41 protein-coding genes (1 of these 41 running past the window's edge) are annotated in these 42,406 nt (G+C 51.8%); 26 read left to right on the forward strand and 15 right to left on the reverse strand.

Annotated elements, in window-relative coordinates:
* From NDI52_RS20060 to NDI52_RS20115, 12 genes are all read left to right on the forward strand, one after another.
* Nucleotides 1-205, forward strand: partial view of an iron uptake porin gene (locus tag NDI52_RS20060; RefSeq protein WP_190789292.1) — the final stretch only. Its footprint begins 1,394 nt before the window's first position; only the last 205 of its 1,599 coding nucleotides appear in the window; the start codon falls outside the window, past its left edge; it ends in the stop codon at nucleotides 203-205.
* Between the two features lie 450 nt (nucleotides 206-655).
* On the forward strand, nucleotides 656-2,251 hold the full coding sequence (locus NDI52_RS20065) for an iron uptake porin (protein WP_190770799.1): 1,596 nt from the start codon (nucleotides 656-658) through the stop codon (nucleotides 2,249-2,251).
* A gap of 145 nt (nucleotides 2,252-2,396) precedes the next feature.
* Complete coding sequence (locus tag NDI52_RS20070) at nucleotides 2,397-2,834, forward strand: Rrf2 family transcriptional regulator (protein ID WP_190770800.1); 438 nt, start codon at nucleotides 2,397-2,399, stop codon at nucleotides 2,832-2,834.
* Nucleotides 2,835-2,858: 24 nt separating this feature from the next.
* Entirely contained in the window at nucleotides 2,859-3,818 is a 960-nt protein-coding gene (cysK, locus tag NDI52_RS20075) for a cysteine synthase A (RefSeq protein ID WP_190770801.1), read from the forward strand.
* A 99-nt stretch (nucleotides 3,819-3,917) separates the two neighbouring features.
* Entirely contained in the window at nucleotides 3,918-4,616 is a 699-nt protein-coding gene (locus NDI52_RS20080; RefSeq protein WP_190770802.1) for a DnaJ domain-containing protein, read from the forward strand.
* Nucleotides 4,617-4,768: 152 nt separating this feature from the next.
* Nucleotides 4,769-6,130: a ribosome biogenesis GTPase Der gene (gene der, locus NDI52_RS20085; RefSeq protein ID WP_190770803.1), complete on the forward strand. Its 1,362-nt coding sequence runs from the start codon at nucleotides 4,769-4,771 to the stop codon at nucleotides 6,128-6,130.
* A gap of 91 nt (nucleotides 6,131-6,221) precedes the next feature.
* The gene (locus NDI52_RS20090; protein ID WP_190770804.1) at nucleotides 6,222-7,136 is read left to right on the forward strand and encodes an energy-coupling factor transporter transmembrane protein EcfT; all 915 of its coding nucleotides are present in this window, start codon (nucleotides 6,222-6,224) and stop codon (nucleotides 7,134-7,136) included.
* A gap of 666 nt (nucleotides 7,137-7,802) precedes the next feature.
* Complete coding sequence (gene pipX, locus NDI52_RS20095) at nucleotides 7,803-8,072, forward strand: transcriptional coactivator PipX (RefSeq protein ID WP_190770826.1); 270 nt, start codon at nucleotides 7,803-7,805, stop codon at nucleotides 8,070-8,072.
* Between the two features lie 97 nt (nucleotides 8,073-8,169).
* Nucleotides 8,170-8,850 (forward strand): YggS family pyridoxal phosphate-dependent enzyme, encoded by a 681-nt coding sequence (locus NDI52_RS20100; protein WP_190770805.1) that lies wholly within the window; start codon nucleotides 8,170-8,172, stop codon nucleotides 8,848-8,850.
* 874 nt (nucleotides 8,851-9,724) lie between these two features.
* Nucleotides 9,725-10,246, forward strand: coding sequence for a cell division protein SepF (locus NDI52_RS20105; protein WP_190770827.1), 522 nt, complete (start codon nucleotides 9,725-9,727; stop codon nucleotides 10,244-10,246).
* A gap of 272 nt (nucleotides 10,247-10,518) precedes the next feature.
* On the forward strand, nucleotides 10,519-11,319 hold the full coding sequence (gene proC, locus NDI52_RS20110) for a pyrroline-5-carboxylate reductase (protein ID WP_190770806.1): 801 nt from the start codon (nucleotides 10,519-10,521) through the stop codon (nucleotides 11,317-11,319).
* 389 nt (nucleotides 11,320-11,708) lie between these two features.
* Nucleotides 11,709-12,002, forward strand: coding sequence for a hypothetical protein (locus NDI52_RS20115; RefSeq protein WP_190770807.1), 294 nt, complete (start codon nucleotides 11,709-11,711; stop codon nucleotides 12,000-12,002).
* 25 nt (nucleotides 12,003-12,027) lie between these two features.
* On the opposite strand, the gene NDI52_RS20120 is transcribed toward NDI52_RS20115, so the two are convergent.
* Nucleotides 12,028-12,939, reverse strand: coding sequence for a M28 family peptidase (locus NDI52_RS20120; protein WP_190770808.1), 912 nt, complete (start codon nucleotides 12,937-12,939; stop codon nucleotides 12,028-12,030).
* On the opposite strand from NDI52_RS20120, the gene NDI52_RS20125 reads away from it, so the two are divergent.
* Entirely contained in the window at nucleotides 12,938-13,501 is a 564-nt protein-coding gene (locus tag NDI52_RS20125) for a chromophore lyase CpcT/CpeT (protein WP_190770809.1), read from the forward strand. The genes NDI52_RS20120 and NDI52_RS20125 overlap by 2 nt on opposite strands.
* Before the next feature lie 30 nt (nucleotides 13,502-13,531).
* Here NDI52_RS20125 and NDI52_RS20130 read toward each other — a convergent pair whose 3' ends face one another.
* Nucleotides 13,532-14,404, reverse strand: coding sequence for a DUF3598 family protein (locus tag NDI52_RS20130; protein WP_190770810.1), 873 nt, complete (start codon nucleotides 14,402-14,404; stop codon nucleotides 13,532-13,534).
* Between the two features lie 240 nt (nucleotides 14,405-14,644).
* Here NDI52_RS20130 and NDI52_RS20135 point away from each other — a divergent pair, with 240 nt between their 5' ends.
* Together NDI52_RS20135 and groL are read left to right on the forward strand one after the other, a co-directional pair.
* Nucleotides 14,645-15,916 (forward strand): septal ring lytic transglycosylase RlpA family protein, encoded by a 1,272-nt coding sequence (locus NDI52_RS20135; RefSeq protein ID WP_190770811.1) that lies wholly within the window; start codon nucleotides 14,645-14,647, stop codon nucleotides 15,914-15,916.
* Nucleotides 15,917-16,131: 215 nt separating this feature from the next.
* The gene (gene groL / locus NDI52_RS20140; protein ID WP_190770812.1) at nucleotides 16,132-17,832 is read left to right on the forward strand and encodes a chaperonin GroEL; all 1,701 of its coding nucleotides are present in this window, start codon (nucleotides 16,132-16,134) and stop codon (nucleotides 17,830-17,832) included.
* A 281-nt stretch (nucleotides 17,833-18,113) separates the two neighbouring features.
* Here the strand turns inward: groL and NDI52_RS20145 are convergent, their stop codons facing one another.
* The 3 genes from NDI52_RS20145 to NDI52_RS20155 form a co-directional block, all read right to left on the reverse strand.
* Nucleotides 18,114-18,854: a SprT family zinc-dependent metalloprotease gene (locus tag NDI52_RS20145; protein ID WP_190770813.1), complete on the reverse strand. Its 741-nt coding sequence runs from the start codon at nucleotides 18,852-18,854 to the stop codon at nucleotides 18,114-18,116.
* A 90-nt stretch (nucleotides 18,855-18,944) separates the two neighbouring features.
* Entirely contained in the window at nucleotides 18,945-19,373 is a 429-nt protein-coding gene (locus NDI52_RS20150; RefSeq protein ID WP_190770828.1) for an NUDIX hydrolase, read from the reverse strand.
* A gap of 94 nt (nucleotides 19,374-19,467) precedes the next feature.
* Nucleotides 19,468-19,881, reverse strand: a complete 414-nt coding sequence (locus NDI52_RS20155; RefSeq protein WP_190770814.1) for a hypothetical protein — start codon at nucleotides 19,879-19,881, stop codon at nucleotides 19,468-19,470.
* Nucleotides 19,882-20,234: 353 nt separating this feature from the next.
* On the opposite strand from NDI52_RS20155, the gene folD reads away from it, so the two are divergent.
* From folD to NDI52_RS20170, 3 genes are all read left to right on the forward strand, one after another.
* Nucleotides 20,235-21,101 (forward strand): bifunctional methylenetetrahydrofolate dehydrogenase/methenyltetrahydrofolate cyclohydrolase FolD, encoded by an 867-nt coding sequence (gene folD / locus NDI52_RS20160; protein WP_190770815.1) that lies wholly within the window; start codon nucleotides 20,235-20,237, stop codon nucleotides 21,099-21,101.
* A 369-nt stretch (nucleotides 21,102-21,470) separates the two neighbouring features.
* Nucleotides 21,471-22,391 carry a geranylgeranyl diphosphate synthase CrtE gene (gene crtE / locus NDI52_RS20165; protein ID WP_190770816.1) on the forward strand — a complete coding sequence of 307 codons (921 nt, stop codon included), beginning with the start codon at nucleotides 21,471-21,473 and terminating at the stop codon, nucleotides 22,389-22,391.
* Between the two features lie 19 nt (nucleotides 22,392-22,410).
* Nucleotides 22,411-22,863 carry a divergent PAP2 family protein gene (locus NDI52_RS20170; protein ID WP_190770817.1) on the forward strand — a complete coding sequence of 151 codons (453 nt, stop codon included), beginning with the start codon at nucleotides 22,411-22,413 and terminating at the stop codon, nucleotides 22,861-22,863.
* Nucleotides 22,864-23,046: 183 nt separating this feature from the next.
* Here NDI52_RS20170 and nadA read toward each other — a convergent pair whose 3' ends face one another.
* Complete coding sequence (gene nadA / locus NDI52_RS20175) at nucleotides 23,047-24,021, reverse strand: quinolinate synthase NadA (RefSeq protein ID WP_190770818.1); 975 nt, start codon at nucleotides 24,019-24,021, stop codon at nucleotides 23,047-23,049.
* Nucleotides 24,022-24,412: 391 nt separating this feature from the next.
* A complete protein-coding gene (locus NDI52_RS20180; protein ID WP_190770819.1) occupies nucleotides 24,413-25,066 on the reverse strand; it encodes a YqiA/YcfP family alpha/beta fold hydrolase in 654 nt (217 codons plus the stop codon).
* A 100-nt stretch (nucleotides 25,067-25,166) separates the two neighbouring features.
* Between NDI52_RS20180 and NDI52_RS20185 the strand changes: the two genes are divergently transcribed.
* The 3 genes from NDI52_RS20185 to NDI52_RS20195 all read left to right on the forward strand — a co-directional run bounded on the left by NDI52_RS20185 (nucleotide 25,167) and on the right by NDI52_RS20195 (nucleotide 28,044).
* Complete coding sequence (locus NDI52_RS20185; RefSeq protein WP_190770820.1) at nucleotides 25,167-26,315, forward strand: ATP-grasp domain-containing protein; 1,149 nt, start codon at nucleotides 25,167-25,169, stop codon at nucleotides 26,313-26,315.
* 18 nt (nucleotides 26,316-26,333) lie between these two features.
* The gene (locus NDI52_RS20190) at nucleotides 26,334-27,221 is read left to right on the forward strand and encodes a CoA-binding protein (RefSeq protein ID WP_190770821.1); all 888 of its coding nucleotides are present in this window, start codon (nucleotides 26,334-26,336) and stop codon (nucleotides 27,219-27,221) included.
* A 337-nt stretch (nucleotides 27,222-27,558) separates the two neighbouring features.
* On the forward strand, nucleotides 27,559-28,044 hold the full coding sequence (locus NDI52_RS20195) for a hypothetical protein (protein ID WP_190775235.1): 486 nt from the start codon (nucleotides 27,559-27,561) through the stop codon (nucleotides 28,042-28,044).
* Nucleotides 28,045-28,260: 216 nt separating this feature from the next.
* Here the strand turns inward: NDI52_RS20195 and NDI52_RS20200 are convergent, their stop codons facing one another.
* The 6 genes from NDI52_RS20200 to NDI52_RS20225 all read right to left on the reverse strand — a co-directional run bounded on the left by NDI52_RS20200 (nucleotide 28,261) and on the right by NDI52_RS20225 (nucleotide 32,280).
* The gene (locus tag NDI52_RS20200) at nucleotides 28,261-28,503 is read right to left on the reverse strand and encodes a KGG domain-containing protein (protein WP_190775234.1); all 243 of its coding nucleotides are present in this window, start codon (nucleotides 28,501-28,503) and stop codon (nucleotides 28,261-28,263) included.
* 523 nt (nucleotides 28,504-29,026) lie between these two features.
* A complete protein-coding gene (locus tag NDI52_RS20205) occupies nucleotides 29,027-29,548 on the reverse strand; it encodes a thylakoid membrane photosystem I accumulation factor (protein WP_199307747.1) in 522 nt (173 codons plus the stop codon).
* A 162-nt stretch (nucleotides 29,549-29,710) separates the two neighbouring features.
* Nucleotides 29,711-30,457 carry an ATP-binding cassette domain-containing protein gene (locus NDI52_RS20210; RefSeq protein ID WP_190775232.1) on the reverse strand — a complete coding sequence of 249 codons (747 nt, stop codon included), beginning with the start codon at nucleotides 30,455-30,457 and terminating at the stop codon, nucleotides 29,711-29,713.
* On the reverse strand, nucleotides 30,454-31,038 hold the full coding sequence (locus tag NDI52_RS20215; RefSeq protein WP_190775231.1) for a hypothetical protein: 585 nt from the start codon (nucleotides 31,036-31,038) through the stop codon (nucleotides 30,454-30,456). Before NDI52_RS20215 ends, NDI52_RS20210 begins: the two co-directional genes overlap by 4 nt.
* 134 nt (nucleotides 31,039-31,172) lie before the next feature.
* Nucleotides 31,173-31,613, reverse strand: coding sequence for a DUF4079 family protein (locus NDI52_RS20220; RefSeq protein ID WP_190775230.1), 441 nt, complete (start codon nucleotides 31,611-31,613; stop codon nucleotides 31,173-31,175).
* 316 nt (nucleotides 31,614-31,929) lie between these two features.
* Nucleotides 31,930-32,280, reverse strand: a complete 351-nt coding sequence (locus NDI52_RS20225; protein WP_190775229.1) for a DUF1830 domain-containing protein — start codon at nucleotides 32,278-32,280, stop codon at nucleotides 31,930-31,932.
* Nucleotides 32,281-32,715: 435 nt separating this feature from the next.
* Between NDI52_RS20225 and NDI52_RS20230 the strand changes: the two genes are divergently transcribed.
* The 3 genes from NDI52_RS20230 (at nucleotide 32,716) to coaBC (ending at nucleotide 36,131) form a co-directional block, all read left to right on the forward strand.
* Nucleotides 32,716-34,290, forward strand: a complete 1,575-nt coding sequence (locus tag NDI52_RS20230) for a photosystem II high light acclimation radical SAM protein (protein WP_190775228.1) — start codon at nucleotides 32,716-32,718, stop codon at nucleotides 34,288-34,290.
* A gap of 117 nt (nucleotides 34,291-34,407) precedes the next feature.
* Complete coding sequence (locus NDI52_RS20235; protein ID WP_190775227.1) at nucleotides 34,408-34,905, forward strand: DUF411 domain-containing protein; 498 nt, start codon at nucleotides 34,408-34,410, stop codon at nucleotides 34,903-34,905.
* A 2-nt stretch (nucleotides 34,906-34,907) separates the two neighbouring features.
* On the forward strand, nucleotides 34,908-36,131 hold the full coding sequence (gene coaBC / locus NDI52_RS20240) for a bifunctional phosphopantothenoylcysteine decarboxylase/phosphopantothenate--cysteine ligase CoaBC (protein ID WP_190775226.1): 1,224 nt from the start codon (nucleotides 34,908-34,910) through the stop codon (nucleotides 36,129-36,131).
* Between the two features lie 205 nt (nucleotides 36,132-36,336).
* Here coaBC and NDI52_RS20245 read toward each other — a convergent pair whose 3' ends face one another.
* Nucleotides 36,337-37,941 (reverse strand): NAD(P)H-quinone oxidoreductase subunit 4, encoded by a 1,605-nt coding sequence (locus tag NDI52_RS20245; protein WP_199307739.1) that lies wholly within the window; start codon nucleotides 37,939-37,941, stop codon nucleotides 36,337-36,339.
* Between the two features lie 144 nt (nucleotides 37,942-38,085).
* Nucleotides 38,086-40,170 carry an NAD(P)H-quinone oxidoreductase subunit 5 gene (locus NDI52_RS20250; RefSeq protein WP_190775225.1) on the reverse strand — a complete coding sequence of 695 codons (2,085 nt, stop codon included), beginning with the start codon at nucleotides 40,168-40,170 and terminating at the stop codon, nucleotides 38,086-38,088.
* A 600-nt stretch (nucleotides 40,171-40,770) separates the two neighbouring features.
* On the opposite strand from NDI52_RS20250, the gene cysE reads away from it, so the two are divergent.
* Both cysE and NDI52_RS20260 read left to right on the forward strand, forming a co-directional pair.
* Complete coding sequence (gene cysE / locus NDI52_RS20255) at nucleotides 40,771-41,547, forward strand: serine O-acetyltransferase (RefSeq protein ID WP_190775224.1); 777 nt, start codon at nucleotides 40,771-40,773, stop codon at nucleotides 41,545-41,547.
* 406 nt (nucleotides 41,548-41,953) lie between these two features.
* Nucleotides 41,954-42,097: a hypothetical protein gene (locus tag NDI52_RS20260; RefSeq protein ID WP_190775223.1), complete on the forward strand. Its 144-nt coding sequence runs from the start codon at nucleotides 41,954-41,956 to the stop codon at nucleotides 42,095-42,097.
* Nucleotides 42,098-42,406: the final 309 nt, after the last annotated feature.

Here is a 42,406-nt window from a genome sequence, read left to right on the forward strand (position 1 = left end):
CGTTCCCACTTACGGTAGCTATGATTTTGCTGCCGGTGGCAACATCCGTCAGGACAACGCCGTCAGCATTGAAGCTCTGTACCGGATTCCTCTATCTGACAACATCTCCATCACTCCTTCCGTTGCCTTTATTGACAACGTAGGAAACGATACCGACAATGATGCCGTTGTAGTGGGTACGGTTCGGACTTCCTTCCGCTTCTAAGCTCCTCAAACGTTCTCTTTCTGCAAACTCCATTTTCAGGATCTACAGATCTACAAGGAACTGTATGAATATTGGAGTTTTTCCTGCCAAGGGTTTGAAGAAGCCTTACTGCTCTGGAGTTTCTCCAATAGATTCTGCTAATGTCCCCAGATAGAGAGCTTGCAAGTTTGCTTTTTGTGGGGTTTCCCACAAAAAGCAAACTATCCTAAATCAACTTCAGCAGTTTCAATAGACCGTAGATTTTTGCTTAAAGTTCCGGAGATAAACCTTTATCAATCAAGTTTTTACCCTGATTATTGGTATTTCAAAACTTTATAAAGGCTGTAAGTAGGGGTTTCGATCCCAGAGAGCTTTCTGCTAATCTGTACACACAGGGACATACCGTCCCGTTAAATGGTGCTATAACCGTTTAGGTTGTGAGTCCTTTTAGCAAGGTGTGAGGATAATTGAATGTCTAAGTTACTGTGGAAGTCTCTGCTGGTAGCCCCAGCAGTTCTGGGTGCCACCCTGGTTTCCTCCGCTGCTCTCGCTCAAACTGCTCCTGCAGCTGGTAGTGCTAACGAAATGGCTACCCTCGATCAGGTAATGCAGTACAGCAACGAAGGTCGTGGAGCGGGTGAACTGGCTCAGGTGACCTCTGTTACGCAATTTTCTGATGTCAGCCCCAGCGACTGGGCCTATGAAGCACTGTCTTTCCTGGCCAACTCCGAAGACCAGGGTGGACTGGACTGTTTGGAAGGTTATCCCGACGGTACCTACCGCGGTAACCGAGCTCTGACCCGTTATGAATTCGCAGCTGGTCTGGCTGCTTGCTTGGATGCGATCGCAGGGGCTCAGCTGGATGCAGAGCAACTGGCTCGGATTGAAGCACTGCAGCGCGAATTTGCGGCAGAACTGGCTGCACTTCGGGGTCGTGTAGACGCTCTGGAAGCAGCAGTTGATGAGTTGGAAGCGAACCAGTTCTCTACCACCACTCGTTTGCGTGGTGAAGCTATTTTCGCTGTTAGTGACATCTTCGGTGGTGAAAACCTCGATATCGGTAGCGAAAACAACGTTGCTCTGGGCGATCGCGTTCGTTTGAACTTTGATACCAGCTTTACAGGCGACGACCTGTTGCGTACTCGTCTTCAGTCTGGTGACTTCAACACCTTCCAAAACGTGCCTGGTACAGAAGATAGCAACTTCATTCCTGAAGGGATTGCTTCTAACCAGACCGCTTTCAGCTTCCAGACCGATACTGATGATGACATCCGTTTGGATGACTTCTACTATCAGTTCCCTCTAGGTGGCGCTGTATTCACGATCGGTCTCAACAGTGTTGGTATCAGCGACATCGTTACCTCGGTTAGCCCCTTTGATAGCAGCACCACGGGTTCTGTCCTGAACTTCGGCTACAACCCCATCTATGACTTGGGTCGTCAGGATGAAGCTCTGGGTGTGACCTATGACTTCGGTGATGCCTTCCAAATCGGTGCAGGTTACCTGACTGATGAAGCCTCTGATCCTAGCCAAGACGACGGCTTGTTCAACGGCGACAGCACCTTCTTCGGTCAGTTGACTTTCGACACCGGAGATCTGACCGTTGCTGCTACCTATGTCAACGCTTATGTCGGTAACAGTGAAATCAGTGGAGCTGTTGGCGACGCCATCTTCAATGGCTATGGTTTGAGCGCTAACTTTGTCCTGGGTGACGTGTTCAACATCGGTGGCTGGATCTCCTACATCGATGGCGACACCTTCAACAACGGCAACGTTGGTCAAGGTGAGTACTGGAGCTATGCAGCTACCCTAGGTGTTGAAGACCTGGGTATCGATGGCAGCTTGCTGGGTCTGATCGTTGGTGTTCCCACCTATGCCAACTATGACTTGGCTGGTGGCGGTGCCATTCGTCAGGACAACGCTGTGAGCATCGAAGCTCTCTACCGGATTCCTCTGTCTGACAACATCTCCATCACTCCTTCCGTTGCCTTCATTGACAACGTAGGAAACGATAGCGATAACGATGCTGTTGTAATCGGTACCGTTCGGACTTCCTTCCGCTTCTAAGCTGATGGGATTCCCAGATTAAGTAAAAAAGCTCCACCCTAGGGTGGAGCTTTTTTTAGGTCTTGGAAAAAACCACAATTCCCACAGGGAAACCGGAGTATACTGAAGGTATAGCTTTTATTCCTTTCGTTGATTGGACTGAACTGTGGAGCTTTCCTGTAAAAGTGAGTATGCATTGCTGGCGTTGTTAGCGTTGGCCGCCAATGCTGCAAGCGGCGAACCCTTACAGATTCGGCAAATTGCTGCAGAACAGCACATTCCAGATCGCTACCTTGAGCAACTGCTAGCGACATTACGACGAGGAGGGTTGGTACGCAGTCAACGAGGTGCTAAGGGTGGTTATGTACTGGCACAGGAGCCCTGGCAGGTTACCCTTTTTGATGTTGTTAGCTGCATAGAAGGGGTTGAGGGGCAGAGTGCGGAGGGAGCCCGCGAAGCCCGCTCTCTTGAAGGTTCAGTCATCCTCGATGTGTGGCAAGAGGCGTGCCAGGCCGCTGATACCGTTCTACAGAAGTACACACTGCAGGACCTTCTGGAAAAACGCGATGCTCGCCGTCAGCTAGACATCATGTATTACATTTAGACCCACAGATAAACTTCTGGCCCTATGCGTATTGCAAATAATATTACCGAGCTGATTGGCCGTACCCCTTTAGTAAAACTAAATCGCATTCCCCAATCAGAAAACTGTCGAGCTGAGATTGTTGTCAAGCTGGAGGGCATGAATCCCTCGGCGTCCGTAAAGGATCGAATTGGCATCAGTATGATTGAAGCGGCAGAGGCGGAAGGGAAAATTGCGCCAGGTCGCTCAGTATTGGTTGAGCCGACGTCTGGAAATACGGGAATTGCTCTGGCAATGGCAGCGGCAGCCAAGGGATATCGGCTGATCCTCACCATGCCAGAAACCATGAGCTCGGAGCGACGAGCTATGCTACGGGCCTATGGAGCCGAGTTGGAACTGACCCCCGGTGTTGAGGGGATGAGTGGTTGCATTCAACGGGCGCAGGAAATCGTTGCCCAGCTACCAGATGCCTATATGCTTCAGCAGTTTCAGAATCCGGCTAATCCCCGCATTCACCGAGAAACGACAGCACTAGAAATTTGGGAAGATACGGATGGTGCCGTTGATTTTCTGGTTGCGGGTGTAGGAACGGGGGGAACCCTGACTGGGGTTGCGGAGGTTTTGAAGCAGAAAAAGCCAGAATTCAAAGCGATCGCCGTTGAGCCCATCAGCAGTCCCATACTCTCTGGAGGGCGTCCTGGTCCTCACAAGATTCAAGGGATTGGTGCCGGGTTTGTTCCTGATGTTTTAAAGCGGGATTTAATTGATGAGGTGGTCAGGGTTTCTGATGACGATGCGATCGCTTTTGGTCGTCGTCTCGCCCGCGAGGAGGGCCTCCTATCGGGTATCTCTAGCGGTGCCGCTCTAGCCGCCGCGCTGGAAATTGGGAGACGGCCTGAGAATGAAGGCAAACTAATTGTCATGGTACAACCCAGTTTCGGCGAGCGTTACCTCAGCACTCCGCTCTTCCAGGATCCAGAGTTGGTTGTAGCGGGTATATCTTAATCTCCTTTTGAATCATCAACCTTTTAGAGCGGGTGGGAGTGATTTCCCCACCCTCTTTTGGTGTCTTAACGCGACGGGCGATCGCTATACAATGAGGACATGAGCCGCATTCCGAATCACTACGAAACCTTAGATGTGACCCCCTCTGCCAGTCAGGCGGAGATCAAGCAAGCGTACCGAAATCTAGTTAAACGCTTTCACCCCGATCGTAATCCCAATAGCAATAATCACGATCGCATTGCTAGTATCAACGTCGCTTATGAAGTGCTCAGCGACCCGCTCCAACGTCGCACCTACGATCGTCAGATTAAAACCCGCTTTAATGGACATGAAGCCCGACAGGAACGAGCGACTAGTGCTCAGAATGAGTACCGTCAAAAGCGACAAGGCTCTACAGATGACGAACAGTTAAAACGGTGGATCCGGCAAACTTATCAACCGGTTAATCGGCTGCTTAATCAGATTCTGAACCCATTGCAAGACCAAATTGACGAACTGTCCGCAGACCCATTTGACGATGATTTGATGGAAGATTTCCAGATTTATCTAGAAGACTGCCGCGCAAATCTAGATAAAGCCCATCAACTGTTTCAGGCAATGCCTAACCCCCCCGTCGTGGCCGGGGTTGCTGCCCATTTGTATTACTGTTTAAACCAGATCGGTGATGGTTTGGATGAGCTAGAAAGATTTACGGCCAGTTACAGCGAGCACTATTTACACACTGGACAAGAATTATTCAGAATTGCTCGAGGTTTGAGGCGAGAGGCACAGGCTGCAATGCAGCAATGTCAGGTATAGGGCTGGCTTACGCTGCTATGAGAGGGTGAAATCCGCCTCATAATGTGAAGATTACACAGCAAAAGACAGAGGCAATTCTGCCCCGGAGTTCTCGATTATAAGCGAGAATGGATCCGTTGTCCGTTTGTCTCCCCAGGGAGGCGTCTAGTCCTATGGCTCTTCCGATTGTTGCAATTATTGGCCGCCCGAATGTGGGCAAATCAACCCTAGTGAACCGTTTGGCGGAAGAGCGGGATGCGATTGTGCATGACGAGCCGGGGGTGACCCGCGATCGCACCTATCGCAACGCCTACTGGCGCGATCGCGACTTCCAGGTTGTCGATACAGGTGGCTTAATTTTCGATGATGACACCGCCTTTTTGCCGCTAATTCGTCAGCAGGCCATGCTGGCCCTGGCAGAAGCGAGTGTTGCGATTATGGTGGTAGACGGTAGCACAGGTATTACTGCGGCGGATGAGGCGATCGCCACCTGGTTGCGTCAGCAATCCGTTCCTGTTCTCCTGGCCGTGAACAAGTGTGAGTCCGTTGAGAATGGCTTGATCCAGGCAGCAGAGTTCTGGGAATTGGGCGTGGGTGAGCCGTTCCCTATTTCGGCTATTCATGGCAACGGTACTGGCGAAATTTTGGATCAGGTCGTGGAACTGTTGCCCCCGGCCCCAACCGAAGACGAACCAGAGGCTACGCGGGTTGCCATTATTGGTCGCCCCAATGTCGGGAAATCCAGTTTGTTGAATGCCTTTGTAGGCGAAGAACGGGCCATTGTAAGCCCGGTTTCCGGAACCACTCGTGATGCTATTGATACCCTGGTGGAACGGGGCGGACGGCGGTATCGGTTGATTGATACGGCTGGAATCCGCAAGAAGAAGAATGTGGAATACGGCCCCGAGTTTTTCGGTATCAACCGTGCCTTTAAAGCGATTCGACGAGCCGAAGTTGTCTTGCTGGTGATTGATGCCCTGGATGGCGTTACTGAGCAGGATCAAAAACTGGCTGGTCGCATTGCTGAAGATGGTTGTGCCTGCGTCATTGTGGTGAATAAGTGGGATGCCGTTGAGAAGGATGCTTACACGATTTATGACCATGAGAAGTTGGTGCGCGATCGCCTCAATTTCATGGAATGGGCTCCCTTAATTTTTGTCAGTGCCCACTCAGGTCTACGGGTTGAAAAAGTTCTTGACTTTGTTGACCAGGCCGCGGAACAACGGAAACGGCGAGTCACAACCTCCGTTATTAATGAGGTGTTGGAGGACGCTACCTCCTGGCACTCGCCTCCAGCAACCCGGCAGGGGCGGCAGGGCAAAATTTACTACGGAACTCAAGTTGCGGCATCTCCTCCAGCGATTGCCCTCTTCGTCAACGATGCGAAACTCTTCGGAGACAACTACCGCCGCTATATCGAACGACAGTTCCGGGAAAGTTTGGGATTTACGGGCACTCCGATCCGCCTAATGTGGCGAGGCAAGAAGCTGCGGGAAGTGGAGCGTGGTGGTGCAAATCGAGCAACACGTGTGTAGCCAGCCGTCTTTTACCATAGGTTCAGGGATGGGTTTCTTCAGCCTTTTCCTGAACCGTTGTTTCTCTGCCTTCTTTAGGTGACCTGGCTGCATGGATCTGCTGCGATCGCTTCCCATTGGGCTATATCTGGAAAAGCCAGTGACCTGGCTGCACAGCCTGGATCCCCGGGTCAAATTTGCATGGCTCATGGCCTTTCTGCTAACTCCCATTGGGGCCAGTCCCTATTGGCGGTTATCTTTGTTGGGCTGGATGTTGCTGCTCATGCTCAGTACGGGATTGCCGTTTCGGGTGTGGTGGAAGCAATTGGGGTTGGTGACCCTTTTCAGCTTGCTGCTGTTCTTGGTGACAGTATTTGCCCCTGATGGCATTACGGTTAGCCATCAACCGCGCTTTCCAATAGACGACCTGAGCTTGACTTTGCCAGACAAGCCTCCAACTGTGGAGCTGCCCCAACCCACAGGATACCGTTATGAGTTGTTTGAGTGGCGTTTTTTGCGAGTGACGCGGCGATCGCTTGATCTGGCCGTCCGCCTGTCTACCCTGGTCTTTACGTTCCTGGCAAGTACCAACCTTTATTTGCTAACAACAGCCCCCGAAGAAGTAACGACTAGCCTTGAGCACTTGATGCGTCCTCTGAAGCGGCTGAATATTCCCGTCGCGGAAATCGTGCTGACTCTAACCCTGGCCCTGCGCTTCATCCCTCTAGTGCTGGAGGAGGTACAGAACTTGATCCGCTCGATCCGTACCCGGGCTATCCATTGGAAGAAGCTGGGGTTGCGTAACTCTGCTCAAGTGTGGTTAGTCGTTTCGGAGCGTTTGGTGGATAACCTATTAGTCCGGGCTGATCAAACAGCAAATGCGATGCAGGTACGGGGGTTCACGACTCCAGACCAGCACCGAATGCAGTGGTATCAGTTGCGTATGCGATCGCTTGATTGGCTGGTTCTGATTGCAGCAGGCTTGTTTGTAGTAGCCCGCTTAGTGTGGGGTGGTATTCACTCATAAGCACAGCAAACACTTTTGCCTTAAGAGGGAGAACGGTATAACCGTTCTCCCTCTTAAGGCACTGGAGCATTGCGTCAAGGTTGAGGGAAGATACAAAGCACAAAAAAATATTAAGAGAATTGATCTCTCTCCTGAGTTTTACAAAATAGCTGCGAAAAAAGTTCTTTTTGTAGCGCAAGGGCACAATTTAGCTTAGAGTTAAAGACAGACCCGCATAAGGCTTTCCTCAAATCATCCCTCTTAGTGCAGATTTGGTGTTCGTGTTTCACCTCACTCCCTCAGGTTCACCCCCTAAGCGTGATGGAACTAGGCTCCATCCTACTAAATGCTTTCCCTCTCACATCGAAAGTTCCCCCCTTTAGATTTGAACCCTTGTTGCATACACCTGGCTTCTGAATCCGTACTCGATGTGAAAAGCTGCTGCTCGTCCGCTAAAGGCTTGCATCTACCTGTTGCACCAACCAAAGCTTTACCGCGAGGTTTTATCCAACCTGTGCTTAGTTACTCCCCTTCGCAGCACATACCTGTAGCCCGTCATCTCTACCCGGATAACTGGAGGGTTGACAGTACTTGTGCCCCAGGGTTTACCCATCACCTCGCCCTACGCTCGTTATGAAATCGATACAAATTCCCAGTGCAGGAGCTACTAAAGCAGCGCCATCTCAGATGACGACTGAATCCTATCTGAACCATCCCACCTTTGGCTTGCTCTACCGGATCTGCTTCCTCGACAACAGCCAGGAATTATTCGCGACCCTCTATGCTCAGCGCCTTTTCTTCCTGGTGAGTGTTGAAAAGCAGGTCATCCAGTTTGAGCCTGTTAGCCGAGCAGATGCACGCCTTGCGCTTGAGAACCGTTTGCGTAGTCTGCGCCGCCACGGCCAATCGGAGGAGCTGACAAAGCTACAAGCCTCGTACAAGCAGACGTTCCACTAAAAATTTTCTGCTACCCTTACGATTTGCCCCACGTCTATCATCTATTGGGTAGATATCTGCTTTAGCATGGAGTACGGCTGCAATCGAGAGTACCGGTATGGCTGTTTTTCCAGCGCAGGCGATCGCCCAGCGCATCACAGAAGTCCGTCAAAATATCCCGCCCCATGTGCGTCTGATTGCGGTGACTAAGCAGGTTTCAGTAGAAGCTATGCGAGCTGCTTATGATGCCGGTATTCGCGACTTTGGAGAAAGCCGCATCCAGGAAGCTGAAACAAAGCGAGCTCAGCTGTCTGATTTACCTGATGTGACCTGGCATTTAATTGGGCACCTTCAAACTAATAAAGCTGCTCGAGCGCTGGAATTATTTGATTGGATTCACTCGGTTGATAGTCTAAAACTGGCTCAACGCCTCAATGCCTTGGCCCAAGATCGCTCCGTGCCGCCTCAAGTCTGCCTTCAAGTGAAACTACGGTCTGATCCCAATAAGTATGGTTGGGATCAGGTTCAACTATGGAATGACTTGGTGGATCTGGATGCTTGCTCTCACCTCAACATCGTCGGCATCATGACGATTCCACCTTTGGGTTTGACAGACGACGAAACCCTGGCAGTTTTTCAGGATGCTCATCAATTGGCCGAAAAGATTCGTCAGCACCCCTGGCAAACCATCCGGATGAAAGAGCTCTCTATGGGGATGTCTGGAGATTACCCGCTGGCAATTCAAGCTGGGGCAACTCTGGTACGAGTAGGGCGGACTCTGTTCGGCGATCGCTCCTAACCCTGAGTCAGTGGGTGTGAATAAATTCTAACTACTCTGTTGAGGCTGCCCATAGATGTGGAGCCAATAGAGCAGCATCAACCCCACCTAACTCTACCAATAGTGTTGTTGATCCTCTTGACATAACGCTGAGAATGCGGTTTCATAGCATTCTGTCCGCAGGTTTTTCGAGGAGCATCGCTCCCAATTCTCGAGTTGTAGGGCAATTTCTGCAACATTTTGTTACGCGATCGCAGCCTCACCGATCTCTGCTTCATTCAGTGAGTTTAAATATGGGATTTCATCGCTTCATGGAGCAATGATAATTCCGGCTTAGATCAAAAATTTAGTGTCCCTTTCAGTTTCAGATCAAAGAATTTGAAAGAAGCGCTAACTGAAGAAAGTGAGATCACTCAATTGCCATGTGATCACCGCGAATGATCCCCAGTGTTGCCTACTTCGAATTAGGTTCTGCTAGCTTGACCCCGGTGTTATTTGCGATATCCATTTGTCTAATTTCATAGGATTTAGCGGGAGCAATCCATTTTTAAAGATGGCAATCCGCTTTGAAGAAAATCTTCTGGAAATTCATCTGATTTGATCTGATAAACGTATTGCGTTTTGGAATTTGATGTATACTGTGGAGTCAAATCGAACCTATTAAACAGATTCTTCCTTTCGCGTGGGGCAGCCGTAAATCTTAATTCTTTATTAAGTTGCGTTCTTGTCCGTTCAAAATGGGTGTACATATTCACACGATTTAATCGGCTGTTCTCGAAGAATCTGTTAGCCTTTTCCGGAATATCTGGAACCCTCAGTTAACCCTAATCAAGATGGAGCGGAAACTGTGAGCATCTTCACCAAGCTGAGAGACTTCGTAGGCCTCAATGAACCCATGGACTACGAATACGATTACGAAGAGATGGATGGGCAGGAATATCAAAATCTCTATCAAGAAGAGCAGCCCCAGCCCATTCAAGAAGAACAACCTCAACGCCGTCGAGTACGGGAGCGTCCTATGTTTAGTGCAGAATCATCGGCAACCATGGGTAATGTGATTGGCATGCCCGGTGCAATCAATGGCACGGCGGAGGTGGTGGTGATGGAGCCTCGCACCTTTGAAGAAATGCCTCAAGCCATCCGGGCTTTGCGGGAGCGTAAATCTGTTGTGTTAAACCTGACCATCATGGATCCCGACCAGGCTCAGCGTGCGGTGGATTTCGTGGCAGGTGGCACCTACGCTATTGATGGCCATCAAGAGCGGATTGGCGAAAGCATTTTCCTGTTTACCCCGAACTGTGTTTCGGTCAGCACCCAGCAACCCGGCATGGGAGACATGCCTCAGCAGCAACCGATGCGTCCCTCCCGGCCCGTGGCTCCCACTCCTGCCTGGACAGATCAAGCACGGATGGCTTAGGGCTCTTGTAGCATCGCCTAGTTTGGCTCACGCATAACTTCTTGAATTTATGCGAGCTCGACGGTAGATGCGATCGCTCACGCTCCACTGCATCATCTAATAGGGGTTTCTGAGGACGGCTCTGGCAGGCGATTTTACGCCTGCCAGACCTTTCTGGTGAATGGGTAGTGGGATTGGTAATGGGTTATGAGTCATCGGTCGCAAAACCTTGCGATGATTCATAACCCATTGCTGCCCAGTCAAGACTTTATAAGTACGGTGTTCGTAAAACCATGACCAAACAACTTGGCATTATTGGTGGTGGTGTCATGGGAGAGGCGCTACTGTCCCGGCTGCTGTCGCAACAGGTTTATGCTCCTGATGCCGTGTGCGTGGGGGAGCCGGGGGGCGATCGCCGCGACTATCTACAGCAGCAGTATGGGATTCAGGTGACCGCAGATAACCGGGAGGTGGTGGCAACGGCGGATGTACTGTTGCTGGCAGTGAAGCCTCAGGTATTTGCTGCGGTCACAGGCGGTTTGGCGACAGGGAACACCTCACAACTGATTGTTTCCATTTTGGCTGGAACAACACTGAGTCAATTAGAAGCAGCGTTTCCGGGGCAACCCGTTGTGCGGGCTATGCCGAATACGCCTGCGACGGTAGGGGCAGGGATGACGGCGATCGCCCCCGGTACTCATACCCAGGCTCAGCACCTGGAAGTGGCCCAACAATTATTTGCTGCCGTCGGGGACGTGGTGGAAGTACCCGAGTATCTTCTAGATGCGGTGACAGGTCTGTCTGGATCAGGGCCGGGATTTGTGGCTTTAGTGGTTGAGGCCCTGGCGGATGGAGGCGTAGCAGCAGGATTGCCGAGGGCGATCGCTCAGCGGTTAGCTCTGCAGACCGTTCGTGGCACTGCTGAGTTGTTGCAATCCAGCGGTCTACATCCTGCCGAGTTGAAAGATCGCGTGACCAGTCCCGGAGGCACGACCATTGCAGGTATCGCCGCCCTGGAACAGGCAGGACTGCGGCATGCTTTGATCGAGGCTGTACGAACGGCATGTCGGCGATCAAAAGAATTGGGGCAATGATCTTATACAGCGTTTTGCGCTTGAATCAGCCACAGTTGTTTTTGTGAGAGCTGCGTGGAGTGTAGCTCTCACAAAAACAACCAGATTTTAAGCGCTTGAAAAGCGCTGTAGATATTTTCAAGGTTCATTTTTAGAAGGCAGTACGCCCAAAAATTAACCTTGAAAATACTAAAAATTGGCAATTCTTATTTACTCGAATTTTAATTGTTTAGACAAAAAATTCTGTAGGGCCTGAAATATCTTGCATATTTTGTACAGGATTCCTAGTGAAATGCAAGGAGAGGATATGGGACGCAGTCCCACATCCCTCCCTCGTACTTCACTCGATCGGAAAGGGTTATATTTGGTTTTTACGGCTGCTCAATTAATGTTGATGCAACTTACTGCATATGGATATCACTCAGCTTGTGGTTCAGGTCGTTGTTGCCATTGTTTGTGCAGGGGTTGCTAACATTCTGGTGCCTCGGCGCATACCCGGAAAATTATTCGGGCTTGTCATGATTGGCTTACTAGGAGTTTGGGTAGGGCAATGGGGGTTTGCCCTCATGCGTCAGCGACTTGGGATTGCATTCCCATTCCTTACCTGGGACATTGAAGGAGTGCTGATTATTCCTGCCATTATTGGGTCTGCTATTGTGTTGTATCTGGTAACACTATTTTTGAAGATGGGCCATTTTGAGTAGATTTTAGCGATAGATACAGGGGTTCCTAAAGCGCTTGAAGCCCTTTCATTAACCCTCGGCAGGCTCCTGTTAGAAAATCCAGGTCAAGGGTATCGATGCGATCGCTTGCTTTGTGATAGTGGGGATTGCGCAAAAACGCCGTGTCTGTCACCATTACTGCTCGATAACCCTGATCCCAAAAGGGGGCATGATCGCTGAGGCGAGTGCTGCGAATTTGTAGACCGCGATCGCCTGCTGGAAGCCATTCGCAAGGTACGGGTCCCGATCGTCGGAGCGTTCGGCTAAGCCGCATCAAATCAGGAATAGTTTTCCAGTTACCGACTAGAGCAATGAAATTGCCGCGATTGGGATAGAAATATTGCAATCCCGGGGGATAGGTCTGAGAGTTGGGAGTCTGGGTACAGTAGCCCAACATTTCCAGGGATAACATGAGCCTCAAGGACTGGCCCTGCTGCCGTATCATCTGCGCATAAGCTGCACTGCCCAGTAGTCCGTATTCTTCCAGGTCAAAAGCGACGAAGCGGAGGGGCGATCGCGCCGGAAACGCTGCAAAGAAGCGGGCCAGTTCCAACAGTGCTACCGCTCCTGTCCCGTTATCATCCGCTCCTGGGCAGTTGGGCACCGCATCATAGTGTGCCCCAATCAAAATGGGCGGACGTGTGGCAGCCTCAGGTTTTGATGCCGATAAATTGAGCACCAAATTTTGATGCTCTTGCCCATGGTGCTGAAAGGAATGGGTTTCCACCGTACCCCATTGGGCCAATTGCTCACGCATGTACTCCCGCACATAAAGATGACCCGTTGCAGAAAAATAGGGGTCGCGATCGCGCACAATTTCCTTTAAATGGCTTAGAAGGTTATCCTTCAAGCCTTGAGGGTCGGGCAGGTTTACGTTTTCGCCGAAATTTGGACTATTGGAGGGGCTGAGATCAGACATGGATACCCTTACAACAATTGCAAACTGGTTAGCCGGGGAGTTTGATAACGGGGAGCAGGCGATCGCTGATCCAACCTGGTTTGTGCATCTGAAACTGTGGCACCGACCCCTTCCCTTTACCGTAGATGGTTGTCTAGCCCTCTTTGCTGAGCAGGCCAATGTGATCTACGTTGATCAGCCTTACCGACAGCGGGTGCTCATTCTCCGGCCCGAACCCGACTCTCCCATTGGGCAGGTGGAATATCGAGCGTTGCGCCACCCAGAGCAATGGCGTGGAGCCGGAGCCGATGCCACACGCTTGCAGGCCCTCCAGCCAGAGGATCTGCTTCCACTTCCCGGCTGTATTCTTACCCTAACCCAACACGATCAGGGGTTCAGTGCCCATCCTCCTGCTGAGGCCCGCTGCTATTTCCAATATGACGGCAAAACCCGTCAAGTGATTTTGGGCTTTGAGGTGTATGGCGATCGCTTCCTCAGCTTCGATCGCGGGGTTGATCCAGAAACAGGGCAAGGCCTTTGGGGCGCTTTGATGGGGCCGTACCAGTTCGTTAAACGAGCGTGAGGGCAACGGGCTATTAATCCCTCTTCCCCACTAAACCAGTGCCCGTTTCTCAACCACCAGAGTCAATCCTTGCCAGGAACCTTGAGCATCGTAAGAGCGAATTAACCGATAGCGTAAATTCGGGGAAGGTAGCCAGCCCACTTCCAGGAGAAAGGGTTTGTTCCGGGGGATGGTGGAGGGGAAGGTACAGGATGCCCCGTCTGGCAGAAGTAACGTTTGGTTGATGTAGCCTCGGGGTGTTTGCCCAGTAGCGTCGTCAAATTTAAGGGTATTCCCCTCAATACGCGCTGAAGATTTCAGGTCAAAACCCTGAGTTGTGAGGTGTTGGTAGAGACGGTCGTCCTCCTTTTTCAGGATGAGTTGAGTCTGTACGGGTGTGTCCTCGAACCAATCGGGAGATAGTTTTTGGGCAGTTCCTTTCCAGGTGCCCAATAAGGATTCCACAGTGAGGGGAGGATTCTCTTGAGTTGAGGAGCTTGCTCGAAACTCTCGAATCAACGTGAGCTGGGTCAGAGCGTGCCCATCTGTCTGAGGATGGAATTGTAAAACGGCACGCAGGCGGCGATCGCCCAAAATAAATCCAAATTCTGCGCCAAATTCTGCGAAGGGGCTGAACTGTAAAGAACCCTGAGAGAACGCTCCTGTCTTAAAAAAAAGAATGCCGCGATTTAGACTGCGGTACTCCAGAACAGTCGATCGCTCCGGCAAACCATCCGTAGATAGAAACGTGACGGTTTGCTGAACAGCAGACTGGTCCTCTCCAGCGCTTAGCGTTACGCAGGAGGGCTTGTTATTTAGAACGCTACCGGTAGCAGATAAGGATGTGAATGAGCCCTGCCACTCCCCTAGATGAAGCAGGAGACGATCCCATTGGGATAGTACGTCGGCTCTGGGATCGGCCATAGAGAATATTCAGTCCAAAAGAAGATGAAATCGTTTCAATTCCCAACGAAAGTATAAGGCGTGTTGTGAACCTTAACCGTTGAGAACGGTTAAGGTCCTTCACCAGAGAATTAATCTACCCTGGCTTGCACGATTTTATCGGCATGTTATTTCGGTCCCCGCTGTACTACGGGTATCCAATTTGTCGTGCAATTTCAGGGGCATCTACCCTGATGGCCTTGACCTTCAGTCCTGCTGTTCATGAAACTCTTTGGAATTGCTTGGTTAATCTACCTTTCTAGCATTTATTTTCCCCATCTCTCCTTTGTTCAAGCCACACCTCTAAAATCAGCTGGGTTCTCTACGACAGGGGTTCCTTTCAAGGCAGCAGAGCCGAATGCCCGCTCCCTTGCAACACCCTATGCCTATTCCTTGTCATTCTCGACCCCAGGATGCGGCTGGATGCCCGATCCAGCGTGTCTTTCACGGTCAGCTTCTCAATCTTTCGAGGAATCTGCTGGTCTACTGCCCCTTGCTTCCAGTCTGCTTCCGGAACGGTCAGCAGCGGCTCCACCAGAAGTAGCAATCCCATCACTGAATAACCCCCTCCGTCAGCTATACGGTCGCCTAACACCGTGGGTTAGAGGCGATCGCCCAGCCAGCGTGATGAATGAACAGGTACGTTTGATTCTGGCAGATCAAAGCAGCGCTGAAACCCGCTCACTTCCCTCTGCTCCCCTGTTCCACGTATGCGAGGCCAAGGGAACTGAGCAGACCCTGGCAGAATCTTTCAAGGTGCAGGCTCCCTATCAAATTTGGATTCAGAACCACTTGGTGATGGCCCTGTCCGAACAGACTGCCGCAGAAGCGATGGTGCAGCGGTTGCGCCTGTTGATTGAAACCCCTGGCTTTGACGCCAACGGCCTGGTGCCGCAATGGGTGGGAGACGACCCCGCTATTACTGCAGGAAATCAAGTGTTATTGAAGATTGACCCGCTCATGGAGCGAGCCTTTCATCACAATGCCGACCTGATCGCGATTGACTGGACAAATAATTTGCGGCGTGCCCTTGGGGCTGAACCCCTTTCCCTGGTGGATGCCCAGGCCCAAATGTATGGCCTGGTGGAAAGTCGTCAGGGCTTACAAGGAACTGCATCCTGGTATGGCCCTTACTTTCATAAGCGCTTGACAGCTAACGGGGAACGGTTTAACCAGTACGCTCTGACTGTCGCCCACAAAACCCTACAGTTCAATACCTTTTTGAAGGTAACGAACCGCAAGAATGGACAATCTGTCATTGTTCGTGTGAATGACCGTGGACCTTACGTGGGAGAGCGTTCCCTCGATCTTTCCTACCAGGCGGCTCGCTGTATTAACAGTGATGAGGTAGGCGTTGTCTCCTACGAGGCCATGATTCTAGCTCCAGGCATTCCCGATGCTGTGCAACTGGCTCGCCCTGCTAAACCGAATGTGGAATTTCCACGGCAAATTGCAGGTAATCCAATGAGTTTTGATCGCCCTCCAATTGATTAGTTCTGAAGAAACCTACCTGCTGCGGAGTGCATCCCACTTTTGTAAATTTGGGAAACCCACTGCTGCTTTCATCGGTGTTTGTTGCAGGAAGTGTTCTGAAAAGCTAAGCCAAATTTGTGGGTAGGTCGGTTATCCGATCCCCTTTCGGGTGCTGGAATTTTAGCAATCCCCTCTGGAGAGTGCTAAATTCTGGAAGGAGAACTCAGCGATTGGGAATGGCCAAGATTATTGTTTTTAAGGATGACTCGCGTCAGGCCCTCGAACGGGGGGTCAATGCGATCGCCAATGCCGTACGGATTACCCTGGGTCCTCGGGGCCGCAATGTCGTATTAGAAAAGAAATACGGCATACCTGAAATCGTCAATGACGGGGTTAGCATTGCTAAGGAAATTGAACTGGAAGATCCTCTAGAAAATGCTGGCGCGCAACTGATTCGCGAAGTCGCATCCAAAACGAAAGACCTGGCAGGGGATGGCACCACCACTGCAACGGTGTTGGCCCAGGCCATGATCCACGAAGGTTTGCAAAACGTGACAGCAGGTTCTAACCCTGTTAGCCTTCGTCGAGGTATCGAGAAGACCGTGGCGTATTTGGTGAATGAGATTGGGGCAGTTGCCAAGCCTGTATCTGATAACGCCATGATCGGGCAAGTTGCCACTGTCTCTTCTGGTAACGACGCGGAAGTCGGCTCGATGATTGTCGAGGCCATGAACCAGGTGGGTCAGAATGGTGTGATCACCGTAGAAGAGTCCAAGTCCCTCTCAACTTCCATGGATGTTGTGGAAGGAATGAACTTCGACCGGGGCTACATCTCTCCCTACTTCGTGACCGACACCGAGCGGATGATCTGTGAGATGGAGAACGTCGCCATCCTGATCACCGACAAAAAGATCAGCTCTGTCCAAGATCTCGTGCCCTTGTTGGAGCAAGTTGCCCGGGCCGGACAACCTCTTCTCATTATTGCCGATGACATTGAAGGGGAAGCTCTCGCTGCCCTGGTCGTCAACCGTCTACGGGGTGTGCTGAATGTGGTGGCCGTGAAAGCTCCCAGCTTTGCCCTGCGCCGCAAGGAAGTGCTGCAAGATATCGCCATCGTGACGGGTGGCCAGGTAGTTACGGAGGAGGTTGGCCTCACCCTGGATCAACTGGAGCCCGATATGCTCGGCCGGGCTGACAAAATTACTGTGACGAAAGACACCACAATCATCGTGTCAGAATCTCCTGATAAGAGCGCTGTGGAAGCTCGGGTTGCCCAACTGCGTCAGCAACTGGCTGAAACCGATTCTGACTACGACAGCGAAAAGCTGCAAGAACGGATTGCTAAGCTGATTGGTGGCGTAGCTGTGATCAAAGTCGGTGCAGCTACTGAAACCGAACTGAAGGATCGCAAACTGCGCATTGAGGATGCTCTCAACGCGACCCGTGCAGCGGTAGAAGAAGGTATTGTTCCCGGTGGTGGTACGACCCTGTTGCACCTGGCTCAGAAGCTAGACGGCTTCGTTGCAGGGTTAGATAGCGACGAGCAGATTGGTGCCCGCATTGTGGCTCGGGCGCTGGAAGCTCCCCTGCGTCAGATTGCCGATAACGCCGGAGCCCCTGGCACCGTCGTTGTTGAGAAGGTGCGCGATTTGGATTTCAATGTCGGCTATAACGCCCTCACTGGCCAGTATGAAGACCTGGTGCAGGCAGGCATTATCGACCCGGCTAAAGTCGTGCGATCGGCTCTGCAAGATGCAGCTTCTGTTGCCGCTATGGTACTGACCACCGAAGTGCTGGTGGTCGAGAAGCCTGAACCCCAACCCCCTGCTGGCGCTGGCGGCGACATGGGTGGTATGGGCGGTATGGGTGGCATGGGTGGCATGGGTGGCATGGGCGGTATGGGTATGCCTGGCATGGGCGGCATGGGCATGATGTAAGCCTGCCCTACACACTCTTTACCCATAGCCACTTTAAAGGGATGGGGCGACGCATTGCATTGCCCCGACCTTTTTGAATCTACAGCTCCAATTAAAAAGAGAGTGCCGGGATAAAAACCAGCGCTCTCTTTTTAATTAGATTAATTAGAGCTGCTACGGGTGCATCCCACTTTTGCAAATTTGGAAACCCACTTTTGTAAGTGAAGCGGGCTTCGCCCGCTTCACTTACAAAAGTGGGATGCACCCGCTGCTACAAGGTACAAAAGCGATGGGGAAGGTCACTATTTTGTCTCAGCCCAGAAGGGCACGTAGCACCAGGCTTTACGCAACTCATCATCCCACCGCTGGTACTCGGGGTCTTTTTCTTCCACCAGTGACCAGAATTTGTGGGAGTGGTTCATGTGGATGGTGTGGCACAGCTCATGGATGAATACGTAGCGCACCAGAGCAGGCGGCAAAAACAACAATTTGGCATTGAGGCTGATGCTTTGGTGACTGGAGCAACTGGCCCATCGGGTTTTTTGATGACGGATGGATGCCCGTTGGTAGGGCAAATCAACCTCGTGGCTTACTTGGCGCAGCCAGGGCACCAGGTGATAGCGGGCCTTATGCTCCAACCACTTACGGAGCACGCCCTGACACGCGGCTAGATTATCCGTTGGCCCTACCACCTGAAGTTCGTGCTGAACCGTTGGGTTAAGAACCAGGCGTGAGCTGTTCTGCGAGCGATAGGAAACCGTCCAGATTTCGGGGAGCGATCGCAACTCAATCTGCTGGGGCATGAGATCGCTGGCATTGGGGGCGATCGCTTCGCGCTCTTGTTCCAGGCGGTGCAGCGTGCGGGCAATCCACTCCTGCCGTTTTTCAACCAGGGTTGGCACCCGGTTTAAGTCGTAGCCAGGGGGCACAACGACTTCCACTCCAGTGCGGTGGGAGACCCGGATGCTGACATGCTTGGCCCGTTGGCTGACGCGCACCCGATAATCTGCATTCGAAACTGCTGTGTGATCCCGTTTGACCATATTCCTAACCGTAACCTCTAACCCCTATAGTCTGTTTGTACTAATAACATGCTAAGACGTGGATATTTTTTGGAAGACGGTGCAAAGCCATCAAGGGTTGAATTGCCCCCAGAATTCCAACAGAATAGCGCGGTGAGGAGCCGCCAGGGAGCGTACCTCTTGCACCTTTGCACTATAACAAGCACCACGTTGCACATCAGTAATGCTGACCAGACTCATGTCCATGCCCTCCTGTAAGGTGAGGGCCGAGAGGGGAACGGTCAGTGGTGCTGCGAAGACATGACGAACGACCTTATCCGTCGGGTAGGACTGAAACAGCTTTAAGTCAGGGGGTGTATAGCCGATTTCCTCCAGCAACTCTCGCCGGACGGCTTCCTCGGGCTTCTCATCAGGCTCTAGATGCCCTCCAAAGAAGGCCCACTGCCCTGGATGGACGAGTGTTGGAATGTCGTCGCGTAGCTGCAGAAGGAAGTGGTCGTTCTGCTGGAGGATGGCGATCGCAACATGAGTCAAAGCCATGGAAGCATCGAAGTCCGTAACAAGGGAAATTTCTTTAAGGGTAACCAAACAGTCCAGCTACTGGGGGCTTTACCATCTAAACAAGAGCCAAGGTCTACTTTCCCGGCTGCTTCTTTTGGGCATCCAGGTATATTTCGCCCTGCTCCTTCCCTTCGAACCCAAGGGTCTCGAATCGAACATTGCCTCTGATTTTGACAGGTTCCCCCGGCTTTAGCTCCGTATCGGAGGATACGACCCAAAGCTTTCCTGTGGCATCCTGCACCTGATAGACCTGGGCTCCAATCAGGGGAACGCGATCGCTGACTTGCCCCTCCACGGTCACCTGGCGATCCCGCAACAGCCCTACCGTTTGAACATCCCGGATGGGAATAGGCCATCTCAACTGGCCCCAGAGTAGAAATCGTAGGGGGGAAAGGGCCAGAACCAGGGCCAGGGTTGTGATTCCCAGGAGGATCAGGAGCGATCGGCTTTGCTGCTTCAATGGGGATCGTCGCTGTCCTTTTGTCATAAAGCTCCGCTCACAAAACCACTTGAACCAACTCTTACAGTCTAGAAGCAACGTTTTGAGGGAACGTCTGAAAGTTTGTGCCCTACGGGCAGGGGCTCTCCGCTTTGAAGCCCAAAAACCGATCGCCTTTGGCGATCGGTTTTTGCAGCAATTCTCATTTTGAAATCAGGCCCGAAAACCGCGCGCCAAAGGCGCACGGTTTTCGGGCATCAAAGCCAAGAGTTCACGCCTGTAGGGCGTGAACTCTTGGCTTTGATGCCCATACTGAGAATTGCTGCGGTTTTTGGGCTGAGTGCTAAAAAGGGAATTGCTGCCTATATCCTGGTAGGTTGGAGCAATGGAAGGAGACGTGCATGGCAGAGATTTTGAACGGCAAAGCTCTTGCCCAAAAAATGCAAGCAGAGCTGGCCCAAGAGGTGCAAGCTCTGACCGAGCAGGGGCATCGGTCCCCAGGGTTAGCGGTATTGATGGTAGGTGATAATCCTGCCAGTGCAGCCTATGTGCGTAACAAAGAGCGAGCTTGCGAAAAAGTGGGGATCGCATCATTGGGTAAACATTTCCCAACGGAGGCGAGCCAGGAAGAGCTAGCCGACATGATCACCAAGCTAAACCAGGATGATCGCGTGGATGGCATCCTGGTACAGCTGCCGCTACCCGATCACCTGGATTCTGTTGCACTGCTCAATCAAATCGATCCCGACAAGGATGCTGATGGCCTACACCCAGTGAATTTGGGACGGCTGGTGCGGGGAGAGGTGGGTCTCCGGAGCTGTACACCCGCTGGAGTCATGCGCTTGCTGGCTGAGCACAACATTCCAATCCAAGGGAAAAAAGCAGTGGTGATTGGCCGCAGCATTCTGGTAGGTAAACCTCTGACCCTGATGCTACTGGAGGAAAATGCCACCGTCACCGTTGCCCACTCCCGTACTGCCGACCTGGCAGCGGTGGCTCGTGAGGCGGATATTCTGGTTGCTGCTATTGGCCGGGCCGAGATGATTACCCCAGACATGGTGAAGCCTGGTGCAGTGGTAGTGGATGTTGGTATCAACCGGGTTGAAGATGCTCAGGGAAGCCGCCTGGTAGGGGATGTCGCCACAAGTGCCGTAAATCCAGTAGCTTCCTGGATTACTCCAGTTCCGGGTGGCATCGGTCCCATGACAGTGACGATGCTGCTTTACAACACGGTGTGGAGCTATAAACGGCGGTTAGGCTTGCATTAGACCTGCACTCTACTAGGTTCCTTGTTGCGGCAAAAGGAGAGCCTTAGGCCCTCCTTTTGCCAATACATCACCAATAGGCTGCTAATATCCTTTTTCCAAAAATCCGACTACCGATGGGAGTGGGCTGGGTTGAGCATGGCACTCTCCCATCTATATAGCGATGTGCAAGTGCGTTAAGTACAACAACGGTGGTGTGGGGCACTTCGTGCCCCACACCACCGTACTTAATCAACGTGCACAGCGCTATAGTCCGATTTTTGGGATTTGGTATAAGTGTCACAACTTGCATATTTCTCCACCGAAACGGTCCCTTTCCGCGATAGAGTTTGATTCGGTGGGACAGTTTGCCACGGCAGTAACAGGAAGACAATGACGAGTTCGCAGCACGATACGGTAATAGAACGGACGTTTGACCTTTCGGCCTATCTGGCCGCTAAACAAGTCACGGTGGAAGCTGCTCTGGATGCGGCGATCGCCCTCCAATATCCTGAAACCATTTACGAATCCATGCGCTACTCCCTGTTGGCGGGAGGCAAGCGTCTGCGACCCATTCTGTGCATCGCCACCTGCGAGCTGGTGGGCGGCACTGAAGCAATGGCTATGCCCACGGCCTGTTCGCTGGAAATGATCCACACCATGTCGCTGATCCATGATGATCTGCCTGCCATGGATAATGATGATTTCCGCCGGGGCAAACCCACGAACCACAAAGTTTATGGCGAAGACATCGCTATTCTGGCTGGAGATGGTTTGCTGGCTTACGCCTTCGAATACATTGCGGCCCAAACCCAGGGAGTTGCTCCCCAAAATGTTTTGCGAGTGATTGCTCACCTGGGCCGTGCGGTTGGGGCTGCTGGTTTAGTGGGTGGTCAGGTTGTAGACCTGGAATCTGAAGGAAACTCAAACGTTACGGTTGAAACCCTGACCTGGATTCATCGCCATAAAACCGGAGCCCTCTTGGAAGCCTGTGTCGCCTGCGGTGCAATGTTGGGGAATGCCTCGGAGGATGACTTACAGCGTCTATCCCAGTACGCCCAGGACATTGGCTTGGCGTTCCAAATTGTGGACGATATTCTCGATATCACAGCGACACCCGAAGCCCTGGGCAAAACCGCGGGGAAAGACCTCCAGGCCCAGAAAGCTACCTATCCGAGCTTCTGGGGATTAGAAGAATCGCGACGGCAAGCTGATCAGCTAGTTGCCCATGCTAAGGAATTGCTAGAACCCTTTGGGGAGAAGGCCGATCCGTTGCGGGCGATCGCTGACTACATCACCGCGCGCACTCACTAATCAACCACCGGAGAAACCTATGCAGGACTTTGGTAATGTGCTTCACAACTCGGTTTTGATCGTAGCGATCGCGGCTTGCCTGATCGCCCAGGTGCTGAAGCTGGTGGTGGAACTGATTCGACACGGCAAAGTTACATTCCGCACGTTGGTAGAAACAGGCGGTATGCCCAGCGCTCACTCGGCCCTGGTAACATCTCTGGCCGCTGGCGTGGGGCAGACAGTCGGTTGGGAAACCCCTGCCTTTGCTGCTGCCGCGATTTTTGCCGTTATCGTTATGTACGATGCGGCTGGGGTCCGGCAGGCTGCTGGGAAGCAAGCCCGTATTCTGAACCAGATTGTGGATGAGTTTTTCCACGATGCCGAATTTCACGAGGAGCGCTTAAAGGAATTGCTGGGGCATACCCCGGTTCAAGTCATTGCTGGCTGTGCTCTGGGTATTCTGGTGTCCTGCATGGCCGCCCGTGCCTACTGATGAAGCCGCATCGCTATAGCAATGTGTAAGTGCGTTAAGTACAGCAACGGTGGTGTGGGGCACTTCGTGCCCCACACCACCGTACTTAATCAACCCGCACAGCGCTATATATAGAAAAAAAGACACCCGGTGTTTCTGAAAAACACCGGGTGTCTTGCTTTTTTGCCTGATGGCATGGGCGATCTAACTCATAGCTAACATCCGTTGAATGGGTCGCAGAGCGGCCTCACGGGTGTTCTCAGGTAGGGTGATCTCAGGAGTTTTGTGCTTCATGCAAAGGTAGAGCTTCTCCAGGGTGTTCAGCCGCATGTGGGGGCACTCGTTGCAGGCGCATTGCTGGTTCATCGGTGGCGCGGGAATGAACTGCTTCTGCGGCGCGGCTTTTTGCATCTGGTGAATAATACCGGGTTCTGTCGCCACGATGAAGGTTTGGCGATCGCTCTTCTCGGCATAGTTCAGGAGTGCCGTTGTGGAGCCAATGTACTCCGCGTGGCGCAGTACCGCAGGTTCGCATTCGGGGTGAGCGATCACCTCCCCATCTGGGTATTGCATTTGCAACTCTACAATCCGGCGCTCTGAAAAGGTTTCATGCACCATGCAGCTGCCCTCCCACAACACCATATCCCGTCCGGTTTGCTCCATCACATAGCGGCCCAGGTTGCGATCGGGCGCGAAGATAATGGGTTGATTTTCAGGAATCTGCTGCACAATCTTGACTGCATTAGAGCTGGTGCAGATGATGTCGCTCATCGCCTTAATCTCAGCGGTGCAGTTGATGTATGACACCACCAGATGATCGGGATACGCCGCTTTGAATTTGGCAAACGCATCGGGTGGGCAGCTATCTGCTAGAGAGCATCCAGCCTCTAAATCGGGTAGTAATACGAGCTTGTCAGGGTTGAGAATCTTTGCCGTTTCTGCCATAAAGTGAACCCCTGCAAAGACAATCACATCAGCCTTGGTGTTAGCGGCCTGCTGCGATAGCCCAAGGGAATCACCAATGTAGTCAGCAATGTCTTGAATATCGGGATCCTGATAGTAGTGGGCCAGAATGATGGCGTTCAGGTCGCGCTTGAGCTCGGCGATCGCCCCAAACAAATCCTGAGGCAACCTATCAGTCGGAGCAGATTTTTGGTGAGAAAGAACACTGGCAAACACGGGCGTTAGGATTCCTGCAACTAGTAGGGGAAGGTTGCACCCTTAATTATGGTGCTTTTTACCATAAATGCATTATAGTCGATTTCACCAAAATTGGGGAGAGTGTTAGCAAAATCTCCGGCTGACATTTGGGAGTAGGGGATGGGTGTAAGCATTGCTCCTTGGCCTGAATCGCTGCTTACTTCTTGGGTGTGCTGTGGATAGGCGAATGACTGCTTTAAGCGATCGCCCTCCAATCCACACCCCCGACCCCTCTCCCGGGAGAGGGGGCTAGGGGGTGTGGGTCGACCCTCTCCAACCCAAGCACTTGCATATACACGCTAGCTCTCGGGAGAGGAACCGGATGTGTAGATTCGTCTTTGTCGCAGCAGCTAGCCCCTGAGCGTCCTCATCAGCTGATGCACTCAAAATCGCTCTTCAAAAATGACTGAATTTCGCTCCAAATCTGCGCTTCCACGTCGACCAGCGCATGGTCGCTGTCCAACTCGATTAAGGTTGTCCAGGGGCGGTGTGCAGCGTGATCTCGGCTGGCTGTAACAGGAATGGTGTCATCATAAATGCCATGCAGGATCAGGGTGGGTACGGGGCGTTGTAGCTTAGCCTCCTCATACTGGGCGGCATCGGTGACAAAACTATAATGCAGCGGTAGTTGGCGCTCCTGACTGTAGTGGTAGACCGAGAGTAAACCTGTTTCCTGCCAGTGTTGCACCGCGGCTTCTCCAAGGCGGGGCAGCCAGTGTTGAAGAAAGCCAAAGGCGGGAGCTAGCAGAACCAACTTTTGTACCTGGGCGTGGCGATCGCCCAACCATGCCGCTGTTAACCCACCAAAACTCGATCCGATCAAAATGACGGGCTCTGGCTCGGGTGGAAAGAGCATTTCTACCTGAGCAATCTGACGGCTGAGGGTGAGGTGAGAGAAATCTCCAGCATTGAGGTCGGGAGCGTGCAGGGGAATACCAAGGGCCGAGAAGCGATCGCCCAATGCCCTTGCTTTTTTAGATTGAGGGCTGGAAGCAAAACCGTGCAGATAAATGAACGACACCATGAGGTAGGGAGTTCCCGGTATAGTGAGGGATTGGATATTGTACACTCGATCGTTCGCACCCCTGGGCGTTATCCCAGCACTGCGACCTCTCCTCACGCCTATGAATTTGCTGGAGTACCAAGCCAAAGAACTGTTTCGTCAGGTTGGCATCCCTGTGTTGCCGTCCCAACGGATTGATTCATTGCAAGACATTAAAGGGTTACGCGTTCCCTACCCGGTGGTTTTGAAATCGCAGGTCTATGCGGGCGAGCGGGCCAAGGCCGGGGGCATTCGCTTTGTGGAAAATACGATTGATGCGATCGCCGCTGCCCAAATCATCTTTAACTTGCCGATTCAAGACCAATACCCCGATGTACTGTTGGCTGAGGCTCGATACCAGCCCCATCGCGAACTCTACCTGGCAGTGGTACTCGATCAAACCCTGGGTCGTCCGGTTCTGCTCGGTTCTGGGGAAGGTGGGATCAATGTCGAAGCTGTAATGGCGGCGATGCAGCAGGTGGTCGTTGATCAGGAATTTTCGCCCTTTTACGCACGACGCTTGACCTTGTTGATGGGGCTTCAGGGCCAACTCATCCGGGTCGTCAGCGATGTACTGGAGAAGATGTACACCCTATTTGCTCAGAAAGACCTGGATTTGTTGGAGATTAATCCCCTTGGAGTCAGTGTTGAAGGGGAAGTGATGGCTCTAGACGGCAAGGTGACCGTGAATGACGATGCCTTAGCACGCCATCCCGAGCTGAATGCTCTGCAACTGCAACCCCAAAACAGCCGTAACCCCGCTCCTATCGATCTTCCCTGTGGCATGAGCTTGGTGGAGTTAGAAGGCAGCCTGGGAATTGTCTGCAACGGGGCAGGGCTGGCAATGGCTACTCTCGATATGGTATTTCAAGCCAGTGGTCGGCCTGCGTTTGCTCTTAATTTAGGGGGTGAAGCGTCTTTCAGTTGTTCCAGCTTTTCCCTCGGAGAACGGCTAACTCAAGGATTGGCAGCTTTGCCAACCGAGGTCAACGTGAAGGTGCTATTGCTGAACTTACTCAGCGGTACTTCATCCTGCCAGGAGGTAGGGCAGGCGATCGCCACCTACCTGCGCCGTCGCGATCGTCCCCGTTGCCCCCTCGTCGTCCGTCTGGCTGGAGCAGAGTATGATTCTGCCAAAGCGTTACTGGAGGTGCAGGGAGTACCCGTGTTTTCTGATTTGGATGCGGCGATCGCCCATGCTGTTGACCTCACCCGTCCCAAGGCCAGTTAATTTCCCTGTTATTCATCTATGCGCCGACTGTTAGCCAGTAGCAACGTCTTAATTCAAGGCATTACCAATCCCCTGGGGTCGTTATATACCCCTTTGATGGCTGCCTCTGGAACTCACATTATGGCAGGGGTAGACTCCGGGCATAGTGGTACTTCCCTCAGCGGCATCCCCGTGTTTGACATGGTAGATGAGGCGCTGGGTAAGGTCGGGCCTGTCACCACGACGGTTATCTTTTTGCCCCCTTATGAAGTATTAGATGGGGCGTTGGAAGCAATTGCTGCTGGCATCCGCCAAATTATCATCATTACGGAAGGGGTGCCACCGCTGGATATGGTGCGGCTATTACGCAAAGCTCAGCAAACCGAAACCCTGGTGGTTGGCCCCAATAGCCCTGGCATCATTGTTCCGGGTGAAGTGCTCCTGGGAACACACCCGACCGAGTTCTACACACCTGGTTCGGTTGGGATTATTAGCCGCAGTGGAAGTCTGACCTACGAAGTCGCCCTGCAACTAACCCAGGCCGGTCTGGGCCAGTCAATGGTGGTGGGAATTGGGGGCGATCGCGTGACTGGCTCCTCTTTCCAACAATGGCTGCAAATTTTGGAGGAGGACGATCGTACGGAGGCGATCGTTCTCATCGGCAGCATTGGCGGTGATAGTGAAGAAGCCGCTGCTCGGTACATCAGCGAAACCATTGATAAGCCTGTAGTGGCTTACCTGGCAGGCCGTACGGCTCCGGCTGATCAGCCCTTGGGCCATGCCGGAGCTGTGATTGCCGCGCGTCTTAGTGGCTGGGAGGATGCGATCGGCACGGCGGATAGCAAAATTGCTGCCTTTAAAGCGGCTGGGATCCCCCTTGGTAAGCGCCCTTCGGATATCCCTCGACTTATTTCTAATCTCGGCTAAGGAGATTTCCAGTAATGAAATTACCCCCAGAATGTTGGTGCTTTGCCCGCTTCGCGGGCAAAGCACCAACATTCTGGGTAAATTCTTATGCAGAAACCTCCTAAGTTGAATAGACCTCCTGTGTGAATCGCTGCGCGGCGAAGCCGCGCAGCGATTCACACAGGAGGTCTATTCATGCAGAAGGTCTAATGCTCTGGCGATGACCATGGATTGTGCCGCAACCCCCATCATCAAAACCTGTGAGATCCTGAGTTATGAGAATGATGTTTACACTGTTTTACGGAATGGTGCGGCACCAATTTGTAGCCACCTACAGATCTGCTTGTGAAGACGTTCTATGGAATGGAATCACGATGAATCCAGACACAGCGCCACAACGGATGTTGGGTGGGATAGGTACTCGGAAGCCGTTGATGAATACTTAGCAACGGCGTTGCCTTGCCTTGCCCAGGCTTACTCCTATGAAGACTGTCCTGTCATTGTCTTTGAATTGTGGGCCAGCTCTGGCCGCTTAATCGTTTACGACTCTCCCGTTGGTATCTGCCTGCGAGAACGGAAAGAACGGGTTTGCACCCAACTCATCAGCCGGGCCTTGATGGCGTGTCAGGCTGCCATCTGGCAATTACCTGAGAATGCTAGGCAGCAGGCCCAAACACGTTTGGAACAATCAGTTTGGGAGGCAACACGTACCAGCCTCACAGCAGGTAAAGGAAATACCGCCCTAGCCTATTTTCGTTCCTATCCTTTTCCCATTGCCTTACCCAAAGATGAATACGATCGAGCCTTTGAGCTTCTCAGTGGAGAATGGGTTGATGTCCCTTAACCGCCAATACGTGAAGTATGAAGGCTATAGCTACAACTATTTCTAAGAGGAGAAGGCCGGTGCTTCACACCCGCCTTCTCCTCTTAGAAATGGCTATGAGTTTATCGATAAACAAGTTAAATAAAGGGGGGCAATCAGTTGCTTAAATCGAGTTAGATTTAATCGCGCGATCGCCCCCAATTGTGAGGATATTCACAGGGGTTTTCTCAGAGCGCGCTAGCTCTTCTTTTTCTTATCACCACCACCGTGGCTGTTTTCACCGCCCTTGCGGCCAATTCGAGACATGTGCTCACGGTTTTGGCTGACTTTTTCACCACCCTTGCGACCTGCCTCCCGAGCTTCCTCGGAAGTAAACTCGTGGGCAGTTCCTTTTTCGTGAGCAACTTTACCGCCTTTGCTGGCAATTTCCTTTTGCTTCTCAGGGTCCATGGAAGCAAATCCCCGTTGATCAGTACCCATAGGATGTTATCTCCTCTTCACTTACATTCAGTTCAAAAAGCTATACGAATAGCTATTTGTAGGCTTACTTTTAGTTAAATAGATTCCTCACAATCGCATCTCTGTCGAAAGCCAGAACTGAGCAAAGACGAAATGTATAGTTTCCTAGCTTTTTCCTGTGTTAGAAAAATCGTTTCCTCCAATGATTTAAAAGAACATTTTCTCTTCAGATACGAGATAATACGAGTCTTGGGTACACAGCCCCAAAGTTGAACCTCGAATGTACTTTATATCTTGCAACAAGCCCATTCTGGGTTTTGATTCTTGATTCGATTAGATGGGATACTTGTTCCTCTTCGGAGTTGGAACTATAGAATTACCCTGGATACAAAGCTCAATGATTCTGTCATTTCTAAAAACTTATTCTGTTCGTTCAAATTTGCTCTGTTATAAATAGTTATAAAAATCTGATATCTACAAAGAAGGGGGTTACACATGATGTAACTCCCTTCTTTGTAGATATCAGATTTTTAATGAAACGATATTATTGAGGCACCAATTCAGTGTTCAGCTCGTTTACAACGCGACGTCTTAGTTGAACAGATTCAGATCGAGGTAATAGGTCAAAAACAACTCGTAGGGCGTCGTCAATATTTTCGTAGGGCACAACGCCTGTTTCGTCAAAGACGACTTTACCCTCCTGGTCAAAAATGACGGTTTGGGGAACGTACCCCTTGTAGTAATAACCAACCTCATTCTTTTCGTACTTATCCTTCACAGGAATCGCATCAACCGAGATAGGAATGATGTTGAGATTCCGACCGTAAAACGCATCAATCGTACTGACAACGGTAGTAAATTGTTTGCTGTCACTACTGTCATCCATGTAAAACACGACTACTGCCGGAGTGCCCCGACCTAAGGATTGTGCCAGGGTAACGCGAGGCGGTACCAGGTAGCCATTCCCGCCATACAGAGGAAAGATGTTTCCGTCGTAGTGGTCATCCGTCAGGCCGGCGCTAGCGGGGGATGCCAAGCCGAAGATGAGCAGCAGGGCGACTCCCATGGGTACGGCAACGCCGCACACTAGCCTCCGGCCTAGTTCGCGCACCCGCTGTGCGATCGCAGGCCATAGCCCCTCAAACCCTTGCATGACTTTTCTCCCACGTAATGTCCTGTTTCATTGTGTAATATTTGGGGACACTCTGGTGCTCATTGGTACGGGCAATTATTCGCCCCATTCATCGGCCTGTTGCTGCTCGGTAGCTACCAGATCTTGTCGCAGTGCGACCCAATCCACTTGATGGGTCGGGCTTTGCCAGGCTACGTGTCCCTGTTTCAGGTACAACACTCGATTACTACCCTGGGCTGCCAGTTCTAGCTGATGGGTGACCAGCAGGATCGTTAGACCTTCATGGCTCAGGTTCTGCAAGAGATTCATTAAAGCTTCTCCTCGGCCCAGATCTAGAGCAGAGGTGGGTTCATCCAATAAGAGAACATCGGGGTGCTGGATCAGGGCACGGGCGATCGCCACCCACTGCCGTTGCCCGACAGACAGTTCTTTTTCCGTCGATTCCAACCATTCTCCTGGCAAACGCATTCGTTCAACCCAGGTATCGAGGCGTTGTTTGATTTCTAAAGATGGCATCCGCTGCAATTGAAGCGGATACCGTAGCGCATCAGCAACGGTCATGCCAAGCAATCGTGATTCCTGCAACACCAGGGCTACGCGACGGCGCAGATCAATCACGGGAATGCGACGAATATCCCGCCCGTTATAGAAGATATGGCCTGTAGTCGGTTCGCTGAGGCGGTTAAACAGCCGGAGCAGGTGTGTTTTTCCGGCTCCCGAAGGGCCAACGATGGCGAGGCGATCGCCCCCTTCCACCGTTAGCGAAATATCATGCAGGATGGTTTGATGTCCAATGGATGTCTGAAGACTCACTCCCTCAAGCTGTATCGTAGCCCCGTTCAAACGGCTAGCCCTCCCAGGTGGAATGCAGTCCAGATTGTCCAGGCATCAATTAACAACAGCAGCAGTGTGAACCCGAGCAGAATAAGATACATCCACGGTTGGGCAAGGGGCCGCACATCTCGCGTGTCAATGCCCGTTTTGGCTTGCACCGCTTCCACCAGTCGTGCAAACCCGGCAACGCGCATGGGCAGCAAGCGTGCTTCCCCAGCATGGGTCACAAAGTAATAGATAAGCCCGCCCTGCCCCGTTGTTTTGGGTTTCAAGGCTTTAATATCCTGCCAGGGCAACACCCACCCTTTTCGCCAAAAGCGTGGTACCCAAACTGGATAGACCACCTGAATAGCGTCTGCACCTAGCACGACCCGCTCACTTAGGGTGGCATACAGCGCAACAAACCCAAGCCCTAAACCAATGGTTAACAGGGTAGGCGGTACAGGAGCCTGTGTGACACTCGCCAGAAATGGCAAGGGTACCGTTAGCGCCAGGTACAGCAGCAATAAGGTAATGCGAACAAGGGGAGATAGACGGAAGGTCAGAGGAAAGGTCGGGATGTTTGGAGATGGGGTTGAAGGGGTAGTCATAACGGGGTTTGTGTTACCGTCCCAGGAAAATCGCTCTGCCCTTTACTGTAAGTGAAACCTTCCATGAAGTTGAATGGAGTGTGTTTCACATACCGTACTCAACTGTTTTTTATGCCAACGCCTTCGTCATGCTGCTATTCGGGAAGATATTTTTGAACGACGCTCCAGCCGGTGGCAAGTACGAAGAGGAAACCGAGCAGAAGGGTGAGGTTAATGGTGATGTGGAGCGATCGCGCGCCCGGTTCCCCTAAACCAATGCGAGTCGCGCTCCAGGCCGAAAGCAACGTCAACCCCACGACCAGCAAACCGATGGGTAGATGAGCCGAGTGCCCCAAGGTTCCATACTCCCCTAATGTGCCAACAATTCCGATCGCCAGCAACCCCAGCACCAGAGCCAATAACACGATTCCAGAGAGAATATGAAATGGCCTCAGCCATGCATCATAAGAACGAATCCTTTGCCGGTAAGAGCGCATCCTGATGCCGGAAAAGGCTAGCAATCCGTAGAACAACAGCGATAGCCCCATCGACCAGGCCGCGATACGCCACAACCACAAGAAAGAAGGAAGATCCACAGAATTGATTCCCTGGGAAAACTTGCTTCTATTATGCCGGAATGCAATAAACCCCAGGCATTTTAAGAAAAAACAGATAAACCGTTCTTCTCAAGGAAAGCCTGGGGTTAATCTTGTGGGTGACGTTCGTTACTAAGGTAGCCCTTAAAACGTGACGTTTTTCCTTAATCGTATGCTATGCCGTAGCCGTATCGAAATTGCTGTTTGAGATGAATGAACGAAGGGAGAAAATTACTAAAAGCGGTACTAAAAACAGTATCTGAAATGCAACAGAAATATAAGATATAGGTTACCTTTGCTCGCGTTGCAGAAAGAACTATTCAGCAATACCTGCGGTTAAGGACTCCCGCTGAAAGCTAGACTCCGGGTGCCCCCCAGCCTCCCCCTCAACGGCTAAGGCTGCATCTAATTCAGCTTCAATACGCAGCCGTTCGCAGGGGATTGTATCTGATAAAATTGCACTCGCCATCATGCCAGTGTGGATTTCCAGCAATGCTTCCGGAAGGGCTTCAAAAATTAGTCGCTGTCCCGGAAAAACCACCCGTTCAAAATACCAATTCGCTACATTTGTGACACGGGCAATTTGGATTTTGCTGGTGGCGTTAACGTAGCAGCATAGGATGCAGCTTGCGTTATCTGATGGAATGGGATCAAAAATTTGCGCCATAGCTGAGGAGTGAATTTCGTTTAAAAATGACAGATCAACGCTAACACCCCCCTATATTGAACGTTGTAAACTCGACTACCATCTCTCAGTATCAAAAGAAGGGTTTGGGATCATGACAGGCTCTACCGCTGGGAGCAATATAGATCAAGCCTTTTGAGAGATGTGCTGATCGTCTCTATCCTTTGTCAATACTCTGGACAGTTTTTCTGAAACCATTGATTTTGCGTGCGCGAAGCGCACGCAAAATCAATGGTTTCAGAAAAACTGTCCGAACTAATGCTTTGTAGAAACTCGATTAAAACGGGGGCTGTTGCTTCTCTAAAAAGTATAGGTTGAGGAAATAGGGAATCAGCTTGTTCAGAATTCCCGGCTCTGGCAGACGGTGTTATGGTGAAGATATATTAACCGCCCTCAGAACCGTCATAATCTTTCGCGATGAATCGCATCCTCTACGTCCGGCTTCCCTGTAACCCTATTTTCCCCATTGGGGTCGTCTATCTGGCTGACCACGTCCATAAGATGTTTCCGGATGCGGTGCAGCGAATCTTTGACTTTGGGACGGTACCCCCACTCGATTTTAAGAAGGCCTTAGACCTTTGTATTGATGAGTTTAAGCCTACCCACCTAGTATTCTCGTGGCGAGATATCCAAATTTATGCTCCGGTAGGGGGCCGAGGTGGAAATCCTCTGCAAAACGCCTTTGAGGTGTTTTATGCCCGTAATCCCCTGGTGAAGTTACGGGGTGCGTTTCGCGGGATGCGGGTCATGACGGCCTACTACGGGGAGCTGTGGCGTAATGCAGATTTGATTAAGCAAGGAATTCGTCGTGCTCGTCGTTATCAGAAAGAGGTAACTACGGTAGTGGGCGGCGGTGCAGTCAGTGTGTTTTACAAGCAGTTGGGTTCGTCGCTGCCGCCGGGAACAGTAGTGTCGGTAGGCGAGGGTGAGCTGCTGTTGGAAAAATTGCTGCGGGGTGAAGATTTCTCGGACCAGCGCTGTTATGTGGTGGGAGAAGCAGAGCCGCGCGATCGCCTCATTCACGAAAGCCCCACTCCCTTAGAAAAGACCGCCTGCAACTACGACTACATCGATAGCATCTGGCCAGAATTTAACTATTACCTGCAAGATCTCGATTTCTACGTTGGTGTACAAACGAAGCGGGGCTGTCCCCACAATTGCTGCTACTGCGTGTACACCGTTGTGGAAGGCAAGCAGGTACGGATTAATCCTGCCGATGAAGTGGTGGCTGAGATGCGCCAACTTTACAATCGCGGCGTTCGCAACTTTTGGTTTACGGATGCCCAATTTATTCCTGCCCGTCGCTTTATGGATGATGTGGAGGAATTGCTGAAAAAAATTGTGGATGCCGGTATGACCGACATTCACTGGGCCGCTTATATTCGTGCTGATAACCTGAACCCACGCCTGTGCGACCTGATGGTCCAAACTGGCATGAATTACTTCGAAATCGGCATTACTAGCGGCTCACAAGAGCTGGTGCGAAAAATGCGCATGGGGTACAACCTGCGTACCGTGTTGCAGAATTGCCGCGATTTGAAGACGGCTGGGTTCAATGACTTGGTGTCCGTCAACTACTCCTTTAATGTGATTGATGAAACGTTTGACACCATCCGTCAAACGATCGCCTATCACCGAGAACTTGAGGCCATCTTTGGGGCAGACAAAGTGGAACCTGCTATCTTCTTCATCGGCCTGCAACCTCACACGCACCTCGAGGAGTATGCGCTTCAAAAGGAAATCCTGAAGCCCGACTACGACCCCATGAGCCTGATGCCCTGGACGGCGAAAAAGCTCCTGTGGAATCCCGAACCCTTGGGGGCGTTCTTCGGGGAGGTCTGTTTGGAAGCCTGGCGCAGCAACCCCAATGATTTTGGCCGCGAAGTGATGCGCATTCTTGAAAATCGTTTGGGTCGTGCGCCGCTAGAGGAAGCGCTCTCCGCTCCCATCGAGCCAGAAAAGCAAAAGTTGGCGATCGCCCAACCCAACTAACCTCCTCCAATTGTGAGATACAAGACACCCGGTGTTTCTAAGAAACACCGGGTGTCTGCTTGCGGATTTAGCTAAGCTGGAGAAGTTGAATCATAGCCTTGAGGGATCGGTGTTCTGATGGCGAGATCAGTGTGGATTAAGTGGGTCATGGGACTGTGGGCGATCGCCCTCCTCTTCGGTTTCAACACCCCTATTGCCCTGGCTGAGGCAACTTCTGGCGCAGCAACTCACCCGATGACGATCTATCGCAGCGAAAACTGTAGCTGCTGCGGGAAGTGGATGGAGCAGGTGCAAGCCGCCGGATTTGAGATTGACGATCATTTTGTTGATGACATGGACGCCAAGAAGGAGGAGTTGGGTGTTCCCGAAGCCGCATCCTCTTGCCATACGGCTGTGGTCGATGGCTACCTGGTCGAGGGCCATGTTCCCGTAGCGGATCTACAACGCCTGCTAGCTGAACGGCCTGCGGTCGCTGGAATTGCCGTGCCCGGTATGCCGATGGGTTCTCCAGGTATGGAATCCGACGATGGTGAACCGAGCGACCCCTTCTCTGTCGTCACCTTTACAAAAGACGGCACGGTAGAAGTGTTTCAGGATTATCCCGAAGGAGTCTAGGTATGGTCGAGGGGGTGCAGGGTCGACGGATTCTGATCGGCGTTGGGGGAGGTATTGCAGCGTATAAAGTCTGCGAAGTGGTTTCAACACTCGCGAAAGCTGGGGCTGAAGTGCGCGTGGTGCTGACGGAAGGCGCGCAGCAGTTTATCACACCCCTGACAATGGCAACCTTGGCCCGACATCCGGCCTATACCGATGCCGATTTCTGGCGGCCCATCCACCATCGCCCTTTACACATTGAACTGGGGGAATGGGCTGAGGTCATGGCGATCGCCCCCCTTACTGCCAACACTCTGGGCAAGCTGGCCTATGGCTTGGCCGATAACCTGCTGACTAACGTAGTGTTGGCTTCTACCTGCCCCGTGCTGTTAGCCCCCGCCATGAACACGGATATGTGGCAGCAACATTCGGTGCAGCGTAACTGGACGTTAGTGCAGGAGGATCGCCGCTACCACTCCTTAAATCCGGGCGAGGGAATTTTGGCGTGCGATCGCGTCGGTTCAGGTCGTATGGCTGAACCCGCTGAGCTTCTATCAGCATTGGAGTCGTTGCTGTATACGAGGGGCGATCGCGATCTCACTGGAAAGCATCTGCTCATCAACACGGGAGGCACCCGAGAACACCTCGATCCCGTACGCTTCATCGGCAACCCTTCCACCGGCAAGATGGGTGTTGCTTTAGCTCAGGCTGCATTGCACCGGGGAGCCCGTGTCACCCTCGTCCATAGCCCCATGGAGCCGAGCTTGTTGCAACCTGTTCAAGGGGCACGGCGGATTGCCACCTCTAGCGCTGCCGAAATGCACTGTGCCATGCTGGAGCATCAACCGGATGCCGACTGGATTGTGCTAGCCGCTGCCGTCGCGGATATGAAACCAGCTACTTACTCTGTCCACAAACTACCGAAAGCTGAAATCCCGGAAGCTTTGCCACTGGCTCCTGTGCCCGATATTGCCGCAGACTTGGGAGCTCACCGTTTACCCCACCAAAGATTGATCGGATTCGCCGCTCAGACGGGTGATATCGTGCCGCCGGCTCTGGATAAGTTGAAGCGCAAGAAGTTGGATGCGATCGCTGCTAACCCTGTCGATCTAGGAGAGGGGGGATTTGGGAGCGATCGCAATCAAGCCGTTCTGCTGGATGCTAGCGGTCGCCAACAGGTTGTTCCCCTTAGTAGCAAACTCCAACTGGCCCACACCCTGTACGATTTCGTTTTAAGCCTTCCGTAAAACGGATAGTCAACTAATATGAGGCTGCACAGAACGTAGGGGTGGGTTGGGCAGGCCATTTGTGCCTGTGATGGTAATCTTTCATTTTTGCATGCGCGTCGCGCACGCAAAAATAGGTGGTTCAGCTTATCCCAAATTGAGGTTAAAGAAAACTCCGGCAAATCCGATAAGGATTGCCGGAGTTTTTTCAGAACTGGGTCAGGAATTAGGACTGGCCTAAAACCGGAGCCCTCATAGGCTCTGCACTGGAGATTTCAGCAGGCTTGGTAGTATCTGCAAGCTCTCGACCCGGAGTACTTGCAAAGGTTTCCTGCAACATGACTGTAATCTGCGTTGCGGTGGAATCGTAAAGTTGGGTCAGTAGCTTGGGATAAAAGCCAATTCCGATGATGGGAATCAGTAGCGACGCGATGATGAACACTTCGCGGGGTTCGGCATCGATCAGCACTTCATGCTCTACCAATTCCTTGTTTTCAGGGCCGTAGAAGATTTCCCGCAGCATCGACAGCAGATAGATGGGAGTCAGAATCACTCCAACCGCCGCCAGGATAATCATGATGACCTTGAAGGTCGTATCGTAGGCTGGGCTGGACGCAAAACCTACAAAAACCATCAGTTCAGCAATGAAGCCGCTCATGCCGGGTAGCGCCAGGGATGCCAGCGAACAGGTGGTAAACATGGCAAAGATGCGCGGCATCTTGCGGCCAACACCACCCATTTCATCCAGGATTAGGGTGTGAGTGCGATCGTAGGTTGCCCCCACCAGGAAGAATAGACTGGCTCCAATCAAACCGTGAGACACCATTTGCAGCATCGCACCGCTCAGACCCAAATCCGTGAAGGAGGCAATCCCGATCAGCACAAAGCCCATGTGGGAGATAGATGAGTAAGCAATCTTCCGCTTCAGGTTGCGCTGAGCGAAGGAGGTGAGGGCGGCATAAATGATGTTGACGACCCCCAGAATTACGAGGATGGGCGCGAAGTACACATGGGCATCGGGTAACATCTGCACGTTCATGCGAATCAGGGCATAGCCGCCCATCTTCAACAGAATTCCAGCCAGCAACATGTGTACCGGGGCCGTAGCTTCACCGTGGGCATCAGGCAACCAGGTGTGAAGCGGAAAAATCGGTAACTTGACGCCATAGGCGACCAGGAAACCTGCGTAGACCAGAAGTTGAAACTTCAGTGGATAGTCCTTCGCCATCAAGGTCTGCATGTCGAAGGAGACGGTATCGCCATAGAAGGCCATCGCCAGGGCTGCGACCAGAATGAACAGGGAGCCACCAGCGGTATAGAGAATAAACTTGGTTGCCGCATACAGGCGCTTCTTCCCGCCCCAGATGGAGAGTAACAGGTAAACGGGGATCAGCTCTAACTCCCATACCAGGAAGAACAGCAGCATATCCTGAACTGCGAACACCGCAATCTGACCACCGTACATCGCCAGCATCAGGAAGTAGAACAGCTTCGGCTTCAGAGTGACGGGCCAGGATGCCAGGATTGCCAGCGTGCTGATGAAGGAGGTTAGCAGGATCAGTGGCATGGACAAGCCATCAGCCGCTACCGACCATCTCAAATCAATCTCGGGCAGCCACGTGTAGCTTTCCACCATCTGCATCCCCGAAATAGACGGGTTGTAGCGGTTGAAAAAGCCGTAAACCAGAATGGCAAAGTCTACCAAACCGATGATCAGAGCGAACCAGCGGACGGTTTTGCCATCCTTGTCGGGAATGAAGGGGACAATCAGCGATGCCACAACGGGCAGCAGAATAACGGTTGTTAAGAAGGGAAATGTATCAATATTCATTGGGCTTCTCGTATCAAGAGGATTTCTATTAAGGCTTTATCGAAGTTGCGGACAAGCCGCTAAGCCCGAGGGAAAAGGGAGATGGCGCAATGATACGTGCCCTACAAAGAGCAACCATCTCCCCATAGCCCTGATGGATTTACATCAGGTCACTCCTGAAACCAGTACCAGGCCCAAAACAGCCCCAAACACAATTAGGGCATAGAATTGAACTCGGCCATTTTCCAGGTACTTCAGTGCTTCCCCGGTCACCAGGGTAACGAAGCCCGTCAGGTTTACTACCCCATCCACGATCCGTACGTCTACTTCCAGCACTTGCTTGGCCAGACGACGGCTCCCCTGGACAAACAGCACTTCGTAAATATCGTCGATGTACCACTTGTTAAGGGAGAGACGGTAGAGAGCGGGGATCTTTTGGGCGATCGCCCCCGGATCGATCACATGGCGCGAGTACATCAGCACCGCCAGGCTAATCCCAATTAAGGCAATACCCACTGAGCTTCCACCCATCGTCAGGAACTCGCCCCACTCGAAATCTTCGGGTATCCCAAAGGAGGTCACCGCTTCCACCACCTCACCAGGTGGGTGAATGAAGGCTTCAAAGTAGTTACCGAATGGTGTTCCAACGAAACCGATCAGGATGGAGGGAATCGCCAGGATTACGAGTGGCAGGGTCATCGTGATGGGCGACTCGTGGGGTGAATCACTGTGATGCTCATCGTGATGATCGGCTTCTTCTGAGGGGTACTCAGCCGTCAGCTCTTGAGGGTTCATAGCGCCGGGACCAAAGGCCAGGCCCATACGCTGCAGCTTCTCAGCCTTCAGCATCCGCTTGACATCGCCATCCTTACCCCGAAATGGCCCCTCAAAGGTCATGAGGTACATCCGGAACATATAGAACGCGGTAACACCAGCGGTCAGATAACCGACTGCCCACAGACCCGGGTTGACATGGAAAGTAGCGCCGAGGATCTCGTCCTTCGACCAGAAACCGGCGAAGGGAGGAATCCCACTGATGGCGAGGGTACCAATCAGGAAGGTAATGGCCGTGATGGGCATATACTTCCGCAAGCCGCCCATCAGTCGCATGTCTTGAGCGTAGGTAGCGTCGTGGCCGACGACCCCCTCCATCCCGTGAATCACGGAACCGGAACCCAGGAACAGCATCGCCTTAAAGTAGGCGTGGGTCATCAGGTGGAACAGACCAGCCCCATAGGCACCAGCTCCCATCGCCATGACCATGTAGCCCAGCTGAGACATGGTGGAGTAGGCCAAGCCCTTCTTAATATCGTTTTGCGTGATAGCAATGCTTGCTCCCAGGAATGCTGTGAAAGCGCCTGTCCAAGCCACAATATTCATGGCATCAGGAAGCGCTTCAAACATGGGGAACATACGGGCGATCAGGAAGACCCCAGCAGCCACCATCGTCGCGGCGTGGATCAGGGCGGAGATGGGGGTAGGACCTTCCATCGCATCGGGCAGCCACACATGGAGGGGGAACTGCGCCGACTTCGCCACTGGCCCTAGGAATACCAGGATGGCAAAGAAGCCTGCTAATCCAGCACTAAGGGCTCCGCTACTGACAAGTTCTTCGAGGCGTTCGCCAATCACGTTGAACTCGAAGCTGCCCGTTGCCCAATAGAGGGCCAGCATACCGAGCAATAGACCAAAGTCACCAACTCGGTTGGTCACAAAGGCTTTTTGGCAGGCATCGGCAGCGGCCTTACGGTCATACCAGAACCCGATCAGCAGGTAGGAACACATCCCCACTAGTTCCCAAAACACATAAACCTGAACCAGGTTAGGGCTAACTACCAGGCCCAGCATGGAGGAACTGAATAGGCTGAGATATGCGTAAAACCGAACATAGCCGGGGTCATGGGCCATGTAGCCGTCAGTGTAGATCATCACCAGGAAGGCTACCGTGGTTACGATCACCAGCATGAGGGAGGTCAGGTGATCGACGGTATAACCCATTGCCAGGTGAAAGTCTCCGGCGGAGGCCCAGTCAATGTATTGAGTAAAGGTTGGGTGCCCTTGAATCTGGCTCCATAGGAGAGCAAAGGAGAGCACCATCGCTGTTCCCGTCAACGAGACGATGAACGTGGAACTGAGCGATCGCAACTTTGAGGTGAATTTTCCGTAGGAGATAAGTCCTAAACCCAGCACCATAGCACCCGCTAGTGGCAGGGTGGGAATGAGCCAGGCTAATTGGTACAGGGAATCCATAGCGGGTTTCTACTTGTTGCAACTTCGATGAAGTCGGGTTAGGGTGCCCACTTCAATTTTCTTAATTTGATTCAACAAAACCGTCTACATTTTGGCACAGCTTCGGTAACGTCATATCCCTATCCAAAGCAGGCTTTATCTATAGATTCAGATAGGGGAAAACGTAGTAGTGTTCATACTTCCAGCATTGTGTCGGATAGCTATGGTATCAATAGTGCCGAGTCACACAGTCTGATCGAGCTTTGACAACATTTAAGGTTTTAACTAGGTTTGTGGCCTTATCTATAGAGAAATGATCAGCGTTTGAGAAAAAATAGTTTTAGAACCCAATACTTCTGCTTCACACTATTTAGGAAATGTGTGCAGTAATGAGCTACACACATTTCCTAAATAGGGCTTTGGCTTACCGCTTTGTCGAGTTACATCGAGAGTTCAAGGCATTTTTGTTGTATAGGGTGTGCTTTGCGCAGCATACACAACAAGATCCAGGTTCGAGACGATGACCATCGCCCAGTCGGGTTATCCAGAGAATTCACAGTGGGCGGTAAGATGAAAAATGAATTTATTTCGAGTCCTTGCACCGACCCGAGGGATAAGCCCGTGCTCAAAACCCTGGTTGAAGATTTTCGCATCATTTTTGATCGTGACCCTGCGGCCCGCAACTGGTTAGAAGTTTTGGTCTGCTATCCAGGGCTACAAGCGCTGGTGCTCTATCGCTTCGCCCACTTTCTTAATCGGCTTCACCTACCCTTTATTCCACGCCTGATTTCCCATCTAGCCCGATTTCTAACCGGAATTGAAATCCACCCTGGTGCCACCATCGGCCGGGGCGTTTTCATTGATCACGGTATGGGGGTCGTTATTGGGGAAACGGCGATCGTCGGAGATTACGCCCTGATCTACCAGGGGGTGACCCTGGGTGGTACGGGTAAGCAAAGTGGCAAACGCCACCCAACCTTAGGAGAAAACGTTGTCGTCGGTGCTGGGGCAAAGGTGCTCGGCAATATCACCGTAGGCGATAACGTTCGGATTGGGGCTGGTTCCGTGGTGCTGCGGGATGTCCCCTCGGATTGCACCGTTGTCGGCGTGCCTGGTCGCATCGTGTATCGTTCTGGTGTCCGTGTGAACCCTTTGGAGCATGGAAGTTTACCTGACTCTGAGGCCCAAGTCATTCGAATGCTAGTCGATCGGATTGAGGCTCTAGAAAATCAAGTAACGTCTCTACAGGACGTTCGCGCTGGTGTACCTGCGTTGGCACTTGCTGTTTCGGATGATCCTCAACCTGAGTTGATAGAGGCTTCTAAAGTAGCCGAAGCTGAGTCTTGCCGTTTGCGCGATCGCGTCATTGAAGAGTTCTTGAACGGTTCAGGAATCTAATCTTCTAGACATAGCACCAGGAGGGGGATCGATTGCTGAACAATCGATCCCCCTTCTTTTCTTAATAGGACTGCCGCATTTTTATTGGGTTTGATGGGTGCAACACACTACACCTGATAAGAACGTACTAACTGCATCAAATCTGCATAAATCCTACTCAATAAATTTAGGTTTTGATCAGATTTAAAGTGCTTGAAGTCGCTACTGTCTTAAGGCTGAAATCTCTCGGAAAAATCTCAAAAAAACACCTGATTAGAATTAGTTAAAACTGTAAAAATCTTATGTAAACCGCATGGAAACTCAAAGCTAAAAGGCTATAATTAGATTAAGCAATTTGTATCTTTTGCTACATTTAATTGCTTTTTGTGACGTTTTACTTCGTTGCTCTCAGGTGGGAAATGGCTCTATGAATCGTCAATCTGAAAAGTCTGCGCAATCCTCTTCACAGTCTCCTATGCAGACCCCCAATGAGGGGCCTGAGTTTGAGCAGTGGGCTGTGGCAGTTAAGCGACAAATGATTGCATCCTTAAAGCGCAAAGGGATTTCGTAAGGGGTTTGGCCTTGCCGTCCCCCAGTCCGTACTTCAGGCGAAAGGAGTTTCAGTCATGCCCCCATTGGGCTGAAGCGATCGCATAACTTCCAAATTTAAAATTTATCTACTAATCCATTCCAGGCCATCAGGTCTGGCTTTTTTTTAAGACCTCAAATAACCTCAGTGCAGGTTAAGGGCCTTTTCGAGGGAGACGCTAGACACGCCTTGAAAAGGTCCTTGCCTTTAGGAGGTTTCTGCATAAGAATTTACCCAGAATGTTGGTGCTTTGCCCGCTTCGCGGGCAAAGCACCAACAATCTGGGGGTAA

It is taken from the genome of Leptolyngbya sp. PL-A3 (genome assembly GCF_039962325.1).
Lineage (GTDB): Bacteria > Cyanobacteriota > Cyanobacteriia > Elainellales > Elainellaceae > Vacuolonema.

Coding starts and splice junctions, on each gene's coding strand:
- NDI52_RS20065 (WP_190770799.1), top strand. CDS start 656: ATGTCTAAGTTACTGTGGAAGTCTCTGCTGGTAGCCCCAGCAGTTCTG.
- cysK (WP_190770801.1), top strand. CDS start 2,859: ATGCGTATTGCAAATAATATTACCGAGCTGATTGGCCGTACCCCTTTA.
- NDI52_RS20080 (WP_190770802.1), top strand. CDS start 3,918: ATGAGCCGCATTCCGAATCACTACGAAACCTTAGATGTGACCCCCTCT.
- der (WP_190770803.1), top strand. CDS start 4,769: ATGGCTCTTCCGATTGTTGCAATTATTGGCCGCCCGAATGTGGGCAAA.
- NDI52_RS20090 (WP_190770804.1), top strand. CDS start 6,222: ATGGATCTGCTGCGATCGCTTCCCATTGGGCTATATCTGGAAAAGCCA.
- pipX (WP_190770826.1), top strand. CDS start 7,803: ATGACGACTGAATCCTATCTGAACCATCCCACCTTTGGCTTGCTCTAC.
- NDI52_RS20100 (WP_190770805.1), top strand. CDS start 8,170: ATGGCTGTTTTTCCAGCGCAGGCGATCGCCCAGCGCATCACAGAAGTC.
- NDI52_RS20105 (WP_190770827.1), top strand. CDS start 9,725: ATGGACTACGAATACGATTACGAAGAGATGGATGGGCAGGAATATCAA.
- proC (WP_190770806.1), top strand. CDS start 10,519: ATGACCAAACAACTTGGCATTATTGGTGGTGGTGTCATGGGAGAGGCG.
- NDI52_RS20115 (WP_190770807.1), top strand. CDS start 11,709: ATGGATATCACTCAGCTTGTGGTTCAGGTCGTTGTTGCCATTGTTTGT.
- NDI52_RS20125 (WP_190770809.1), top strand. CDS start 12,938: ATGGATACCCTTACAACAATTGCAAACTGGTTAGCCGGGGAGTTTGAT.
- NDI52_RS20120 (WP_190770808.1), bottom strand. CDS start 12,939: ATGTCTGATCTCAGCCCCTCCAATAGTCCAAATTTCGGCGAAAACGTA.
- NDI52_RS20130 (WP_190770810.1), bottom strand. CDS start 14,404: ATGGCCGATCCCAGAGCCGACGTACTATCCCAATGGGATCGTCTCCTG.
- NDI52_RS20135 (WP_190770811.1), top strand. CDS start 14,645: ATGAAACTCTTTGGAATTGCTTGGTTAATCTACCTTTCTAGCATTTAT.
- groL (WP_190770812.1), top strand. CDS start 16,132: ATGGCCAAGATTATTGTTTTTAAGGATGACTCGCGTCAGGCCCTCGAA.
- NDI52_RS20145 (WP_190770813.1), bottom strand. CDS start 18,854: ATGGTCAAACGGGATCACACAGCAGTTTCGAATGCAGATTATCGGGTG.
- NDI52_RS20150 (WP_190770828.1), bottom strand. CDS start 19,373: ATGGCTTTGACTCATGTTGCGATCGCCATCCTCCAGCAGAACGACCAC.
- NDI52_RS20155 (WP_190770814.1), bottom strand. CDS start 19,881: ATGACAAAAGGACAGCGACGATCCCCATTGAAGCAGCAAAGCCGATCG.
- folD (WP_190770815.1), top strand. CDS start 20,235: ATGGCAGAGATTTTGAACGGCAAAGCTCTTGCCCAAAAAATGCAAGCA.
- crtE (WP_190770816.1), top strand. CDS start 21,471: ATGACGAGTTCGCAGCACGATACGGTAATAGAACGGACGTTTGACCTT.
- NDI52_RS20170 (WP_190770817.1), top strand. CDS start 22,411: ATGCAGGACTTTGGTAATGTGCTTCACAACTCGGTTTTGATCGTAGCG.
- NDI52_RS20180 (WP_190770819.1), bottom strand. CDS start 25,066: ATGGTGTCGTTCATTTATCTGCACGGTTTTGCTTCCAGCCCTCAATCT.
- NDI52_RS20185 (WP_190770820.1), top strand. CDS start 25,167: ATGAATTTGCTGGAGTACCAAGCCAAAGAACTGTTTCGTCAGGTTGGC.
- NDI52_RS20190 (WP_190770821.1), top strand. CDS start 26,334: ATGCGCCGACTGTTAGCCAGTAGCAACGTCTTAATTCAAGGCATTACC.
- NDI52_RS20195 (WP_190775235.1), top strand. CDS start 27,559: ATGGAATGGAATCACGATGAATCCAGACACAGCGCCACAACGGATGTT.
- NDI52_RS20200 (WP_190775234.1), bottom strand. CDS start 28,503: ATGGGTACTGATCAACGGGGATTTGCTTCCATGGACCCTGAGAAGCAA.
- NDI52_RS20205 (WP_199307747.1), bottom strand. CDS start 29,548: ATGGGAGTCGCCCTGCTGCTCATCTTCGGCTTGGCATCCCCCGCTAGC.
- NDI52_RS20215 (WP_190775231.1), bottom strand. CDS start 31,038: ATGACTACCCCTTCAACCCCATCTCCAAACATCCCGACCTTTCCTCTG.
- NDI52_RS20225 (WP_190775229.1), bottom strand. CDS start 32,280: ATGGCGCAAATTTTTGATCCCATTCCATCAGATAACGCAAGCTGCATC.
- NDI52_RS20230 (WP_190775228.1), top strand. CDS start 32,716: ATGAATCGCATCCTCTACGTCCGGCTTCCCTGTAACCCTATTTTCCCC.
- NDI52_RS20235 (WP_190775227.1), top strand. CDS start 34,408: ATGGCGAGATCAGTGTGGATTAAGTGGGTCATGGGACTGTGGGCGATC.
- coaBC (WP_190775226.1), top strand. CDS start 34,908: ATGGTCGAGGGGGTGCAGGGTCGACGGATTCTGATCGGCGTTGGGGGA.
- NDI52_RS20245 (WP_199307739.1), bottom strand. CDS start 37,941: ATGAATATTGATACATTTCCCTTCTTAACAACCGTTATTCTGCTGCCC.
- NDI52_RS20250 (WP_190775225.1), bottom strand. CDS start 40,170: ATGGATTCCCTGTACCAATTAGCCTGGCTCATTCCCACCCTGCCACTA.
- NDI52_RS20260 (WP_190775223.1), top strand. CDS start 41,954: ATGAATCGTCAATCTGAAAAGTCTGCGCAATCCTCTTCACAGTCTCCT.